The following is a 40,628-nucleotide window of genomic DNA, read 5'->3' as shown; positions in this document are numbered from 1 at the left end:
CCGACGACATTACTGCCTCATCTGGTGCGTTAGCTCAATTTATTTGAGAATAGAAAGAGCTGATTATGGCTGAAAAAGTGCCAGGGCTGCACGCGTTCAGAGTTGACAAAGGGAGTCATACCAACGCTGAGCTTTGCGGCTGCCACAGCGAAGCGTAGGCAGTCCGAAACAGTGATTTGTTAACTTTATCATGGGTTACAAAAAACTTTTCTACAGCGCTGTCTTCGGTGCTGTAATTTATCAACGTCTGGAGCAGCAGAGTTGTTTTTTATAACTCCAAGCCGAAGAACAGTGGCTATTAGTCTCTGAATTTCTGTTTTTTCTGCCGGGCTATATGAGCTAAGAATTGACCTCGCCCCACCCTCATAGAACCTCTTGGAAAGCTTGGGTGCAAGCTGTTCAAAACTTGGTCCTTGGTCGTCCAATAACACGAATTGCTCAAAGGCTACCAAATCCCCCCTATGCATCGAAGAATGCATTCTATATGGCCCAACACCAACCCATGTGACCTTTCCAGCGATTTCAGAAGCGTCTGGCCATGGTGTTTCAGAGCCTATGCCCACTACTGCATCAAAAACCCTATTCCGGACGGTTCCCATACAGTCGTTTATCCCGAAAACCCCACGGTTGTCTGGATCCCCTGTGTGAGTTCTCTTGTAAGTGAGGATTCGCACTCTAGTTCCTTGAAAAAGTTAACGCCCGAGCACAGCGGCACGAACGCAGTGAGTGTCCAGCGCCGCAGGCGCGTGCTGATGCGATTTGTTATGTGATTTGCAAGTACGGCTAAACACCAGACTTCACCATATCCCTGATTTTCACCGCCTTCTCGAAATGATCTAATTGGTGGATTTCAATCCACCACCGTGCTGCCTCCATAAGCACCTCCGGCTGGTCATTTTTATTTTTGAAGAAAGCGTAAAAAGACAGCCCGACTCCCGGCCCTTTCTGAGCGATTTTGTGATCGCATACTTCTACAATTTTATCTCTAAGCTTTTGCTGCAACACATTACCCCTGTGCCTGATTGATCACATAACGCCCAAGCTCACCTGCCATTATGGAGCGCAGCGGAATAGTGGTCAGGTGCAGCGCATTGTTGGGCACTCTTACGTCTCCCCCACCAGAACAACCTTACCGCTGACGTCGCCTTGCTCGACTAACTGATGCGCTCGTTTGACCTCTGTAAAAGGCACACGTGCGCCAATGACCGGCTTGAGTTGTCCCTTGGCCAACATTGCTATCAACTCGCTCAGGGTTGCCCGATACCACGCATTATCATTCTTTACCTCGCCAGGCGTTGCGCATAAGCGAACCCGCTTTCCGTCCGGCCAGAGGTTTAGGGTGGACATCTGGATTACGCCCAAAATCATCCGACCAAGGCCACCAAAATGATCACCGGCGAAACCATAGCTGACTACGCGGCCACCTTTCTTCACGGCTTTGTATGAACGCCGGAGGTTGTCTCCACCGAATGGATCAAATGCCGCGTCCACACCCTCGGTTTCGTCTTTTATGTACTTAAGAAAATCCTGATTTCGATAGTCAATTGGAATACCGCCGAATTCGCGCACGGTTGCATGTTTGCCAACGGAAGCCGTCCCGTACATATTTAGGTCAAGCAATTTACCGAGTTGCAACAAGGCCGTTCCGACACCACCAGCGGCAGCGTGGACCAATACGGTTTCGTTTCTCTGAATGCGTGCCTTTCGGTGCAATATGCAATGGGCGGTTAAATAGTTCAGAGCGAGGCTAACAACTTCGGCTGCATCCAGTTCTTCCGGAACCGCGACCAGAAGTTCTGGCCGCACGCAGACATACTCCGCATAACAGCCGAATGCCGGATTCAGCGCGACAACATAATCGCCTTCGTCAATACCCACCGCAGTTCGACCGACTCGATCTACAATACCGGCAAAATCGTAGCCCGGAGTGAAGGGGACTTTAGGGGCAAGGGGGTACCCGCCATGTTGAGCCATGATATCCGAATAAGCGACCCCGGCAGCAAGTATCCGGACCCTGACCTCATCCGGTCCGGGCTCAGGAACTGCTTCTTCCACAACCGTCAGGTTGTCAGTCGACCCATTTCCAGTTAAGACGACACGCTTGTATTCTTTTACGGAAGTCAATTTAACTCCTTAGCACCGAAGAGTGCCCAACGCCGCATTCAGCGGCTTGTCCGTTGCAATGCTTTGTTATGCATAAATTGCAATGGGAATAATTTGAATTGCAGGCCCTTCAATCTCCAACTTTAAGTCTGGAATATCAAAACCCTGTTCGCTACCCAAAGAACTCAAATGACCGAGCGCGTCAAGCATTAAAGTCGATGGCATCTTGCTAAGCGCAGTTTTTCTAAGCAGATTGATAGAATCTGACGAGTCACTAACGCTTTTGATGACTTTGCCAATTATCTTAAACTGACCGTCAACTAAATCAGACATCAGCGGGTCATTAAGAAAGCCTGTCTCGACTGTAACAACTGCTGTGTAACCAGCTTTCAAGCTAGCTGAACTTAGGTCAATAGTACTCCCAGCTTTTAATGCATCCGAAAATCTAACCATCTGCTGCTTAATTTTCTGATTTTCAGACATCTGATTACGCGAGCCTTTCTTAGGCTGTGGTTTATCTTCAAATACATCAGCCATGTCCATCATTTCAGCAAGGCTATCGATAGTCTCGACGATCGGGTTTCTTTTGAGAAAACCTTCAAACTCGACAAAATCACCAGCCTTAGGAAGTTCTTCGTGAGTTTCTTTAAGGTACCCTTTTTCTAAAAGAATGTTTCGTAATTGAAAAAATAACGATGCTGGAGTGTGGACTCTTTCTTGAGATGATGTATTTGTTTCTTCGGTTCCCACAGTTTTTTCTTTGGAACCAGTAAGATCTATTTTCAGAAGAGTAGAGAAAGCTTCGCTCAACCCAAAACCAGCGGAAACCTTTTCACCATCAGTATTCTTATTCAACGAAGATTCAGTAACCGTGGTTACTGTACTAATTCCACCCTGTAGCATTGCCAGTAAATCAAAAACAAGCTTTTGATTCAGATATACAGGGACTATCAATCTATCCATGATGTTTCCTTTTATGCATAACCTTTGTATATTGCGCATGCACACTTTCCCCCCGCATTTCCCCGACAAAAACCATACTAACCGGGCAATGCGAGCCAATATCGGCAAAAGCAAAACGAGCATGCTCACTTTGTTTTCCGTTTTAATGAATATGCACAACATATGTTTTTATTATGTTACTAACAATAAATAGTTTATCGAAAACAAGCAAATGCAAAATGCGCATATTAAAGGATAAAAGTGAGCATTCTCAGTCAATAACACGTTGCCAGTTAAAATACTTCTCATGGGCTAAAGCAAGCATTGGCATGTCTTCGGCTGTATCGCCGTAAGCATAAATGGTTTTAAAGTCAGACAAATTTACTTGTCGTTTAATGGCACTGACTTTATTCTCCAGGCTGCAGTCGCCCGACACATAACGCCCGGTTAATTTATTATTCTTTGTTTCCAGTTCGCTACATACCCACTTAATATCTTTTGAGAGACACCAGCAGGAGATATAAGGGCCTAATGAGGCCGACACCACATAAACTTCATCACCTTGCGCTTTGTGCCATTCAATTTTTGCCAGAGCTTCTGCTCTGATAACACTGGGGAGATATTGCTCGGAGAAACTACGGGCTAACCTTGTAATGTCAGCCACGGAGCTATTCCAGAACACGATTCTAGATAACAGCGGCCTTGTCTTTGACGGTTTAAGCAGCCCCAATTTATACAGTGCAATAAACGGTGAAGCTAATAACAGCGTTATTATTAGTCGGCGCTTGGGCGTAACGTAGAACAGGAACTTAGTATAAGTATCCTGCTCTGTTATTGTTCCGTCAAAATCAAAAAGTGCGAGATTCATTAGAGCCTATAATTAACTGGCTTTATCGCACTTAGGAATCGCATTGATATTGCGCTGAACGTCGGTCTCTAATTTAGTAACATCCATATCCTCAAGGAATAAAAAAAAGTCTTCATCGTCTTGAGTTTTTAAATAGACGTTTAATTCGGAGTTCCCCCAGGAGAAATTATCGTCACGACAAGCCGAAACCAACCGCACGTTCATACTGCCCGCTCCTCCTTTTTCATTATTCTCGCGATAGTCTCTTACCATTTGTTGGCCTTTGGTCATAATCTCAGCATCTTCTCTAGACAGCTGCATGACTGTAATTTTTTCATTTCCCTCAATGTCTTCTTTTAAGCCATCAGGAACCGCGTAGTCATCGTTAATTATTACCGGTAACGCATGGTCAAAACTATAATCAGGGTCATCTGTGCGAAAATTGAAATCGATAACAATATCGCCATCTCGCACGTTAACTCCTTCCGGGCTTCTAACGGCAACGACCAGCTGTTGCGGGTCTGTTTCTAATGGATTCAGATTCATCATTTTTATCATGGTACTAAGTGGAATATTACTGCATGAGGCAACGAGCGTTAGAACACTGGTTAAGAAAATGACTTTAAGTTTGTTCACAATGAGTCCCTTATTGATATGGCTTGTTAAATTACATTTAGATTTGTTATAAAAATGTATATCACACAAGTAACAGACCGTTGCTGTGAAACAAAGTTTCAAAACTGGAGATGATATGCTGGAAAAGGGAGAGGCACACCCTCGGGCGGGAAGAGGCGTAAGAATGAGCGGCCTGGGTATTCAGGAGTGTCGAAGGCCATGGATGGCCTTCGTCAAGCGTTCAGGGATGAACTTGCAGCGTCTCCTGAATACCCAGGTCGCTCATTCAGCCGAATTTCCGCCCGAGGGTTTGCCGTTATTTCCGCTTCGCGACTTGCCATAAAGCTTCTAACTCTTCAAGGTTGCAGTCATTCGGGTGTTTCCCCTGCTCGCTCAGGCTCTGCTCTATGTGCTGAAAGCGGGTTTTGAATTTTTCGTTAGCGCGTTGCAGCGCGGCTTCGGGGTTTACTTGCTTATGCCGGGCTAAGTTCACAACGGCAAACAGCAGGTCGCCAATTTCCTCTTCAATGTGGTCTTGCTCGGTAGCTTCTTTCACTTCCTGAATTTCTTCGTCCACTTTGGCGTAAACGGGCTCGGCTTCGGTCCAGTCAAAACCAACAGACGCAGCGCGTTTTTGCAATTTAGCGGCTTTTAAAATACTGGGCAGCTGGCTGGGAATGTCATCAAATACCGAGCCTTTGGCGTCTTTCTTTGTACGCTCCTGCTGTTTTATCTGCTCCCACTGAGCTTTAATTTCAGCGTCGGATAAATTCCGTTCAGCCTCGCTGCCAAACACATGCGGGTGCCGGCTTATCAGCTTTTCGGCGGTATGTGCGGCAATATCATCCAGTTCAAATTGCTGCTCTTCGCGCGCTAGCTGGGCGTAAAACACCACCTGAAACAGCAAGTCGCCCAGCTCATCTTTTATCGACGCCCAGTTACCCGACTGAATAGCATCCACCACTTCGTAGGTTTCTTCTATGGTGTAAGGAATTAATGAAGTCATGTTTTGCTTTAAATCCCAGGGGCAACCGCCTTCGGGATCACGTAAGCGAGTCATCACCTGTTGCAGTTGTTGCATTCCTTTCACTGAAGTACCTCTACTGTTTTAACTAGCTAGTGTTTTAAAGTGATGCGCTGAATCTGCTCAACGCCGTGCACCTGGCGTAGACGATCCATAATGCGGGTAAGCGCGTCGCTGTCTTTTACCGTTAAGGTTAACACCACTGTGGCTGACTGAGACGTCGCATCGCTTTCGCTGTCCATTTGCGCCACTGCCGCCTTTTCGTTGGACAATACGCTGGTAATGTCATGCAGCAGTCCGTTGCGGTCTAACGCCGAAATGCGCAGGCTGGCCCGGTATTCCTGCTTAGACTGCCCTGACCAGGACACATCAATGCCGCGCTCGGGGTGTTGCTGCAGTAAATGCTGTAACTGATCGCAGTCGCTGTGATGCACTGACACACCCCTGCCCTGAGTAATAAAGCCGGTAATAGGTTCACCGGGCAGAGGTTCACAGCAGTTAGCAAAGTGCATCATTAAGTTACCAATGCCTTCGACCGTTACGTCGGACTTCGGCGTTTTTGGTGCTTGCTTAGCTTTACGACGTTTGGTCAGGCGCTCTACTTTGTCGGCTTCGGTTTCCTGCGGTTTCAGAAAGTTAACCACCTGATGCAAGCGCACGTCGCCGGCACCAATAGCCGCTAATAAATCATCCAAAGTGGGCACGTTAAAGCGCTCAACAGCTTTGTTCGCGTCCTGCACATGCAGCTGATACTTCTGCAGTTCGTTTTCCAGTAACTCTTTGCCGGCCTGCAGGTTCTTGTCGCGATCTTCTTTTTTGAAGTAGGTATGGACCTTAGCCCGCGCTCGTGACGAGTGCAGATAACCCAGTTGCGGGTTCAGCCAGTCGCGCCTTGGTTGTGCGCTTTTCTGGGTCAGAATTTCAACCCGGTCACCGTTTTGCAGCTGATAAGTAAAAGGCACAATGCGACCATCAATTTTTGCGCCCACGCACTTATGACCCACCTGGCTGTGAATGTAGTAGGCAAAATCCAGCGGCGTTGAGCCCATGGGCAAGTCAACCACTTCCCCTTTTGGGGTGAACACATACACGCGGTCTTCAAACACCTGCGAGCGTATTTCGTCCACCAGAGTTTCGCTGCCGGCCATGTCTTCGTGCCAGGCCAGTAGTTTTCGCAACCAGGCAATTTTATCTTCAAAGCCGTGACGTTTACCGGCCGCTGCGCCCTCTTTGTACATCCAGTGCGCTGCTACACCCAGCTCGGCATCGTCGTGCATATCGTGCGAGCGTATCTGAATTTCAACGTTCTTTTGCTCGGGGCCAATGACCACGGTATGAATAGACTGATAGCCGTTCGGCTTAGGCGTTGCTACGTAGTCGTCAAACTCCGACGCAATATGCCGCCAGCACGAATGCACCACACCCAGCGCGGCATAACAGTCTTTCAAATTGTGCGTGAGAATACGCACGGCACGAATGTCGAATAGCTGGTCAAACTGCAGATGCTTCTTCTGCATTTTGCGCCAAATGGAGTAAATATGTTTCGGGCGACCATACACATCGGCATCGATGCCCTGTTGCTCTAAAGCGCTTTGCAGGCCGGACACAAAGTTGTCAATGTAATGCTCGCGGTCGGTACGGCGCTCATGCAGATGTTTCGCAATGTTTTTATAGGTGTTGGGGTGCAGGTAGCGAAAAGAAATGTCTTCCAGTTCCCACTTCAGCTGACCGATACCTAACCGGTTCGCCAGTGGCGCGTAAATTTCGGCGCATTCTTTGGCGGCCAGCACCCGGGTTTCTTCGTCGGCCTTTTTTACTTCGCGCAGATAACAAATGCGCTCCGCCAGCTTTATCAGCACCGCGCGCACATCTTCCACCATCGACAGCAGCATGCGGCGTACGTTGTCTATTTGTCCGCCATTAGGCTGACCATGTTGAAAATGCTGTAAGTCACCAATGCTCTGCATTTGCTGCACATTACGTAACAGCAGAATCAGGGGTTTCGATTGCTTACCGTTTAATTTGTCTAAATCAAGCTTCCCGGCTTCCAATAAAGGCACATACATGGCAGCCAGAAGAGATTCAGCATCGAGCTTCAGTGGCGCCAGTATCTCTACCATTTCCTGACCTTTTAGCAGCGCTTCAGCTTGCTCAGGAAACTGCTGTTCTAGCTCCTGCAACGTACTTTCTAAAGGCTCAGGATGACTCACCGCGTTCAGCCAATGCTGTTCACTGTCTTTATATTTGGGATCATCCACGTGGGTACTGCGTACATGGACCATGATTTAAGACTCTCGCTCCAGACAAACCATGGTTTCAATGTGATGGGTTTGCGGAAACATGTCAACTGTACAGAGCCGGGTTATGCGGTAGTCAGAGGTCTTTTTGTTGGTTTTTAAACCCATAATAGCCGCAATGTCACGCGCCAGAGTATTTGCTGCACAAGAAACGTACACGATGCGTTTGGGGCGGTGCTCGTGTTTAAGCTTTCGCAAAAGTCGCATCACACCTTCGGCGCCCGGACGGGCCGGGTCTAAACACCAGAGTTCCGCAGGTTCCTCTAAATCTGACGCCGTAATGTCGTTTAAGTCAGCGGCCAGAGAGGTCAAATTATTTAAGCCATTGGCTTCGGCGTTGCGGCGCGCTTGCTCCGCCATACGGTGCACGCCTTCCACCGCCAACACCGACTTTGCCCTGCGCGCTAATGGAACACTAAAGTTACCAATACCCGCGAAAAAGTCATACACCCGTTGTGTTTTTTCAGGCGCTAGCCAGTCCATAGCCTGCTGCACCATAGCGTCGTTAATACCGCCGTTCACCTGTAAAAAATCACCCGGTTGAAAATACAATTTGTCGCCGTCTATCGAGGTGTCAAACGACAGGCTGGCGTTATTCAGTGGTGCTAATTCACTGTCGCTTTGCAGCCCGATATCAATGTCGTTTTCGGCTTGCCATTGCTCAAGGGTCTGAATAGCAGCTTTAGGCAAGGTATCGGTTATGCGCAGCAGTATGGCCAGTTTATTAGTGTTAATAGCCTCTAAATGTCCCAGCCTGCTGGCAATACTCGAATTATTAAGTGCTGGATACAGTTTATTGACCGCTTGCAGCAAGCGCTCATCAGCGACCCGGCAGTCGTCGATAGCAACAATTTGGTGACTTTGCGCTTCGCGCAAGCCAATCAGCAGCTTTTGTTCTTTGCCCAGCCAGCGTGTAGCTAAACGCACTCTGCGTCTATAACGCGTTGGCGCGCTGACTAACGGTTCCTGCCAGGGTAACCTTTCTGTGCTCGCGTCAAATACGCCGAACTTTTGAAACAGTTCTTCCACCACTTGCTGCTTGTGTCGTAACTGATAGCTTTCGTCTACGTGCTGAAAGTCACAGCCACCGCACTCTACGTAATATTTACAGGGTGCTTCACGGCGATCAGCGCTGGGCTCTAAAATACGCTCCAGCGTGCCACTGTGCTTGCCGGTGGTTTTATACTGAATAACTTCGCCGGGTAAGGCGCCCATAATAAAACGGGTCGGCTGGCCTTTAACCGAAGAACGAACGACCGCACGCGCCTGATGATCAAGCGCTGACACTTCAGCTGTCAGGGTTTTACTAATGGATTTATTGCGCTTCTGCGGCTTAAAAAATTGCGCCATTTCGGTTGTGATTAACCCAGTTTATTTGGTTTCTAAAATAACGGTCGCTACGGCGTAATGCTTTTCGTCACTAATGGACAAATGGCTACCCGTAATTCCCAGCTCTTTTATCCATTGTGCGGCAGTTTCTGTAAAATGCCAGTCGGGTTTGCCAAATTCATCATGAACCACTTGCATATGCTGGAACGACAACCCGGCGGAAATACCACGGCCAAAGGCTTTGGAACAGGCTTCCTTGGCTGCAAAGCGTTTAGCCAGGAACGAAGCAGGATCAATCGATAATTCCATCTCTTTTTGTTCGTCAACCGTCAACACCCGTTGAGTCAGACTGTGACCACGAGACAAAGAGCTTTCCATTCTGGCTACTTCAACAATATCCGTACCTAAGCCCCAAATTCCCATTAGCGTGCCTTATCTAAAATGTTCCGCATATCGCGAACGGCCGTATCCAGGCCAACCAATACCGCACGGGCGATAATCGAGTGACCGATATTAAGCTCGACAATTTGAGGGATTTCTGCAACCTCTAAGGTGTTGTGGTAGTGCAGGCCATGCCCGGCGTTTACCTGTAAGCCAATAGAATGAGCGTACTCTGACATCTCTATTAAGCGTGCCAGTTCATCCGTCTGTTGTTGTTCAGTTTTTGCTTCGGCATACTGTCCGGTGTGTAATTCGATAATGGGAGCCCCGGCCTTCTTTGCGGCGTCTATTTGCTCGTGGTTAGCATCAATAAACAGCGATACCTGAATACCCGCATCGCTTAAACGAGCAGTTGCCTTTGTAATAGTTTCCAGCTGACCCGCAACGTCGAGACCGCCTTCTGTCGTCAGTTCCTGACGCTTCTCCGGCACCAGGCAGCTAAACCTCGGCTGGGTTTTCACAGCAATATCGAGCATTTCGTCGGTGACGGCCATTTCTAAATTCATCGGCACGTTTAATGTCTGCTTCAGCATAGCAACGTCACGGTCGGTAATGTGGCGACGATCTTCGCGCAAATGAATGGTGATACCATCGGCGCCGGCCTGCTCGGCAATGGCTGCTGCAGCTACCGGGTCGGGATAACGTACGCCTCGCGCATTACGCAGCGTGGCAATGTGGTCAATGTTAACGCCCAGGCGCAAACCTTTCATCATTCAGCTCCTTTTGTTCTTCGATTACCCCTGAACAATTCACGACTGCGCAGTGGTTTATCACCTAAATAGACCGATAAAGCGTCACGCATAATGTATTTTAACTGGCTTAAGCGCTTTTCGTCGTCAACGTCCCAGGCGGCAAGCCTTTCAATATCAGTTACAGGGTAAGCACGTTGCTGGTCATCTCTGGCTTGGGTCACAAAGCCATGATCGGGAAGAAAGTAACACCACTCAAACTCGGATAGCGCTGTCCCGTTATCGGCATCAAAATGCCAGTCAAACGCTGCGCCCAGGTGTTGTAATAACTGCCATTCAAATTGACGTAAAGCAGGCTCTACCCGCTCACTGCTGGTCATATTCTGTAACGCCGACACATAGCTTTCAAAAACCTCAGGGGCTTCAGCTTCGGCTGGCAGCAATCGTTGAATCAGTTCGTTGAGATAAAAACCGCTGTACAGCTTTTCGCCCTGTAATAAAAGTCTTTGAGTTGTCTGTTGCGGCTCCAGCAGAGTCAAGGTTTTTAAATCGCTACGCCCCTGAAATTCAGCCAATAGCGGCATAAATGGCTGTGTCAGACCGCGCCAGGGGCTTTTCGGGCGTTTAGCGCCTTTTGCAACCACCCGAACCCGGCCTTTATCTTCAGTAAACAGGTCCAGAATCAGACTGGTTTCCTGATAATCCCAACGATGCAACACCAGTGCCCGCTGCGCCACTGATTAATCCTCGCGGTAACCCAGACTTTTCAGAGCCCGCTCGTCGTCTGACCAACCGGATTTAACCTTCACCCACAACTTAACCATGACTTTGTTGTCCAGAAGCTTTTCTAAGTCGCGCCGCGCTTCTGTACCTATGGTTTTCAGCTTGCTGCCACCCTGCCCAATAACCATACGTTTTTGTGCATCACGCTCAACCAGTATCAACGCATGAATGTGGGTAGTACCTTTGTCAGACTGACCAAATTGCTCTATTTCTACCGTAGTTTCATAAGGCAACTCTTCACCGGTAAAGCGCATAAGCTTTTCGCGGATAATTTCGGCAGCCATAAAACGTACTGAACGGTCAGTCACGTAATCTTCAGGATAGTAGTGATACCCCGGCTGCAAATAACTGCGTACAATTTTCCGTAATTCGTCCAGATTGTCACCATGAGTCGCTGATATTGGCAGTATTGCAGCAAATTTATGCTGTTCATTCAGCCACTGTAAATGCGGTAACAACTTTTCTTTGTCTTTTACCTGGTCAACTTTATTAATCAGTAATACCACCGGACCTTTAACCCGCTGAATTTTTTCCAGCACCATTTTGTCGTCTTCCAGCCACTTCAGGCTATCCACCACAAACAACACTAAATCTACGTCTTTTAACGCAGACGAAGCTGTCTGGTTCATCACCCGGTTAATAGCTCGCGGCTCTTGTTTATGCATACCCGGCGTATCAACATAAACGGCCTGACAGTCGCCATCGGTATCAACCCCTAAAATGCGATGTCGGGTTGTCTGCGGTTTATTTGAGGTAATACTGATTTTTTGCCCCAGCAAACGATTAATCAGTGTTGACTTACCCACGTTTGGACGGCCGACAATGGCGACAAAGCCGCTGTGTTTATTTTCGTCCAGTTCTATATCCAGCGTCATGCGCTCTCCTGCAAATGTTCTAAAGCGGCCATCGCGGCTGCCTGTTCGGCTTTACGACGGCTGGTACCTGTGCCCTTAAAAGCACCTTCGATACCCTCGACAGAACAGTTCACGGTAAATTGTTGATTATGGGCCTGTCCCTGCGTAGCAACAACCTCGTACTCGGGCAAAGGTTTTTGACTCGACTGCAACAGTTCCTGCAAGCGGGTTTTTGGGTCTTTCTGACTGGTTCCGGGCTCAATTTGCGTCAACTGAGGTTCAAACCAGTTGAGAATAACCTGCTGAACTTTATCCATGCCACTGTCCAGATAAATAGCTCCAATAATGGCTTCAACCGCATCTGCCAGAATAGATTCTCGACGGTAGCCACCGCTTTTGAGCTCACCCTGGCCTAACGACAGAAAATCTCCCAGTCCCATTTTCTTACCAAGCTTAGCCAAAGAACGGCCACACACTATGGCGGCTCGCATACGGCTTAAATCGCCTTCAGGTACTTTGGGAAATTTTTTATACAAAGCTTCGGCTATAACTAACCCCAGAATGGAGTCACCTAAAAACTCTAAACGTTCATTATGTGCTGGTGACGCACTACGATGGGTCATTGCCTGACGCAAAAAATCCTGCTGTTCAAACTGGTGACCAACAATCTTTTCCAACTTCGTTAAAGGTGGTTTGGGCAAACTCACTCAATACTCCCTAGCCTTTCAAATCGAACTCCGGTAGGAACCCATGACGGCAACCAACTATCGCGACTGCGATCCATTTCAAAGCTCATCCAGATAAAGACCGCTCTGCCAACCAGCAGCTCCTCATCGACAAAGCCCCAATAGCGGCTGTCGCGTGAGTTATCGCGGTTATCACCCATTGCAAAATACTGACCTTCAGGCACTACCCACTCGTCTTTTCGCGTACCCGGCTGGTTAAAATACAACATAGTGCGCGGTGCAACACGCGGGTCAATGAGTATTTCGTGGGTCACCTGGCCTAAATCTTCACTATAAGTTCTCAATGGAGACGAGCCGGAAAAGTATGTTCCATCTTCTTTTAGTGACGTTGAGACCACTTTCATTTCTTCACAATCGCGTTCACCTGCAGCACAAGCTGGCTGAATGTAGAGCGCTTTATTACGATAGATAATCCGGTCACCGGGTAGACCAATCACACGTTTTATATAGTCAATATTCGGGTTTTCCGGATATTTGAAAACGGCGACATCGCCCCGTTCAGGCTCTGAAGTTTCAATCAAAGTCTCTTGAAAGACAGGATCTTTAATACCATAGGAAAACTTCTCTACCAGAATAAAGTCTCCCTTTAACAGGGTTGGCATCATTGAACCCGAAGGTATCTGAAACGGTTCATACAACAACGTACGTACAACTAACACCAGAGCTATCACAGGAAAAATCGATTCGCTCAGCTCCATCAGCTTAGGCTGAGGTGCAAGATTCTCTCTTTGTTCGTCGGTTAAAGCGCTGGAGGTTTTAGTCTCAAGCTCGGCAATAACCGCCTTACGTTTTGGCTTCAGCACTCGTGCGTCGTAAAGCCAGAATAGTCCGGAGATAACAGTAATAAAGGTTAAAATAATTGAAAAATAATTGGCCATTCCTATTTGCCCACTTTTAAAACCGCAAGGAAGGCTTCCTGAGGTACTTCTACATTACCCAGGTTCTTCATGCGCTTTTTACCCTCTTTTTGTTTTTGTAAAAGTTTCTTCTTACGGCTAATGTCGCCACCATAACACTTAGCGGTTACGTTCTTACGGAGCTGCTTGACCGTCGAACGCGCAATAACATGGTTGCCAATGGTCGCCTGAATGGCGATATCAAACATCTGCCGTGGAATTAACTCACGCATTTTATCAACCAGCATCCGACCACGCCCTTCAGCGTGATCACGGTGAGTGATCATTGCCAGAGCATCCACCCGGTCACCATTAATCAGTATATCGACACGAACCATGTCCGCAGATGCAAATTTCTTGAACTGATAATCCAGTGACGCATAACCACGACTGGTCGACTTTAATCTGTCAAAAAAGTCCATGACCACTTCTGCCATAGGCATCTCGTAGGTTACCGCGACTTGTTTACCGTGATAAGTCATAGCGGTTTGCAAACCGCGCTTATCAACACACAGGGTAATAACATTACCCAAAAACTCCTGTGGAACCAAAATATGAGCTTCCACAATGGGCTCGTAAATAATTTCAATGTCGTTCACCGGCGGCAGATTAACCGGATTATCCACTTTTACCATGCTGCCGTCAGTTTTTTCTACTTCATAAACAACGGTCGGAGCGGTGGTGATCAGATCAATGTTGTACTCGCGTTCCAGGCGCTCCTGAATAATTTCCATGTGCAACATGCCGAGGAAACCACAACGGAAACCAAAGCCCAGTGCGGCGGAGTTTTCTGGCTCGTAAAAGAGTGAAGCGTCATTTAATGACAACTTACCTAAAGCATCGCGAAACGACTCGTAATCTTCTGAGCTAATTGGAAACATGCCCGCATAAACCTGAGGTTTTACTTTTTTAAAACCCGGTACCGGCTCTTTTGCAGAATTCTTCGTATTGGTCAGAGTATCGCCAACGGGTGCACCCAGAATGTCTTTAATCCCTGAAATGACATAACCTACCTCGCCGGTATGTAAAATACCGGTTTCGTGAGGCTTCGGGTCAAAGTAGCCCACCTTATCAATTTGGTAAGACTGTCCGGTGGACATTACCGTCATTTTTTCGCCCGCACGCAGGGTGCCGTTGCGTACGCGAACCAAAGACACGACGCCTTGGTAATTGTCGAACCAGGAGTCGATGATCAGTGCCTGTAAGGAATCTTCCGGCTCACCCTGGGGCGGCGGTATCTGGCGGACAATACGTTCCAGCACATCATCAATACCAATACCGGTTTTTGCCGAGCATTGAACGGCATCCACAGCTTCAATACCAACAATATCCTCTATTTCCTGCGCCACACCCATAGCATCGGCTTGTGGCAGGTCGATTTTATTCAGAACAGGAACCACTTCCAGATCCATTTCAATGGCTGTATAGCAGTTAGCCAGGGTCTGTGCTTCAACACCCTGAGCTGCGTCAACAACCAACAAGGCACCTTCACAGCCAGCCAGAGAACGCGACACTTCATAAGAAAAGTCAACATGTCCGGGAGTATCAATGAAGTTTAACTGATAGGTTTCACCATCTTGAGCTGTGTAATAAAGCGTCACGCTCTGCGCTTTAATTGTAATCCCCCGCTCGCGTTCCAAATCCATGGAATCAAGCACTTGCTCTGCCATTTCACGGTCAGTCAGTCCACCACAATGCTGAATCAGACGATCCGACAATGTTGATTTGCCATGGTCGATGTGAGCGATGATCGAGAAGTTACGAATATTACTTTGCTTGAACGCCCTGGTCGGCATTGATGATACCTCTGTAAAACTAAATTCTGACACTTAAAAAATGAGTCCCGATCATACTCATGTTGGCGACAAGAACAAAGGACTTTATGACAGTTCAGGGGGTTGAGTGCTGCCCCCGGGCGCTACCATTTCAAGTTTCACCATTGCGTTGACCTGAATGTCGCGTTTGCGAAACCAGCGTTTTAACCCCCAGAAGGTAAAAGTAAAGCCGGAAAAGGACAGTAAAATAACAACACCTTCGGATAAAATACCGGTATTTTCCAGTAGTACCGCCATAAGTAGCAAAGTCAGTATGGGTAAACCATAAAGCAATAGCGCAAAACGGGTTACGGCAGTTTCAGGAACGTCTAATTGCACCTGATCGCCCGGGTTAAAGTTCTGCTCTGTCACCACGGTAAAATCGGCATTTCTGTCAGCAAACAATTTACTTAAAATACCAGCACCGCAGTTGGATATCTGCGCGCATCCTGAGCAAGCGGTCTTTAATTGAGTGGTTACCGTAACGCGGTTGCCATCAACCGCTGTCACTTCTGCTATTTCTTTCATTATTTAACTTCTTCTGCTATTCGCTGAGCCATAGATAAAGGCACCTGACCCACTACGGTCACCAAAAAATTATTATACGGTTTTGAAAACAGAGTTTGCGAAGAAGACAACGCGAGATCGGTTTCCATAGCTGCAGTCAATTCAGCGACATAAACCGAATACTCTGCCAAACCATCAGAAAACAAGTAGTGATCAACCGGTGTCGAATCAACAACCAGTGTATGACTTTGCTGACTCAACAACTTAAAACCTTGCGGTGCCCACCGCGGTTCAATGCGGTAATTCGTTGCCGTTTTTATCCTAAGATCTTCCAACAAAGGCGGCATTTCAATACTTTTAATTTCCTTCGTTATTTCAGGAGCAGAGTCGCGAACCGATAAACTGGTCAATTGAACCTGTTCTACGATATCACCAGATTGGTTCAACATGATCATTTTTAACGGCATGCCATGCTTACGATCAACCCACAACGCATAACTGTAGCGTTGGTTGTCTTTGCTCAAAATACGAATATTCTGAGCATTACGTCCTAATACTCTGGCACCACCGCCAACAGTAACTTGATAACTGTGACTCAGGCGCTCAAAAGGCTCGGCAAAAGCGGTCGGAAAAATAGTCGTTATAGTGTTGGACTTTAATGCGTAGTTGTTTGCTGAGGTATGAAAGTGAGCCACCCGATCATCAATTCTTAATATGCGAAAATCAGGGCCGTTCATTTGAATGAGTAATTCGGTGCTGCCCGCCTGCGGGTCATTTCCCTGCAACCATTGATAAGGTTCAATCTGGTCGCCGTGTACGTGCACTAAAGAAGATTCAAAGTTCAGTTCAGTTAAGGCTTCTGCCATGCGATTGAACCAGTCTGCACCACTTTCCGCCTGTTCGCTAGTCTGCTGAGCGCTGACCGTAAAGGTGCCGGCTAATAAAATAGCGCTGCATAAAATCGACCGATACAACCGAGTTATCATAGTCTTAATTACCTTTATTGAGCTCCTGCTCTGGTTGCTCATCTTTTTCTGCTTTTTGTTGCAACATGAGTTGCTGCTGATGATCGATCAAATAAGACTGAACCTGCCGGCGTCGCTGCTGATCATTGATTTGCGACATAGGCTCAACCCGATTCAGGCTTACCGGTTCACGGCCACCACCAATGGGATTGGTCAGCAATGCAGGTTCTGCGCTACCGCCCTCAGCAGTTACTGGTTGCTGATACGTTTGTACCGTCATTACCGCAACAACGGCGACACTGGCCGCAACAGCAACTTTAGCAACAGGCTGCAACCAACGCGAAGCGGCTTTGTTCTGACTCTTAGAGCGGCCAAACCCTGGTTTTACAACCTTATTTGACTCTTGACTGACACTAGCACGGACTTGTTCACTAATATCCATACTGATATCGGTATTTAAGTCTCCTTTTATTGCCGCACGAATAACACTATAACGGTGCCATTCCTGCATAGCTTGCTCATCACCTAATAGCTGTTCAATTTCATCAGCATTAATGGATTGATCATCAAATAGCGCAGATGTCGATTCTGACTTGTTCCGAGACATAGATGCCCCTCTTTAGTTTACCGTTCCAGCAACGGTCGGAGTTGATTATCTATTGCTTCCCGGGCGCGAAAGATGCGAGAGCGGACAGTCCCTATAGGACAATCCATTTCCAGCGCAATTTCCTCGTAACCGAGACCCTCAATTTCCCTTAACGTAATTGCCCGGCGTAAATCTTCAGGCAAGTCATCAATTGTTTTCAGTACCACATCTCTGATTTCATCAGACAGCATTTGTCGTTCCGGAGAAGCACTATCTCTGAGTGCCCCTGCTCCTTCGTAAAACTCTGCGTCTTCAGCATCGATGTCGGATGCGGGCGGCTTTCTGCCTTGCGAAACCAAATGGTTTTTCGCGGTATTCACTGCAATTCGGTACAACCAGGTATAGAAGGCACTATCACCACGAAAATTCGGTAACGCTCGATACGCTTTGACAAAAGCTTCCTGTGCAACATCCGGCACGTCACCCTGTTGTTTGATATAACGCGATATCAAACTCATGACTTTATGCTGATACTTTTTTACCAGTAGATCAAAAGCCCGGTTATCACCTTGTTGTACTCTCTCGACCAACTGCTGGTCACTCACCTGTTCGCTCATCCGAGCCTGTTCTCCCTTAACCCAGGAACTGCTGGAACTGGCGGCCCGTCCTGATTGTTACTGACTGTGACAAAGCCGCGTGTAAAAAGTTCGCAAAAATATCGCCAAATGCGTAAAATTGTCCAAAATTCACATTGAGTACTTTATGGAACCTATTACAAATTATCAATGCGATGTACTGATTATTGGTTCGGGAGCCGCCGGTTTAACCACTGCTTTACAGTTAGCTGATGACTTAAAAGTCATCGTGTTAAGCAAGGGGCCGCTCACCGAAGGTTCGACGTTTTACGCACAAGGCGGCATAGCCGCAGTATTCGACGAAGATGACAGTATTGAAAGTCATATTGAAGATACTCTGATTGCTGGTGCAGGCCTTTGCGATCCCAAAGCGGTCAAGTTTACCACAGAAAACGCCCGGGAAAGTCTACAATGGTTGATTGACGCCGGTGTTGGTTTTGATCAAGTACCATCAAAAGATGACAATCCTGCGTATCATCTAAACCGTGAGGGTGGTCATAGTCACCGGCGAATTTTACACGCGGCTGACGCTACCGGCAAAGCAGTACAAACCACATTGCAGAAAAAAGCGATGGAACACCCCAACATTCAAGTACTTGAACGTTACAATGCGGTAGACTTGATAACCGGTTCACGCGTTGGCAAATCCAGTGGGTGTTACGGTGCTTATATCTGGAACCGCCAGAAAGAACAAGTTGAAACCGTTGCCGCAGGCTCCGTAGTATTAGCGACAGGTGGCGCCAGTAAAGTTTACCAGTACACCAGTAACCCGGATATTGCCAGTGGCGACGGTATTGCTATGGCCTGGCGCGCTGGCTGCAGTGTTGCCAATATGGAATTTAACCAATTTCACCCCACCTGTTTGTTTCACCCTAACGCCCGAAGCTTTTTGCTCAGTGAAGCGTTACGTGGGGAAGGCGCTTTACTGAAACGTCCAGACGGCAGTCGCTTTATGCCCGATTTTCACGAGTCTGCTGAGTTAGCGCCGCGGGATGTCGTTGCCCGGGCCATAGACCATGAGATGAAACGTTTAGGTGCCGACTGCATGTACCTGGATATTTCTCACAAACCAAAAACCTTTATTCAGCAACACTTCCCGACCATTATGGAAAAATGTCTATCATTTGGCATTGATATTTCCACACAGCCAATGCCGGTAGTTCCTGCTGCACATTACACCTGTGGCGGTGTCAAAACCGACATAAATGCCGCTACCGATTTACCCAACCTCTATGCCGTAGGAGAGGTGGCCTGTACAGGCTTGCACGGAGCTAACCGCATGGCCAGTAACTCGCTGCTGGAATGTTTAGTCTTTGCCCGTGCGGCAGCTAAAGACATTTTAACTAAACGGCCTCAGCAGCAGATTTTAAGCCATATTCCCGGCTGGGATGAAAGTCAGGTGGGCAGTTCTGATGAAGAAGTCATTATTCAACATAACTGGCATGAGCTACGCCTGTTTATGTGGGATTACGTGGGCATAGTTCGCACCACTAAACGGCTGGAACGGGCATTACACAGAATTGAATTGTTACAACGTGAAATTCACGAGTACTACTCAAACTTCCGTGTAAGCAACAACTTACTGGAGTTACGCAACCTGGTTCAGGTAGCGGAACTGATTGTAAGAAGTGCTATGACCCGCAAAGAAAGCCGAGGCTTACATTTTACTCTGGATTATCCTGACACTCTGGAAGAAGCCAGACCAACCGTGCTCAAGCCTAAAGGTTAGATATGGCCATTTGTTGTAACTGGCGCCGCAGTTTTATCTGCTGCGCCGTTGACAACTGAAACCACCAAATCCATAACCATCGGCGTTTTTGTCTGCCCATTTCTGTTTTGTAAGTCAGCGGTAATAAAACCAACAAACGACCAACCACCAGTGCTTTACTAAACAATTGGCAAGATTGATCCTGCCACCACCAGTAATGCCCGCAGACCGACACCGACAGCTTTGCCATTGGCCGCTGCAAAATGAAATAACTGTCGGGGTTCACAGAGACGTTTTACACTTTAACGCGTAACAACATAAACCGAATCATTTCAGCAAGCTCTTCGTCTTCGCATTTTTTATGACCCATAAACCAGGCGAACAGATCCGGGTCATCACAGGTAATCAGACGACGAAATACCGCTTTTTGCTCTTCACTAAGCTCGTCATAAGCCTGATCAACAAAAGGTTCAAACAAAACGTCCAGTTCCAACATGCCACGCCGGCAAGCCCAACGTAAACGACGCTTATCTTTTAGTGCTTCTTCCGATTGTTTTAACGGCAACATAAAATCTCCGCAGCAACTGCCCTTGTAATTGGATAATGTGCCCTAATATTACCACGTAAGTTATTTAATAAGGAGTCATTGTGGTTGAGTTAACGCAGCATTTTAGTGACGCAAATTTAGATAGCCTTTCCGTCCAACTGACGGATTATGGTATCCTTTCGGTATCCGGCGAAGATGCTGACAGTTTTTTACAGGGTCAGCTGACATGTGATTTGCGCAAACTCGACCAGAATAATTGGCTCTATGGCGCACATTGCGACCAAACCGGAAAAGCCTTTAGTGTCTTCTGGCTTTGTCGCGCAGCCGATGCCGTCTTTATGATCATGCATCACAGTGCCATTGAAGGCTCTTTGGCACAATTAAAGAAATATGGTGTCTTTAGTAAAGTCACCATTGAAAATGTTAGTGACGACTGGAACCTTGCCGGTGTATTCGGCAGCAATGCGACCAGCGTAGTATCAGAATTTGATGGCCGGGTAATGCAGGTTGGGAGTCATCCCGACCAATATCTATTACTTAGTCAGCAACCAATTTCTACGGATTATCCGCAGCCCTACTGGGATGCGTTGGAAATTGAACGGGTTCGTCCACAACTTTCGTCTGAAAACAGCCAGGCGTTTGTCCCGCAAATGATGAATTTGCAGGTGTGGGATGGAATCAGTTTTGACAAAGGATGTTATATCGGCCAGGAGACTATTGCCCGAATGAAGTATTTGGGCAAACAGAAGCGGGCACTCTTTCGTTTATCCGGTGAAGTAACGCCTCAAGTTACCCCAGGTATGCAATTAGAGAAAGCCATTGGCGATAACTGGCGTCGTGCAGGTACGGTCATTATGGCAGTGAACCGCACCGACACCCAAGTGGACTTATTAGCTGTTTTACCCAGTGATATTGACACTGACACAGCTATTCGGGTTCGGGATGACGACGTAAGTCTTCTGGAAATACACTCACTGCCTTATCAATTAGGTTAAACTTATGAGCGAAACCATTGCACAAAACAAAGTCGTGGCTATTAACTATGCCGTTAAAACGGAAGATGGCCAGACCCTGGACGAGTCTAAAGATGGCAGCCCACTGAACTTCATCCACGGTCGTGGCATGCTGATTCCTGGTCTGGAAAATGCACTGGAAGGCAAAACTGTCGGCGATAACTTCACTGCAGAAGTTAAACCAGAAGAAGCTTATGGCGAACGTCATGACGGCTTAATCCAGACTGTACCACGTAACCTATTCGGTGAAAACGAAGTACAGCCAGGCATGCAATTCCGCGCCAGCACGGATCAAGGTGAGCAGTCAGTTGTTATCGTTGAAGTCAAAGACGACGAAGTAACTGTCGATGGTAACCACCCATTAGCGGGTGTTAACCTGAACTTTGACGTAGAAGTTATCGAAGTTCGCGACGCGACTGAGGAAGAGCTTGAACACGGTCACGTTCACACTGAAGGCGAAGAACAAAACGATCAATAAGCCCGAATGTGTTGTAGAAAGTTAAGAGAAACCCGGCTGAGCAGCTGGGTTTTTTGTTTTACGCAACAACACTGCGCTCTAAATCTAATAACTCCTGCTTACGTTCCAGCCCGGCCGCAAACCCTCGTAAGGAACCATCCTGACCAATAACCCGATGGCACGGAATGACAATAATCAGTGGATTTTTCGCAATTGCACTGGCCACAGCACGCGTTGCTTCAGGTTGTTCCAGTTCATCAGCTACCTGCTGATAACTCAACGTTGTACCGACCGGAATTCGTTGTAGCACCGATAATACGCGTTTCTGAAAATCAGTTACCTGAGGCCACAGTGGTAAGTCGAAGTAATAATTTGAGTTGCTGAAATACGCCTGAATTTGGTGAGTAACAGCCTGCAGCACGTCGTTTTTCGGGTTGCGCTCGAATAGGCTCATATCAGGACAATGCTTTTGCCCCGAATAGTACAAGCCAATAAGGTACTGATTATCTGCTATCGCGTACATTTTTCCTAACGGTGTCGAAAACTCAGAATAGTACATAGAAATCTCGCTTTTTGGCGCTGCGCTGATAAAAAAACGCGTTAACTGACGATAGAAAGTGACTATAGCCGTTAACGCGTTTTCTACCTGATTTTTAGCCGGCTAATTAATCAGCTTTTGGACGCATATGCGGGAACAATAATACATCACGAATTGAAGCCGAATCGGTTAGCAACATAACCAGGCGGTCGATACCAATACCCTCGCCTGCTGTAGGTGGCATACCGTGTTCAAGCGCGGTCACGTAATCTTCATCGTAGAACATCGCTTCGTCATCACCCGCTTCTTTTTGTTCAACCTGTTCGCGGAAACGTTCAGCCTGATCTTCGGCATCGTTCAGCTCTGAGAAACCATTGGCTAATTCACGGCCGCCGGCAAAGAACTCAAAGCGATCAGTCACAAACGGATTGTCGTCGTTACGACGTGCCAGTGGCGAGACTTCTGCCGGATACGCTGTAATAAAGGTTGGCTGAATCAAACGGTGTTCAGCAACAGTCTCGAATATCTCAATTTGGATTTTGCCTAAGCCCCAGGATGATTTGACACTGACTCCAACCTGCTCGGCAATTTTCGTTGCGCTACTCAGGTCATTAAGTTGCTCCGCCGCCACTTCCGGCATGTACTTGATAATAGCTTCCAGTACGGTCATACGCTCGAACGGCTTACCGAAGTCGTAATCAATGCCCTGACTGGTGAACTGAGCTGAACCTAATACGCTCTCTGCCGCACCACGCAGCATTTGCTCGGTTAAATCCATCAAGTCATGATAATCGGCATACCCCCAGTAGAATTCCAGCATGGTGAATTCCGGGTTATGACGGGTTGAAAGGCCTTCGTTACGGAAGTTACGGTTAATTTCAAAGACTTTCTCAAAACCGCCAACCACTAGACGCTTCAGGTATAGCTCTGGTGCAATACGCAAAAACAGCTCCATATCCAGCGCATTATGATGCGTGCTGAATGGACGCGCTGCTGCACCACCAGGAATGGCCTGCATCATCGGCGTTTCAACCTCCAGGAACTGACGTTCGCTTAAAAAGCGACGAATGTAATCAATGACTTTAGAGCGCACCATGAAGGTGTTTCGGGATTCATCATTTGTAATCAGGTCCAGGTAACGCTGACGATAGCGGGTTTCCTGATCAGCCAGACCATGGAATTTATCGGGTAGCGGACGCAACGCTTTGGTCAATAGGCGGATGTCGTCAACCTGAACGCTCAACTCTCCGGTTCCGGTGATAAACAAGGTACCAGAGACACCAATAATGTCGCCTAAGTCCCACTTCTTAAATTCGGTGTTGTAGTAACCCTCCGGTAAGTTATCCCGGGCAACGTACACCTGAATTTTTCCACTCATATCCTGAATGGTTGCGAAACTGGCTTTACCCATAATACGTCGGGTCATCATGCGACCAGCAACCTTTGCGCGAATGCCCTTTTCTGCCAGCTCTTCTTTGCTGACATTGTCGAATTCAGCGTGCAAGTCGGTCGCCAACGAATCCCGACGAAAATCGTTCGGGAATGCGATACCTTTATCGCGAAGCGCCGACAGTTTCGCCTTTCGTTGTGCGATCTGCTCGTTTACATCTACTTCGGGTGCTTGCGATTTATCAGTCATTATCGATTTTCCTCTGTCGGGATACTTAAATTAAACTCACAGCCCGCTTTTTAAGCTGGCCTCAATAAATGGGTCCAGGCCGCCGTCAAGAACGACCTGAGTGTTACGGTTTTCGATGCCCGTACGTAAATCTTTTATACGCGAATCATCCAGAACATAAGAGCGGATCTGACTCCCCCAGCCGATATCGGCTTTTGAATCCTCCAGCGCTTGCTTCTCTTCGTTCTGCTTCTGAATCTCCATTTCATACAGTTTTGCTTTCAACTGCTTCATGGCTGAATCACGGTTTTTATGCTGCGACCGATCACTCTGGCACTGAACAACAATACCGGATGGTTCGTGCGTTATACGAATAGCCGAGTCGGTCCGGTTAACGTGCTGACCACCCGCACCTGACGCACGGTAGGTATCAACCCGCAAGTCAGACGGATCAACCTCGATATCAATATCGTCATCCACTTCGGGAAAAACAAACACCGACGCAAAGGACGTATGGCGGCGATTACCGGAATCAAAGGGTGATTTACGCACTAACCGATGCACACCGGTTTCGGTGCGCAACCAGCCGTAAGCGTATTCGCCCATTATATGCACGGTTGCCGATTTTATTCCGGCCACATCACCTTCGGAAAGCTCGGTGATTTCGGCCTTAAAGTCATGCGCCTCGGCCCAACGCAAATACATACGCAACAAGATATTAGCCCAGTCCTGAGCCTCAGTACCGCCGGAACCAGACTGAATATCCAAGTAGCAGTCAGCCGAATCGTTTTCTTTAGAAAACATACGACGGAACTCCAGGGTTTCCAACTGTTTTAATAAGCCAGACAATTCATCCTGAGCCTCGTTGAAGGTATCTTCATCTTCCGCTTCTACCGCTAAATCCACTAAGCCTTCAACATCATCCAAGCCCTGCTGTAGTTTATCCAGGGTCTGGAGCACTTGTTCCAGTGCCGAACGTTCTTTACCTAAGGCTTGTGCTCGTGGTGGATCATCCCAGACACCGGGTTGTTCCATTTCACGAGTCACTTCTTCCAGACGCTCTAACTTGGCATCGTAGTCAAAGATACCCCCTAAGCGAATCACTCCGCTCACGCATATCTTTTATGTTGTTGTAGGTTGCGTTGGTCTCAAACATGCGACTGCCTAATTCTGTTAATTCCGAAGGGGGCATAGTTTAACGTATCGCGCGAATTTGCTCCACCAACAACTGAACGTTTGTGCGCCCACGGAAGTGATTCAGTTGAGGCTTGTATAAAACTTCAACAAACGACACCTGTTGTGTTGGCAATTGTTGTGTATCGATATTAAACGCAATAGCATCCAATAATTCGCCTTGCGGATGTCGTAACACCAGTTTCAGGTGACGTTCGCCAACAATGCGTTGATCGACCAGTTCAAACTGACCATCAAACATCGGTTCCGGAAATTGCTGACCCCAGGGGCCTGCGTTTTGCAGCATACTAATGCTTTCTAATGACAGTTGTGGTGCAGTCAGCTCTCCGTCAGACCAAAATACTCGTTGTTTTTGTTCTTCAGATAACCACTCAGACGCAACTTGCTCAGCCAACTCAGAAAACCGTGTTAAGTTTTCTTTTTTCAGCGTTAACCCCGCCGCCATTGCATGTCCGCCGAAACGCTTCATGATCCCCGGCTCCAGGCTATGAATTCGCTCCAGTAAGTCACGCATGTGTAAGCCACTAACAGAACGGGCCGAGCCTTTAAGAAATTCTTCGTCATCGTTAGCGAAGGCAATAACCGGCCGGTTTACTTGTTCTTTTACCCTACCGGCGACAATACCAATGACACCGGCATGCCAGTCAGGCTGATACAAAGTGACCAAATCCGGCATCTGGCCCTGATCAAAACGCAGCTTCGCAACGGCGCTTTCAGCGTGCTCGCGCATTTCGGTTTCAATGGATTTACGTTGCTGGTTTAAGTCATTCAATTGCTGAGCCAGCTCCCGCGCACGAGATTCATCGCCTAACAAACATTCAATACCCAAACCAATGTCATCGAGTCGCCCTGCGGCGTTAATGCGTGGACCTAAAGCAAAACCTAGATCGCTGGCAGCTAACTCACTCGCATTGCGATTAGCAACTTCCAGCAGAGCGGTAATACCCGGCCGGCTCATGCCCTTTCGAATACGGGCAATACCTTGCTGTACCAACACGCGGTTGTTGTAATCCAGCGGAACAACATCGGCAACGGTTCCCAAAGCCACAAGATCCAGCCAGTCGGCTAAATTCGGGAGCGGCTCAATACCGCCCTCACGCAGTGCTGAACGCAAAGCCAGCAAAACATAAAAAGCAACGCCGACACCGGCTAAATTCTTACTTGGAAATTCGCACCCTTCCTGGTTCGGGTTAACAATAGCGTTGGCAACCGGAAGTTCAGACGGCGGTAAATGGTGATCCGTTACTAAAACCTGTATGCCTTTTTCACGGGCAACAGTAATGGCTTCATGCGCGGCGATACCGTTATCCACCGTAATAATAAGCTGCACGTTTTCTTCAGCCAGTTGTTCGACCATAGCAACAGAGAGTCCGTAGCCGTCTGTCATTCGGTTCGGAACCTGATAACCAACCTGTTGTAAACCAAAAGCCTGCAAGGCAGAGACCATTAGCGCCGAGCTGGTGGCTCCATCGGCATCAAAGTCTCCGCAAATACAAACTTTTTCTTGGTTTTTTAATGCATTTCGAAGCAGTTCAACGGCTTCATCAATATCTTTCAATGACGAAAAGTGAAGCAGCCCTGAAGCTTTCAGAGATAATTCGTCGGCGCTACGCACCCCGCGCCGCGCATAAATTTGCCGCAACAAAGAGGGCATTTGTTGCGGCAAAAAATTATCGTCAACCACTTCATAACGACGTATTTCATAGTCACTCATGAATTATTGCGACTCACCTTTGCGAATTTCAGCGGCTAACCGCGATGCAGGAACGGCGCCGGGGATCAGGCGGCCATCAGGCAGAACAATGGCGGGCGTTCCGGTTACACCGAAAGATTTGCCCAACTGATAGTGCTCTGCGACAGGATTACTGCAACTTGAACTACCGCTGTAATTTTTTTCGTCTTTGAATGCGCTAATAGCGGATTTTTTATCATCAGCGCACCAGACCGTTTGTAACTGCCGACCACCTTTACTATCCATGCCCCCGCGAGGAAATGCTAAGTACTTAATGGTAATACCTTCGGCGTGATAACTGCCCATATTTTCATGTAAGCGCTGGCAGTAACCGCAAGTTGTATCGGTAAAAATGGTGACCTGATATTTTTCATTTTCTGCCGGATAAACGATCATATCGTCAGTAAAGCCTTTCAGCATTTTCAGCCGTACTTTTGCCATCGCCGCTTCACTTAGGTTTTCTGGTTCACTACCGGTAATGTCGAATACGTTCCCACTAATCAGTCGCTCACCATTGTCAGAAACATAAAACATGCCTTGATTGGTAATAGCCCGAATGTAGCCATCAATTTCACCGGGTTCTGTCGACAGTACTTCGATACCCATCTTGTTCAAATGACGGGCATCAACCTCATTTTGTTCCGCACCCAAAGTGGATAAGCTGAAACTTGCAACGACTAAACCGGCTAAACCTACTAAAGACTGTAAATTGCGCATAAATACCTCATAAATTAACTGTCCGAACCCTACCCTTTTACCGACTATAATGCAATTAGCCCCGTGGATGATGCTGAGCATGCAGTGCCTGAAGACGCTCGCGTGCAACCTGAGTATAAATTTGTGTGGTGGATAAATCACTATGCCCCAATAGCATCTGTAACACGCGCAAATCGGCACCGTGGTTTAACAAATGGGTTGCAAACGCGTGGCGCAACGTATGAGGCGATAGATGCGCATAAATGCCGGCTTCTTCGGCGTAATGCCTTAATCGGTACCAAAATGCCTGGCGTGTTAACAGTGAACCTCTTTGCGTCACGAATATCCAGGAGCTGCTTTTATCCGTTATCGCCGGGCGTCCATGTTTTAAGTAACTGTCGAGCCACTCAAGAGCGTCTTCACCTAAAGGCACCAAACGTTCTTTATTGCCCTTACCGATAACTCTGACCAAACCTTGCTGGCGGCTAAGCTGATCGTACTGCAGACGAACCAGCTCGGTTACCCTCAACCCGCTGGCATAAAGCACTTCCAGCATGGTTCGGTCGCGCAGGCCAATAGGTGTTTCCGTGTCGGGTTGCTCCAGTAAGGAGATAACGTCGTCTTCACTTAACGAATGCGGAATACTTTGTGGCAATTTAGGGCGTTTTAAGCGCGCCGTAGGATCAACCGGTACCCACTGCTGCTTTACTGCAAACTGAAAGAATTTTTTGGCCGAGCTTAGAAAACGGGAGGTACTCCGGGGCGATAAACCTTGAGTCCGGCGCCACAAAAGATAGTCCTGCAGCACGATTTCATCGGTTTCCAGTAAAGACTTTTTAAGTGGCAGCAGATACTCACAGAATCGCCGTAAATCACTGCGATAAGCAGCCTGAGTATTTTCACTAGAACCATGATGCAGCCACAAATACTCAGTAAAAGCATCAATGCGGTCTTCGTCCTCTGGGCGGAGTTGCTTCATGGGTCATTCAAGTCAGCGAAGTGATAATAACATTATGCAATATTGAAACAGTGGCGGGAACTGTTAGTAACGAATAAAACCTTTAATGCGTAATACCTAACTTTTGCAGCACATCGTAAAGACCGGCAGGCCCTCTATGTCGATGTTCGTCTTTTTCTTCGGTCTGTGGCTGCTTTTTCTTTTCCAGACGCTGGCGAACTCTCCAGTCCAGATTCTGCACCAGCTCAAACGGCAAACGATCCGGCGTAGCATCCGGAATTAAAGGCTGAGGATGAGTAGCGTCCTGTAATTTGAAGTCTGATAACTGGCTTGCTGTTGCGTACACTCCGCTGGCTAAAACCGCGCCTGACTGAACATCCAGCGGGCGCAATCTGCCGGCACCAATAGTGCGCTGCCAGTTAACCTCACTGGGGCACTCTGAAATGACCGGGTCAGCGCCCAACGCCGATACCCAATAAGCAAACTCACCAGAAAAACCGTGGTTAACGGCTTCGCTGGCGTGTTGCTCAAAGAAATGAGCGGCCTGGTTTTCGACAGCACTATTCTGAACAGCAGAAACTTGACTCATTTAGACTCTGGATAATCGGTTACAGATACTTCTGTATCGGCCAAAGTCCTAAAAGTTTAAGTTTTCTCTTTACAGCAACGCTAAGACTGTTATTATACGCGCTTCTTGAGTGGAGGGGTTCCCGAGTGGCCAAAGGGATCAGACTGTAAATCTGACGGCTCAGCCTTCGCAGGTTCGAATCCTGCTCCCTCCACCATTTATTACTTTTCCGCCAGCTTTACAACAACCTTTCCCTGAGTTTTGTTTGCTGCCACATAATCCAACGCTTGCTGAATATCGTCTGCTGCAAAAACTTTATCGATGATGGGTTTTATTCTGTTATTTTTGAACTTACCGCCAAAGTCTCGCCAGAGGTCGCTTAAAATACGTCCTTTTTGCGTCGATGACAGGGCACGTAACGTTGATCCTATCAGGTTTTGACGTTTCATCAGCATCCGCCCAAAATCGACTTCACCACTACGACCACCCATTAAACCAATTAATATAATACGCCCGTCTTGTGCCAGATACTGCTGATCTTTTGCTATTGACTCGCCTGCAACCGGATTTAAAATCACATCAACCTCGCCTAACGCTTTAACCGCTTCAACAATATCCTGTTGATAGCGATTAATGACGGTTTTTGCACCAAGCTCCAGACAAAATTTCGATTTTTCCTCGCTGCCGACTATCGCAACAAGCTCATTGCCACTCTCCCGACACAACTGTATTAATGAGGAGCCCACACCACTGGCACCCGCATGAGCCAGTACGCGTTCTCCCGGCTGAAGGTTAGCTAATTGAAAAACGTTCAGATAAGCCGTTGCAAAGGTTTCCAGCCAACCCGCGGCCGTTTCATTACTCCAGTTTTCAGGCACAGGTAATAATTGACTGGCTGAAACATTGACCTTTTCGGCGAAACCACCGCCAGCTAATAAGGCACTGACACGCTGTCCTGGTTCCCAGTCGGCCACTTCAGCGCCAACTCGTTCTATAACACCACAAACCTCTAACCCGGGAATTTCTGATGCGCCTTTCGGCGGCGGATACTTGCCCGCAATCTGCATTAAGTCAGCGCGATTAATGCCCGCACTTAACACTCGCAGCTGAACCTCTTTGCATTGAGGTTCGTCTAACGCTGAGTGACTTCGCCACCGCACTTTTTGTCCGGAGTCATGTTCGATAATTTGAATTGCTTTCATATCAGCCTCTGTTGCCGCTTAACATTACTGACTTTAGCCAGTATGCTGTCGGTATCGAATGTTATCAGGATACTGTTTGAAATTAATGGACAAAACCTTAGAGCTCAATAATAAACGTGTGCTATTGATTGATGACCAGAAACCTTTTCAGGTCATGCTCCAGGGCTTGTTATTAAACTTGGGGGCGAAAGATGTTCAGGTCAAGACCACCGGCGAAGCAGGCATTACTGCTTACATTAAAAACCCGCACGATATTCTGTTAGTCGATTACAATTTAGGCCGCGGCCGCAATGGCCGGCAAGTTCTGGAAGAACTGCAAACTCGCGGTTTAATGAAAGAGCATACGCTGTTCTTTATAATCACTGGCGATAACAGCCGCCCTATGGTGCTGAGCGCGCTTGAACTGCAGCCAGACGATTACCTGATGAAGCCATTCTCTCAGCGTGTGTTGCGCTCGCGCCTGGTGCGTGCTTATAAACGCAGAATGTGGTTAAAAGATGTATTTAAAGCGCTTACCAAACATGATTACGAAGCCTGTATTAATGCCTGCCAAAGGCACATACAATCGAATAGCCGCTACAGTAACTACTGTCGCAAGCTGCAAATTGAGCTCTACAATAAAACCGGGCAACTGGATAAAGCTGAAACGGAAATTAAAGAATTATTGGAAGATAATTCTCACAGCTGGGTATTCTTAAAACTGGCTGAAACCCGGCTATTACAAAACTCGCCCGAGGAGGCGCTTAATATCCTTAATCATATTATTAAGCGTATGCCCAATGCTATTGAGGCGCATGATTTAAAAACCGAATGCTATGTCCAACAGCAACTGCTGGAAGAGGCTTTAGAGAGTGCCCGTGATGCTATTACTCTGGCTCCGTTTTCTATTGAGAGACAAACCAAGCTTGCTCATTTAGCCCGCGGTAATGGTGACTTCGACATTGCTAAGCAAGCTATGAATAACGTTTTGCAAATAGCCCGTAAGTCAGTGTTTCGTAATGCGCATCATTTGTGTAATTATTTACGCAGTATTCTGGATGCCGCAGAAAACAGCGATACACCGCAGCAAATCAGTAAGTATCAAACCGAAGCAACCATGGAACTGCAACGCGCACGTTACGATGAGCATCTGCTACATGCCGATATTTCCTTTGAAGACTTAGAAGCCATTCTATTATCACGCATTGACTCTTTTAACGGTCGCCTGCGTGAAGCCCAACATCGTCTTAACGAGGTTGTCGGGGAGAGTCTGGCTAAAGACCAACCGATTAATAAAGATCTGTTGCCCGACGTTATCGCTATTCTGCTGGATGTTGGTGAGTATGAAAAAGCCAATAAACTTGCAGCTTATAAAGATGACAACCTGTTGCTCGACGACTATACCGCTAAAATTTTACAAGCCAGAGTAGCGGCGGCCAAAAAACAGCAAAACAGTTTCTTTAAAACTCACAAAGCCGGTACCGAGGCCTATCAGGAAGCTAGCTACAATCGCGCTCTTGAACTGTTTAAAAACGCTATGGAAATAGCTCCGATGAACAGTGGAGCCGCTCTTAACTTTATTCAGGCTGCCGTCCGCTTTATTGAAGAAAACCCTAAAGCAGCGCGCGGGCGTTTGAAAAATGAGTGTGATAACTGCTTTAAAGTGCTGGAAGGTCTCCAGCTATCCATCAACCACAGTAAACGTTATGAACGCTTACTGCAGCAAACTGAAGAGCTGGAATTGCGTTAACTTAACTTCTGATTAGCCGCCAACATTCCCCGATGCCTTGCTAAAATAACACTCATGACTGGGTGCTCCCCGACTTAGCTCTGTTATGTGCTTGATGAAAATCGATTTCAGGTCCTTTTGGCACCACCTGTGTCGGATTAATCGTGGTGTGGCTGGCGTAATAATGGGTTTTAATATGATCCATCACCACCGTTTCTTCCACACCCGGGTACTGATACAGCTCTAACAGGTAATTCCAGATATTAGGGTAATCGACAATGCGCTTTTTATTGGTTTTAAAATGCCCGAAGTACACGGCATCAAAACGAACTAAGGTGGTGAATAATCGCCAGTCAGCTTCCGTCAGTTTATCGCCTGCTAAGTAACGATTCTGGTTAAGAATACTTTCAACCTTATCCAAAGCAGAAAACAAAGACTCATACGCTTCTTCATAAGCCTCCTGTGTGGTCGCAAATCCATTACGATAAACACCATTATTAATGTCGTTATAAACCCATTCGTTAACCTCTTTTATCTGCTTTTGCTTATCCGCAGGAAAAAAGTCCAGTGAGTTACCGGTCAGCTCATTAAAAGATGAGTTAAAGATACGTATGATGTCTGCCGACTCGTTGTTCACTATGGTTTGCGTTTTCTTGTCCCATAATATGGGAACGGTAACCCGACCACTGTATTTCGGGTCAGCTTTTAAATAAATTTCGTAAAGAAAGTCACAGTGATACAAAGGCTCATTAAGTGGCGCACCTGAGAATTCCCAACCGTTTTCCAGCATCAAAGGGTGCACAACAGACACATCAATATGCTTTTCCAGCCCTTTTAACTGACGAAAAATCAGCGCGCGGTGCGCCCAGGGACAAGCGTAGGAAACGTACAGATGATAACGTCCGGATTCCGGTTCAAACTCAGTACCTTCGGCGATAGTGTTGCGAAACTGTGATTCACTGCGAACAAAGCGCCCGCCATGCTTTTTGGTGTCGTACCACTTATCGTGCCATTGGCCATCAACTAATAACCCCATAATAAACTCCTTAACTTCAGATACCTCTATCATAGAGTCTATTTTTTGGAATTATTAGCGCATTATTTTCTATTTATTATTCTAAAAAACAGAATTAAAGAAAGGATTCAACGATATTCGCAGCTTTTTCGCTGGCCGATACCTTTAACTGTTGATGTATATTCGTAAATTGCTCTATGAGCGGTTGGTTATCCTGCTCAATTAACTGTTCAAGGGCTTTTGCGATGGCATCTTCCGAGGCTTCAGACTGAGCCAGCTCCGGCACAATTTCTTTACCCGCTAACAGGTTTGGCAGCGAAAAGAATGGCGCATGGAATAAACGCTTTATGATTTGATATGACAACCAGTGGAAACGATAACCAACCACCATAGGGCGTTTTATTAAGAGCGCTTCAAGCGCAACCGTTCCGGATGTCAGTAATAAGTAGTCAGCTGCCGCCATCGTTTTGCGGCTTTCACCGACCGGCGTTGCAATATCCAGTTCCGGACTATTTTGCTCCACCAAATTTTGAAACTGCTGAGCTCGCTCTTTGCTTATCATTGGCGCAACAAACCGAAGTTGCGGATATTTTTTTGCCAGTTTTTTCGCTACCTGCAAAAATAATGGCGCCATTCGGCCAATTTCTCCCTTACGGCTCCCCGGTAAAATAGCCAGATACGCCCCTTCCTCTTCAAGCTCCAATTCTTGTCGGGCTTCAGCTTGATTCCATTGCATAGGGATATCATCCGCAAGAGGATGACCGACAAAAGTTGCCGGCAACTCATGCTTGTTGTAAAAGTCCTTTTCGAAGGGCAATAAGCACAGCACGTGATCTACCGCTTTTTTTATCCCCTTAATACGCCCCTCACGCCACGCCCAGACAGACGGACTGACGTAATGAATGGTCGCTATTCCGGCTTTTTTTAGACGAGTCTCAACAGTAAGATTAAAGTCAGGCGCATCAATACCTATCATCACGTCCGGCTGTTCGGAAACTAGATAGTTCACCAGGTTTTTCCGATGGCGCAATAATTTAGGCAGTTGCTGGAAGACCTCAGCAATGCCCATAACCGCCAGGTCATCCATTGGGAAATACGAGTCCATTCCCTGCTCAGTCATCAACGGCCCGCCAACACCAATAAAAATAGCATTAGGGTGTTGTTTTAAAATGGCCTGCATAAGCCCTGCACCTAAAAGATCGCCAGAGTGTTCGCCGGCGACAATTGCTATTTTAGGTGGCTGCTTGCTGACCATTACGGACGAATAATGCCCCGGGAAGTGTTTTCAACAAAATCAGTAAAGCCCTCAAGGGCGGGCTCATTTAATGCGGCGATATTCTCCAGCGCTTCATCAATAGTCAGGCTGGAACGATACAAAATTTTATAAGCTCGACGAATATTTTGAATCTGCTCAGAGGAATAATTGCGTCGTTTCAGACCTTCGGCATTGATAGTCCGGGGTTTTGCATTATGCCCTTGTGCCATCACAAATGGCGGGATGTCCTGAACCACAATCGAATTAACCGCGGCAAAAGAATGCGAGCCAATATGACAGAACTGATGAACTCCGGTCATACCGCCTAAAATAACCCAGTCTCCCACGTGAACATGACCCGCTAAAGTTACCTGATTAGCAAAAATATTGTCATTACCAATGATGCAGTCATGTGCCACGTGCACATAGGCCATAAACAAGTTGTTATCACCAATTTTAGTGAGCGAGTTATCCTGAACCGTACCACGGTGAACAGTTACTGATTCACGGAACACATTGTTGTCACCAATAACCAGTTCAGTCGGTTCACCGTCGTATTTTTTATCCTGGCAATCCTCGCCCACCGAGGCAAATTGATAGATCGTATTATTGTCACCAAGAGTTGTCGGACCTTTTAAAACAACGTGCGAGCGAATATCACAATTGTCGCCGATAACAACATCAGGACCAATGATTGTCCATGGACCGACACTGACGTTAGTACCAAGTTTTGCACCCGGGTCAATAATTGCGCTTTCGTGAATCACTTAAACTTCTCTTCTTGCACAGAGGATTTCGGCGGTACAGGCAACGTCGCCGTCAACTTCTGCGAGCCCGGTAAATTTCCAGACACCCCGACGTTCTTTCTCAAAAGTAACAAAGAAATCTACCCTATCACCCGGGATAACCTGACGTTTAAAACGTGCTTTATCGATACCCGCAAACAGGTACAGATCATTTGCACTTTTTTTACTTTCTGTAATTTTAAAACCAAGTAAACCGCAAGCCTGAGCTATAGCTTCCAGCAACAATACCCCCGGAAAAATAGGCTTAGCCGGGAAATGTCCATTAAACATGGGTTCATTAAAAGTGACATTTTTAATCGCATGTAATGAATCTTTAGAGTTTGTTTCTATCACTCTATCAATTAATAAAAACGGATAGCGATGAGGTAATAATTCCAGTACCTCTTGAATATCAAATCCTGATTCCTTAATTTTCAAACCTTTCACCTTACTCAGTTATTGTCGCCAGCTTGTTTTTCTAAAGTTTTAACACGTTTAAAGAGATCGTCCAGCTGACGGAATCTTGCACCATTACGACGCCATTCCCGGTGCCCACTGGCAGGGATACCTGATGCATAAACCCCAGGCTCAGTGATTTCTTTTATCACCATAGCAAATCCCATGATTTGCACATCGTCACACACACTAATATGACCGTTGATAGCAGAAGCCCCGCCAATCATACAACGCTTACCAATATGGCAGCTTCCGGCTAATACCGTACAGCCAGCGATAGCCGTGTCCTCATCAATGAACACGTTATGAGCTATTTGACATTGGTTATCAATAATACAGCCCGATGAAATAAAGGTATCGTCAAGCGCGCCGCGATCGACTGTTGTACTGGCTCCAATTTCGACATTGTTTTTAATCACAACACGCCCCAACTGAGGAATTTTCAGCCATTTACCGTTTTCAGGCGCCCAACCAAAACCATCAGCACCAATTATTGAACCGGAATGAAACAAGCAGTTATCACCAATAACACAACGGTGATAAATTTTTACACCTGACCAAAATGTGCAGCCGGAACCAATTTGAGTTTCAGGGCCAATATAGCAGTGCGGACCAATACTGGTATTATCACCGATTGTAGCGCCATCATCTATAACCGTATACTCACCAATACTCACATTATCGCCAATAGTCGCCGACTGAGCAACTTTGGCAGACTCTGCGATCCCCAAAGCGGGTTTTGGCGTGGTATCCAATAGCTGAGCTATTCGTGCAAATGCCGCATAAGGATTAGCGACCCGAATAGCATTATCAATGCTTTCACTGTCGTCTTTTTCAGAGACAATGACAGCACCAGCTAAGGTTGTTTCTAACTGAGCTTTGTAACGACTGTTCGCCAAAAAAGCGATAGCATCACCAGTAGCAGACTGCAAGGTAGCCACGCGCAAAATGGGGAGCTGCGAATTGCCTCGCACCTCCCCACCCACATGGTCAGCCAACTGCTGCAATGTGTACTCTGCCATAAATTAGTTACCTGAAGTCATTTTCTCAACAACAGCACCAGACAGATCATTATCTGCTTTCATATAAGTAACCGCATTGCTTTCAAGAACCATGTCATAGTCTTTGTCAGTTGCTACTGCAGTAATAGCATCCTGAACCTTTCCAAGTAATTTATTACGTTCTTCATTCTGACGACGACGAGTGTCTTCCTGCAACGCTTTACTTTTCAGTTGAGCTTCAGAAATAGTCTGTTCTAAATCACGTTCTAACTGAGTTTTTTCAGAAGCTGACATAATAGACGCGTCGCGCTCTTGTTTTTGACGCAGTTCCTGAACTTTCTGTTCAAGACGACGCATTTCTTCAAAGCGGTCCTGGAACTCAGTTTGCAGTTGCTCTGAAATTTGCTCACGCTGCGGTAGCTGCTGGAAAACTTCCATCATGTCGACCACACCAATTTTTTGTTGTGCCTGTGCAGCACCGGCAAAAAGTGCTGTTGATACAGCTACAGCCGCAACGGTTGATTTAATTAACGTTTTCAAGGTAAAACTCCTTCAAATTTTAGTCACTGTTATTTAATTATTATTATCAGAATGTGGTTCCGATATTAAATGAGAACACTTGGGTTTCATCACCCTCAACTTCTTTCAATGCCCGGCCTAACGAGAAAGTTAACGGACCCATTGGAGAAATCCACTGCACCGAAACACCCGCCGAAGCGCGAAAATCTCCCGGCGAGCTATAGTCGGTTAACGGTTGTGGACTAGTATTCTCCAAATCTTTGTATCTATCGTAGTCGAATTCCGTGTCCCAGACCATACCAAAATCTACGAACACACTGGTTCGTACGCTGTTGCGCATACCTTCATCGACAAAAGGCGTGGGCACAATCAGTTCCAGCCCACCTGAGACTTTAGCATTACCGCCTAAAGAATAGTTGTTTTGCACAAACAACTCCTGATTGCCAGTTTCTGAACTGTAGTTCGGTGTTGGTAAACCGGTAAAGTCCGGAATACCCTCTGAATTGACTGATTCCGGCACAACATAAACAGCTCTTGGGCCAACAGTGTTCGGTTCAAAACCGCGTAAATCACCCTGCCCGCCAATACGGAAGTATTCCCAGAATGGTAATAAGTACTCATTCCCGGCATCGTCTTCACCGTAGCCATTACCATAACCTATATTCAGTCGGGTGAGAAATGACCATTGCTGATCACGGCTTAGCGGATAATAGTGTTTGTAATCGTAATTAAAGCGGAAGTATTTCACGTCACTAAACGGCGCTGAAACTTCAAAACTCGCTTGTTGCGAAGAACCACTGGTCGGGAACCGCCCGCGGTTTAAAGTTACTCGCGACCAACCGGCATTCAGTTCGTATATATCGAAACTAATAGGGCGTTCTGGGTTTTGATCATCCAGATAAGCTCTGTAAAACTGCTGAATCTGCTCAATACTCTGGTTTTGTGAATTAACACTCACTTCCTGATTCTTATAGCCAACACCAAAGTTTAAACGGTTTATTTCATCAATTGGGAAGTTGAGCCCTGTGGATAAACCATAAGTCTTCTGATTGTAGTTTACGAGGTTTTGCGCATTACCAGCATCAAACTCACTCATATATACCTGACCAGACAGGCCCACCCCGTTCATCGTGAAATACGGGTCAGAATACGAGAAGCTGGCATTCTTATTAAAACGGCTGGTGCTGATATTAAAACCAACCCGGTTACCGGTACCTAAAAAGTTATTTTGTTGAACACCGGCGTTAAGCTGCAAGCCAGAGTAATCACCATAACCAATACCCGCATTAAATGAACCGGAAGGTTGTTCCTTCACTTTATAGGTCACGTCCACTTGATCGTCACGACCATCGACTCGCTCCGTAGAGGTTTCTACGGTTTCGAAGAAACCGAGTCGTTCAAGACGAACTTTACCCTGTTCAATGTTACTGTCAGATAACCAGGCTCCTTCCAGCTGACGCATTTCACGGCGCAAAACGCGGTCTTTAGTTGCCCCATTGCCTTCAAAGTTAATTTGACGAACATAGACACGTTTTCCAGGGTTTACCGAGAACGTGATTTTAACCGTTTTATCTTCATCATCATGTTCGGGCATAGTCCGAACTTCTGGATAAGCATAACCGTAACGACCATAAAAACGGCTTATCATTTCCTCTATGTATGTAACCTGAGCCGCATTATAGAGCGTACCCTCTTCTATTTTCGCTATTTTTTCAACCAACTCATCATGACCTTTAAGATCACCAATAACGTCGGTCTCGCTGATATTGTATTTGTCGCCTTCATTCACATTGACAGTGATGTAGATTCCATCACGGTCAGGTGTCATAGAGACCTGCACAGACTCAACCTGAAATCGCAGGTAACCTCGGTCACGATAGAACGATTCTAATGTCTCTAAGTCACCACTTAACTGTTGTTTTTGATAACGTTTTTCACCAATAACGTTCCACCATGGGAGATCATCACGAAGCTCAAAAGCATCTAAAATTTGTTCATCGGAGAAGGCTTTATTGCCGACAATATTAATTTGTGCAATTTCCGCGGCATCGCCTTCTTCGAAGTTCATGCGTAACTCAACGCGGTTACGTGGTAAGTCAACCACCTGAACATCAACCGAGGCATTGTATTTACCGACGCTGTGATAAAAGTCTTCCAGACCTTTTTCAATACCCGAAATAGTGGTTCTGTCTAGTGGTTCACCCGCGACAATATTATTATCAACCAGGCTTTCCTGAAGCTGTTCGTCTTTAATATCGCTGTTACCTTCAAAGGTAATTTCAGCAATGGTTGGCCGTTCACTAACGCTGAAGATAAGAGTGTCTTCATCTCTGCGCGCATCGATATAGTCGAAGTGAGTCGAAGAATAAAGTGAACGAATAGCACTACGAATTTGTAGCTCACTCACTTCATCACCAACCCGAACCGGTATATAAGTTAACGCAGCACCTAAAGCGACACGTTGTAATCCTTTTACTTCAATATCTTCGACAACAAAGTCATCTTGTGCGTAGGCTGGTGCTACTGCACCTGCAATCATGGCACTCACTAACAGCTTTTTAAACGTCATTATCACTAGCTACTTATTGTTAATTCGTGACTCAGAATGCGAAACGGGCGATGTCATTTGATATTGCTAACGCCATCAACGCGAATACCAGCACCCCACCAATCCTATAGCAAACGTCTTGCACTCTTTCGGATACCGGTTTACCACGCACCCACTCAATGCTATAAAACATTAAGTGACCGCCGTCTAACACCGGTAAAGGTAATAAATTAATTATCCCTAAATTGACGCTCAACAGCGCCAAAAAACTTAAAAAATAAACAAACCCGTTGCTGGCGCTGACACCAGCGCCTTCAGCGATACTTAAAGGTCCCGCCAGGTTTTTTACAGAGACATCTCCGGCCAGCAGTTTACCTATCATTTTCACGCTAACAACCATCAATTCCCAAGTTTTTTCAGCACCTTTCGCTAAGCTCCCGACAACACCATATTGATGGTTGAAAACGTAATCGTCAGGCAACGGCTCTGTTACCGGAACCACGCCAAGGTAGCCTATGACACCACTTGGGCTTTCCCGTTCCCCGATTTGAACAGAAATTTGTTGCTCAGTCTGGTTTCTCTCAACCGTAAATAAAACAGCCTGTCCAGCCGATTGAGCAACAATTTCACGTATTTCAGTCCAGCTACCGACACTTTCACTTCCAATTCGGGTAATTGTATCGCCCTCTTTTAAAGCACTAATATCCGCCGGTGAGCCAGCTTCTATCTGACTCAGTTCGGTGTACACTGCCGGCTGATAAACAGCGATACCTAAACTGCCAAAGGTTGACTCGGTTTCCGGATCAAACTGCCAGCCACTTAAATTAAGCGTTCGTTTAACTTCATCTCCGTCCGGCGTTCTAAGGGTCAACACCGCTTCATCGTTACCAATGGCCGACATTAGACCCAACTGCACTTGTTGCCAGTCGTATGCTTCGACGTTATCAACAGACAGAATTTCACTGCCTCTTTTAAGTTTTGCCTCAGCAGCGACAGAGCCTTCTTTTATATCCCCGATAATCGGTTTTACTGTGGGT

General features: G+C 46.8%; 42 protein-coding genes and 1 tRNA gene (1 of these 43 cut by a window edge). 5 read left to right on the top strand and 38 right to left on the bottom strand.

Going from position 1 to position 40,628, the window contains the following annotated elements:
- Window positions 1–188: 188 nt before the first annotated feature.
- The 20 genes from L8G48_RS11135 to rpoE form a co-directional block, all read right to left on the bottom strand.
- Window positions 189–674 carry a hypothetical protein gene (locus tag L8G48_RS11135; protein WP_248264677.1) on the bottom strand — a complete coding sequence of 162 codons (486 nt, stop codon included), beginning with the start codon at window positions 672–674 and terminating at the stop codon, window positions 189–191.
- A gap of 109 nt (window positions 675–783) precedes the next feature.
- Complete coding sequence (locus tag L8G48_RS11130) at window positions 784–1,002, bottom strand: DUF6500 family protein (RefSeq protein ID WP_248264688.1); 219 nt, start codon at window positions 1,000–1,002, stop codon at window positions 784–786.
- Between the two features lie 102 nt (window positions 1,003–1,104).
- Window positions 1,105–2,124, bottom strand: a complete 1,020-nt coding sequence (locus L8G48_RS11125; protein WP_248264676.1) for a zinc-binding dehydrogenase — start codon at window positions 2,122–2,124, stop codon at window positions 1,105–1,107.
- A 66-nt stretch (window positions 2,125–2,190) separates the two neighbouring features.
- The gene (locus L8G48_RS11120; RefSeq protein WP_248264675.1) at window positions 2,191–3,066 is read right to left on the bottom strand and encodes a DUF6414 family protein; all 876 of its coding nucleotides are present in this window, start codon (window positions 3,064–3,066) and stop codon (window positions 2,191–2,193) included.
- A gap of 250 nt (window positions 3,067–3,316) precedes the next feature.
- On the bottom strand, window positions 3,317–3,913 hold the full coding sequence (locus L8G48_RS11115) for an HAD-IB family hydrolase (RefSeq protein ID WP_248264674.1): 597 nt from the start codon (window positions 3,911–3,913) through the stop codon (window positions 3,317–3,319).
- Between the two features lie 12 nt (window positions 3,914–3,925).
- Window positions 3,926–4,528, bottom strand: coding sequence for a hypothetical protein (locus L8G48_RS11110; RefSeq protein ID WP_248264673.1), 603 nt, complete (start codon window positions 4,526–4,528; stop codon window positions 3,926–3,928).
- 295 nt (window positions 4,529–4,823) lie between these two features.
- The gene (gene mazG, locus L8G48_RS11105; protein ID WP_248264672.1) at window positions 4,824–5,588 is read right to left on the bottom strand and encodes a nucleoside triphosphate pyrophosphohydrolase; all 765 of its coding nucleotides are present in this window, start codon (window positions 5,586–5,588) and stop codon (window positions 4,824–4,826) included.
- Window positions 5,589–5,623: 35 nt separating this feature from the next.
- On the bottom strand, window positions 5,624–7,813 hold the full coding sequence (gene relA, locus L8G48_RS11100) for a GTP diphosphokinase (protein WP_248264671.1): 2,190 nt from the start codon (window positions 7,811–7,813) through the stop codon (window positions 5,624–5,626).
- Between the two features lie 3 nt (window positions 7,814–7,816).
- Window positions 7,817–9,178, bottom strand: a complete 1,362-nt coding sequence (gene rlmD, locus L8G48_RS11095; protein ID WP_248264670.1) for a 23S rRNA (uracil(1939)-C(5))-methyltransferase RlmD — start codon at window positions 9,176–9,178, stop codon at window positions 7,817–7,819.
- Between the two features lie 21 nt (window positions 9,179–9,199).
- Window positions 9,200–9,580, bottom strand: coding sequence for a holo-ACP synthase (acpS, locus tag L8G48_RS11090; protein WP_248264669.1), 381 nt, complete (start codon window positions 9,578–9,580; stop codon window positions 9,200–9,202).
- Complete coding sequence (pdxJ, locus tag L8G48_RS11085) at window positions 9,580–10,308, bottom strand: pyridoxine 5'-phosphate synthase (protein WP_248264687.1); 729 nt, start codon at window positions 10,306–10,308, stop codon at window positions 9,580–9,582. The genes acpS and pdxJ overlap by 1 nt, the downstream gene beginning before the upstream one ends.
- Window positions 10,308–11,024 carry a DNA repair protein RecO gene (gene recO, locus L8G48_RS11080; protein ID WP_248264668.1) on the bottom strand — a complete coding sequence of 239 codons (717 nt, stop codon included), beginning with the start codon at window positions 11,022–11,024 and terminating at the stop codon, window positions 10,308–10,310. The genes pdxJ and recO overlap by 1 nt, the downstream gene beginning before the upstream one ends.
- 3 nt (window positions 11,025–11,027) lie before the next feature.
- Window positions 11,028–11,945, bottom strand: a complete 918-nt coding sequence (era, locus tag L8G48_RS11075; protein WP_248264667.1) for a GTPase Era — start codon at window positions 11,943–11,945, stop codon at window positions 11,028–11,030.
- On the bottom strand, window positions 11,942–12,631 hold the full coding sequence (rnc, locus tag L8G48_RS11070; RefSeq protein ID WP_248264666.1) for a ribonuclease III: 690 nt from the start codon (window positions 12,629–12,631) through the stop codon (window positions 11,942–11,944). The genes era and rnc overlap by 4 nt, the downstream gene beginning before the upstream one ends.
- Entirely contained in the window at window positions 12,628–13,548 is a 921-nt protein-coding gene (lepB, locus tag L8G48_RS11065) for a signal peptidase I (RefSeq protein WP_248264665.1), read from the bottom strand. The genes rnc and lepB overlap by 4 nt, the downstream gene beginning before the upstream one ends.
- A gap of 2 nt (window positions 13,549–13,550) precedes the next feature.
- Window positions 13,551–15,362, bottom strand: a complete 1,812-nt coding sequence (lepA, locus tag L8G48_RS11060) for a translation elongation factor 4 (protein WP_248264664.1) — start codon at window positions 15,360–15,362, stop codon at window positions 13,551–13,553.
- 84 nt (window positions 15,363–15,446) lie between these two features.
- A complete protein-coding gene (locus L8G48_RS11055; protein WP_248264663.1) occupies window positions 15,447–15,908 on the bottom strand; it encodes a SoxR reducing system RseC family protein in 462 nt (153 codons plus the stop codon).
- A complete protein-coding gene (locus L8G48_RS11050; RefSeq protein ID WP_248264662.1) occupies window positions 15,908–16,873 on the bottom strand; it encodes a MucB/RseB C-terminal domain-containing protein in 966 nt (321 codons plus the stop codon). Before L8G48_RS11050 ends, L8G48_RS11055 begins: the two co-directional genes overlap by 1 nt.
- Before the next feature lie 4 nt (window positions 16,874–16,877).
- Window positions 16,878–17,459, bottom strand: a complete 582-nt coding sequence (locus L8G48_RS11045; RefSeq protein WP_248264661.1) for a sigma-E factor negative regulatory protein — start codon at window positions 17,457–17,459, stop codon at window positions 16,878–16,880.
- Window positions 17,460–17,476: 17 nt separating this feature from the next.
- The gene (gene rpoE / locus L8G48_RS11040; protein WP_248264660.1) at window positions 17,477–18,055 is read right to left on the bottom strand and encodes an RNA polymerase sigma factor RpoE; all 579 of its coding nucleotides are present in this window, start codon (window positions 18,053–18,055) and stop codon (window positions 17,477–17,479) included.
- A 145-nt stretch (window positions 18,056–18,200) separates the two neighbouring features.
- On the opposite strand from rpoE, the gene nadB reads away from it, so the two are divergent.
- Window positions 18,201–19,802, top strand: coding sequence for an L-aspartate oxidase (nadB, locus tag L8G48_RS11035; RefSeq protein WP_248264659.1), 1,602 nt, complete (start codon window positions 18,201–18,203; stop codon window positions 19,800–19,802).
- Here nadB and L8G48_RS11030 read toward each other — a convergent pair.
- Window positions 19,792–20,031, bottom strand: a complete 240-nt coding sequence (locus L8G48_RS11030; RefSeq protein WP_248264658.1) for a hypothetical protein — start codon at window positions 20,029–20,031, stop codon at window positions 19,792–19,794. The two genes, nadB and L8G48_RS11030, sit on opposite strands and share 11 nt — an antisense overlap.
- A gap of 45 nt (window positions 20,032–20,076) precedes the next feature.
- The gene (locus L8G48_RS11025; RefSeq protein WP_248264657.1) at window positions 20,077–20,349 is read right to left on the bottom strand and encodes an FAD assembly factor SdhE; all 273 of its coding nucleotides are present in this window, start codon (window positions 20,347–20,349) and stop codon (window positions 20,077–20,079) included.
- Between the two features lie 80 nt (window positions 20,350–20,429).
- Here L8G48_RS11025 and ygfZ point away from each other — a divergent pair, with 80 nt between their 5' ends.
- Both ygfZ and slyD read left to right on the top strand, forming a co-directional pair.
- The gene (ygfZ, locus tag L8G48_RS11020; RefSeq protein WP_248264656.1) at window positions 20,430–21,323 is read left to right on the top strand and encodes a CAF17-like 4Fe-4S cluster assembly/insertion protein YgfZ; all 894 of its coding nucleotides are present in this window, start codon (window positions 20,430–20,432) and stop codon (window positions 21,321–21,323) included.
- A 4-nt stretch (window positions 21,324–21,327) separates the two neighbouring features.
- Window positions 21,328–21,819 carry a peptidylprolyl isomerase gene (gene slyD / locus L8G48_RS11015; protein WP_248264655.1) on the top strand — a complete coding sequence of 164 codons (492 nt, stop codon included), beginning with the start codon at window positions 21,328–21,330 and terminating at the stop codon, window positions 21,817–21,819.
- Window positions 21,820–21,877: 58 nt separating this feature from the next.
- On the opposite strand, the gene L8G48_RS11010 is transcribed toward slyD, so the two are convergent.
- From L8G48_RS11010 to L8G48_RS10980, 7 genes are all read right to left on the bottom strand, one after another.
- A complete protein-coding gene (locus L8G48_RS11010; RefSeq protein WP_248264654.1) occupies window positions 21,878–22,357 on the bottom strand; it encodes a methylated-DNA--[protein]-cysteine S-methyltransferase in 480 nt (159 codons plus the stop codon).
- Window positions 22,358–22,463: 106 nt separating this feature from the next.
- Window positions 22,464–23,975 (bottom strand): lysine--tRNA ligase, encoded by a 1,512-nt coding sequence (gene lysS, locus L8G48_RS11005; protein ID WP_248264653.1) that lies wholly within the window; start codon window positions 23,973–23,975, stop codon window positions 22,464–22,466.
- Between the two features lie 36 nt (window positions 23,976–24,011).
- Window positions 24,012–25,110 (bottom strand): peptide chain release factor 2 gene (gene prfB, locus L8G48_RS11000; RefSeq protein WP_248264652.1). Its coding sequence is split into 2 segments (ribosomal slippage): window positions 24,012–25,034 and window positions 25,036–25,110, totalling 1,098 coding nucleotides; the frame shifts between segments, so codons are not numbered across the junction.
- A gap of 39 nt (window positions 25,111–25,149) precedes the next feature.
- Window positions 25,150–26,862 carry a single-stranded-DNA-specific exonuclease RecJ gene (gene recJ / locus L8G48_RS10995; protein WP_248264651.1) on the bottom strand — a complete coding sequence of 571 codons (1,713 nt, stop codon included), beginning with the start codon at window positions 26,860–26,862 and terminating at the stop codon, window positions 25,150–25,152.
- 3 nt (window positions 26,863–26,865) lie between these two features.
- Window positions 26,866–27,597, bottom strand: coding sequence for a thioredoxin fold domain-containing protein (locus tag L8G48_RS10990; RefSeq protein ID WP_248264650.1), 732 nt, complete (start codon window positions 27,595–27,597; stop codon window positions 26,866–26,868).
- 55 nt (window positions 27,598–27,652) lie between these two features.
- A complete protein-coding gene (xerD, locus tag L8G48_RS10985) occupies window positions 27,653–28,555 on the bottom strand; it encodes a site-specific tyrosine recombinase XerD (protein ID WP_248264649.1) in 903 nt (300 codons plus the stop codon).
- A gap of 82 nt (window positions 28,556–28,637) precedes the next feature.
- Window positions 28,638–29,123, bottom strand: coding sequence for a hypothetical protein (locus L8G48_RS10980; protein ID WP_248264648.1), 486 nt, complete (start codon window positions 29,121–29,123; stop codon window positions 28,638–28,640).
- A 111-nt stretch (window positions 29,124–29,234) separates the two neighbouring features.
- On the opposite strand from L8G48_RS10980, the gene L8G48_RS10975 reads away from it, so the two are divergent.
- Window positions 29,235–29,319, top strand: a tRNA-Tyr gene (locus tag L8G48_RS10975).
- Between the two features lie 4 nt (window positions 29,320–29,323).
- Here L8G48_RS10975 and L8G48_RS10970 read toward each other — a convergent pair.
- Complete coding sequence (locus L8G48_RS10970; protein ID WP_248264647.1) at window positions 29,324–30,304, bottom strand: NAD(P)H-quinone oxidoreductase; 981 nt, start codon at window positions 30,302–30,304, stop codon at window positions 29,324–29,326.
- 85 nt (window positions 30,305–30,389) lie between these two features.
- On the opposite strand from L8G48_RS10970, the gene L8G48_RS10965 reads away from it, so the two are divergent.
- A complete protein-coding gene (locus L8G48_RS10965; protein WP_248264686.1) occupies window positions 30,390–32,033 on the top strand; it encodes a tetratricopeptide repeat-containing response regulator in 1,644 nt (547 codons plus the stop codon).
- Window positions 32,034–32,085: 52 nt separating this feature from the next.
- Here L8G48_RS10965 and L8G48_RS10960 read toward each other — a convergent pair whose 3' ends face one another.
- The 8 genes from L8G48_RS10960 to rseP all read right to left on the bottom strand — a co-directional run.
- Window positions 32,086–33,048: a glutathione S-transferase family protein gene (locus tag L8G48_RS10960; RefSeq protein ID WP_248264646.1), complete on the bottom strand. Its 963-nt coding sequence runs from the start codon at window positions 33,046–33,048 to the stop codon at window positions 32,086–32,088.
- Window positions 33,049–33,142: 94 nt separating this feature from the next.
- Window positions 33,143–34,282: a lipid-A-disaccharide synthase gene (lpxB, locus tag L8G48_RS10955; protein WP_248264645.1), complete on the bottom strand. Its 1,140-nt coding sequence runs from the start codon at window positions 34,280–34,282 to the stop codon at window positions 33,143–33,145.
- Window positions 34,282–35,049 (bottom strand): acyl-ACP--UDP-N-acetylglucosamine O-acyltransferase, encoded by a 768-nt coding sequence (lpxA, locus tag L8G48_RS10950; RefSeq protein ID WP_248264644.1) that lies wholly within the window; start codon window positions 35,047–35,049, stop codon window positions 34,282–34,284. Before lpxA ends, lpxB begins: the two co-directional genes overlap by 1 nt.
- A complete protein-coding gene (gene fabZ, locus L8G48_RS10945) occupies window positions 35,050–35,505 on the bottom strand; it encodes a 3-hydroxyacyl-ACP dehydratase FabZ (RefSeq protein ID WP_248264643.1) in 456 nt (151 codons plus the stop codon).
- Window positions 35,506–35,519: 14 nt separating this feature from the next.
- Complete coding sequence (gene lpxD, locus L8G48_RS10940; protein ID WP_248264642.1) at window positions 35,520–36,545, bottom strand: UDP-3-O-(3-hydroxymyristoyl)glucosamine N-acyltransferase; 1,026 nt, start codon at window positions 36,543–36,545, stop codon at window positions 35,520–35,522.
- A gap of 3 nt (window positions 36,546–36,548) precedes the next feature.
- A complete protein-coding gene (locus L8G48_RS10935) occupies window positions 36,549–37,064 on the bottom strand; it encodes an OmpH family outer membrane protein (RefSeq protein ID WP_248264641.1) in 516 nt (171 codons plus the stop codon).
- A 46-nt stretch (window positions 37,065–37,110) separates the two neighbouring features.
- Complete coding sequence (gene bamA / locus L8G48_RS10930; RefSeq protein WP_248264640.1) at window positions 37,111–39,612, bottom strand: outer membrane protein assembly factor BamA; 2,502 nt, start codon at window positions 39,610–39,612, stop codon at window positions 37,111–37,113.
- A gap of 31 nt (window positions 39,613–39,643) precedes the next feature.
- Window positions 39,644–40,628: the 3' portion of a sigma E protease regulator RseP gene (gene rseP / locus L8G48_RS10925; protein WP_248264639.1), read on the bottom strand. It continues 371 nt past the right edge of the window; the window shows 985 of its 1,356 coding nt (coding positions 372–1,356); its start codon lies beyond the right edge, outside the window — the gene reads right to left on this strand; the stop codon is at window positions 39,644–39,646.

This window comes from Idiomarina aminovorans, from assembly GCF_023155095.1.
GTDB classification, from domain to species: Bacteria; Pseudomonadota; Gammaproteobacteria; order Enterobacterales; family Alteromonadaceae; genus Idiomarina; species Idiomarina aminovorans.
Note: the sequence above shows the minus strand (reverse complement) of the source record. Positions and strands in the feature narration are given on the sequence as shown.

What these genes read in the sequence shown, in the direction of transcription:
- rpoE (WP_248264660.1), bottom strand. Translation starts at nt 18,055, where the DNA reads ATGAGCGAACAGGTGAGTGACCAGCAGTTGGTCGAGAGAGTACAACAA.
- era (WP_248264667.1), bottom strand. Translation starts at nt 11,945, where the DNA reads ATGACGCTGGATATAGAACTGGACGAAAATAAACACAGCGGCTTTGTC.
- L8G48_RS11045 (WP_248264661.1), bottom strand. Translation starts at nt 17,459, where the DNA reads ATGTCTCGGAACAAGTCAGAATCGACATCTGCGCTATTTGATGATCAA.
- relA (WP_248264671.1), bottom strand. Translation starts at nt 7,813, where the DNA reads ATGGTCCATGTACGCAGTACCCACGTGGATGATCCCAAATATAAAGAC.
- L8G48_RS10965 (WP_248264686.1), top strand. Translation starts at nt 30,390, where the DNA reads ATGGACAAAACCTTAGAGCTCAATAATAAACGTGTGCTATTGATTGAT.
- L8G48_RS11025 (WP_248264657.1), bottom strand. Translation starts at nt 20,349, where the DNA reads ATGTTGCCGTTAAAACAATCGGAAGAAGCACTAAAAGATAAGCGTCGT.
- lepB (WP_248264665.1), bottom strand. Translation starts at nt 13,548, where the DNA reads ATGGCCAATTATTTTTCAATTATTTTAACCTTTATTACTGTTATCTCC.
- lpxD (WP_248264642.1), bottom strand. Translation starts at nt 36,545, where the DNA reads ATGGCAGAGTACACATTGCAGCAGTTGGCTGACCATGTGGGTGGGGAG.
- lpxB (WP_248264645.1), bottom strand. Translation starts at nt 34,282, where the DNA reads ATGGTCAGCAAGCAGCCACCTAAAATAGCAATTGTCGCCGGCGAACAC.
- L8G48_RS11050 (WP_248264662.1), bottom strand. Translation starts at nt 16,873, where the DNA reads ATGATAACTCGGTTGTATCGGTCGATTTTATGCAGCGCTATTTTATTA.
- recJ (WP_248264651.1), bottom strand. Translation starts at nt 26,862, where the DNA reads ATGAGTGACTATGAAATACGTCGTTATGAAGTGGTTGACGATAATTTT.
- bamA (WP_248264640.1), bottom strand. Translation starts at nt 39,612, where the DNA reads ATGACGTTTAAAAAGCTGTTAGTGAGTGCCATGATTGCAGGTGCAGTA.
- L8G48_RS10990 (WP_248264650.1), bottom strand. Translation starts at nt 27,597, where the DNA reads ATGCGCAATTTACAGTCTTTAGTAGGTTTAGCCGGTTTAGTCGTTGCA.
- L8G48_RS11010 (WP_248264654.1), bottom strand. Translation starts at nt 22,357, where the DNA reads ATGTACTATTCTGAGTTTTCGACACCGTTAGGAAAAATGTACGCGATA.
- nadB (WP_248264659.1), top strand. Translation starts at nt 18,201, where the DNA reads ATGGAACCTATTACAAATTATCAATGCGATGTACTGATTATTGGTTCG.
- acpS (WP_248264669.1), bottom strand. Translation starts at nt 9,580, where the DNA reads ATGGGAATTTGGGGCTTAGGTACGGATATTGTTGAAGTAGCCAGAATG.
- rlmD (WP_248264670.1), bottom strand. Translation starts at nt 9,178, where the DNA reads ATGGCGCAATTTTTTAAGCCGCAGAAGCGCAATAAATCCATTAGTAAA.
- L8G48_RS10980 (WP_248264648.1), bottom strand. Translation starts at nt 29,123, where the DNA reads ATGAGTCAAGTTTCTGCTGTTCAGAATAGTGCTGTCGAAAACCAGGCC.
- mazG (WP_248264672.1), bottom strand. Translation starts at nt 5,588, where the DNA reads ATGCAACAACTGCAACAGGTGATGACTCGCTTACGTGATCCCGAAGGC.
- slyD (WP_248264655.1), top strand. Translation starts at nt 21,328, where the DNA reads ATGAGCGAAACCATTGCACAAAACAAAGTCGTGGCTATTAACTATGCC.
- L8G48_RS11115 (WP_248264674.1), bottom strand. Translation starts at nt 3,913, where the DNA reads ATGAATCTCGCACTTTTTGATTTTGACGGAACAATAACAGAGCAGGAT.
- L8G48_RS11120 (WP_248264675.1), bottom strand. Translation starts at nt 3,066, where the DNA reads ATGGATAGATTGATAGTCCCTGTATATCTGAATCAAAAGCTTGTTTTT.
- L8G48_RS10960 (WP_248264646.1), bottom strand. Translation starts at nt 33,048, where the DNA reads ATGGGGTTATTAGTTGATGGCCAATGGCACGATAAGTGGTACGACACC.
- L8G48_RS11055 (WP_248264663.1), bottom strand. Translation starts at nt 15,908, where the DNA reads ATGAAAGAAATAGCAGAAGTGACAGCGGTTGATGGCAACCGCGTTACG.
- lepA (WP_248264664.1), bottom strand. Translation starts at nt 15,362, where the DNA reads ATGCCGACCAGGGCGTTCAAGCAAAGTAATATTCGTAACTTCTCGATC.
- lysS (WP_248264653.1), bottom strand. Translation starts at nt 23,975, where the DNA reads ATGACTGATAAATCGCAAGCACCCGAAGTAGATGTAAACGAGCAGATC.
- L8G48_RS10970 (WP_248264647.1), bottom strand. Translation starts at nt 30,304, where the DNA reads ATGAAAGCAATTCAAATTATCGAACATGACTCCGGACAAAAAGTGCGG.
- L8G48_RS11030 (WP_248264658.1), bottom strand. Translation starts at nt 20,031, where the DNA reads ATGGCAAAGCTGTCGGTGTCGGTCTGCGGGCATTACTGGTGGTGGCAG.
- xerD (WP_248264649.1), bottom strand. Translation starts at nt 28,555, where the DNA reads ATGAAGCAACTCCGCCCAGAGGACGAAGACCGCATTGATGCTTTTACT.
- pdxJ (WP_248264687.1), bottom strand. Translation starts at nt 10,308, where the DNA reads ATGAAAGGTTTGCGCCTGGGCGTTAACATTGACCACATTGCCACGCTG.